The organism is Sphingomonas sp. (genome assembly GCF_036402235.1).
Taxonomy (GTDB): domain Bacteria; phylum Pseudomonadota; class Alphaproteobacteria; order Sphingomonadales; family Sphingomonadaceae; genus Sphingomonas.
This window is the reverse complement of the sequence record NZ_DASWTG010000008.1, coordinates 1-57,671: the sequence shown is the minus strand read 5'-3', so window position 1 is coordinate 57,671 and position 57,671 is coordinate 1. Positions and strand designations below refer to the sequence as shown.

At 67.9% G+C, this 57,671-nt stretch carries 44 protein-coding genes and 1 tRNA gene (1 of these 45 running past the window's edge); 26 read left to right on the top strand and 19 right to left on the bottom strand.

The genetic code is table 11. The annotated features are described in order from the left end of the window. Positions 1–1,301: the 3' portion of an RNA polymerase factor sigma-54 gene (gene rpoN / locus VGD28_RS00980; protein ID WP_331026460.1), read on the top strand. 205 nt of this gene lie to the left of the window's left edge; the window shows 1,301 of its 1,506 coding nt (coding positions 206–1,506); its start codon lies off the left edge, out of view; it ends in the stop codon at positions 1,299–1,301. Positions 1,302–1,304: 3 nt separating this feature from the next. Here rpoN and VGD28_RS00975 read toward each other — a convergent pair whose 3' ends face one another. Further along, positions 1,305–2,228 carry a M20/M25/M40 family metallo-hydrolase gene (locus VGD28_RS00975; protein ID WP_331026459.1) on the bottom strand — a complete coding sequence of 308 codons (924 nt, stop codon included), beginning with the start codon at positions 2,226–2,228 and terminating at the stop codon, positions 1,305–1,307. Positions 2,229–2,350: 122 nt separating this feature from the next. Between VGD28_RS00975 and dapB the strand changes: the two genes are divergently transcribed. From dapB to VGD28_RS00960, 3 genes are all read left to right on the top strand, one after another. Next, on the top strand, positions 2,351–3,079 hold the full coding sequence (gene dapB, locus VGD28_RS00970; protein WP_331026458.1) for a 4-hydroxy-tetrahydrodipicolinate reductase: 729 nt from the start codon (positions 2,351–2,353) through the stop codon (positions 3,077–3,079). Beyond that, positions 3,076–3,738, top strand: a complete 663-nt coding sequence (gene nth, locus VGD28_RS00965; protein WP_331026457.1) for an endonuclease III — start codon at positions 3,076–3,078, stop codon at positions 3,736–3,738. The genes dapB and nth overlap by 4 nt, the downstream gene beginning before the upstream one ends. Before the next feature lie 43 nt (positions 3,739–3,781). Beyond that, positions 3,782–3,858 (top strand) — tRNA-Arg (locus VGD28_RS00960). Between the two features lie 54 nt (positions 3,859–3,912). Here VGD28_RS00960 and VGD28_RS00955 read toward each other — a convergent pair. From VGD28_RS00955 to VGD28_RS00925, 7 genes are all read right to left on the bottom strand, one after another. Then, positions 3,913–7,125, bottom strand: a complete 3,213-nt coding sequence (locus VGD28_RS00955; RefSeq protein WP_331026456.1) for a CusA/CzcA family heavy metal efflux RND transporter — start codon at positions 7,123–7,125, stop codon at positions 3,913–3,915. A 3-nt stretch (positions 7,126–7,128) separates the two neighbouring features. Then, positions 7,129–8,304 carry an efflux RND transporter periplasmic adaptor subunit gene (locus VGD28_RS00950; protein ID WP_331026455.1) on the bottom strand — a complete coding sequence of 392 codons (1,176 nt, stop codon included), beginning with the start codon at positions 8,302–8,304 and terminating at the stop codon, positions 7,129–7,131. Positions 8,305–8,306: 2 nt separating this feature from the next. Then, complete coding sequence (locus VGD28_RS00945; RefSeq protein WP_331026454.1) at positions 8,307–9,578, bottom strand: TolC family protein; 1,272 nt, start codon at positions 9,576–9,578, stop codon at positions 8,307–8,309. A 60-nt stretch (positions 9,579–9,638) separates the two neighbouring features. After that, positions 9,639–9,923, bottom strand: a complete 285-nt coding sequence (locus VGD28_RS00940; protein WP_331026453.1) for a hypothetical protein — start codon at positions 9,921–9,923, stop codon at positions 9,639–9,641. Positions 9,924–10,074: 151 nt separating this feature from the next. Then, positions 10,075–10,260 (bottom strand): YbdD/YjiX family protein, encoded by a 186-nt coding sequence (locus VGD28_RS00935; protein WP_331026452.1) that lies wholly within the window; start codon positions 10,258–10,260, stop codon positions 10,075–10,077. Next, positions 10,257–12,302: a carbon starvation CstA family protein gene (locus VGD28_RS00930; RefSeq protein ID WP_331026451.1), complete on the bottom strand. Its 2,046-nt coding sequence runs from the start codon at positions 12,300–12,302 to the stop codon at positions 10,257–10,259. The genes VGD28_RS00935 and VGD28_RS00930 overlap by 4 nt, the downstream gene beginning before the upstream one ends. 27 nt (positions 12,303–12,329) lie before the next feature. Beyond that, entirely contained in the window at positions 12,330–12,785 is a 456-nt protein-coding gene (locus VGD28_RS00925) for a DUF2721 domain-containing protein (RefSeq protein ID WP_331026450.1), read from the bottom strand. 136 nt (positions 12,786–12,921) lie between these two features. On the opposite strand from VGD28_RS00925, the gene VGD28_RS00920 reads away from it, so the two are divergent. Next, on the top strand, positions 12,922–13,965 hold the full coding sequence (locus VGD28_RS00920; RefSeq protein ID WP_331026449.1) for a GNAT family N-acetyltransferase: 1,044 nt from the start codon (positions 12,922–12,924) through the stop codon (positions 13,963–13,965). Between the two features lie 201 nt (positions 13,966–14,166). Here the strand turns inward: VGD28_RS00920 and VGD28_RS00915 are convergent, their stop codons facing one another. The 6 genes from VGD28_RS00915 to VGD28_RS00890 form a co-directional block, all read right to left on the bottom strand. Continuing rightward, on the bottom strand, positions 14,167–15,741 hold the full coding sequence (locus VGD28_RS00915) for a DUF5060 domain-containing protein (RefSeq protein WP_331026448.1): 1,575 nt from the start codon (positions 15,739–15,741) through the stop codon (positions 14,167–14,169). Beyond that, entirely contained in the window at positions 15,738–16,988 is a 1,251-nt protein-coding gene (locus VGD28_RS00910) for an MFS transporter (protein WP_331026447.1), read from the bottom strand. The genes VGD28_RS00915 and VGD28_RS00910 overlap by 4 nt, the downstream gene beginning before the upstream one ends. A gap of 121 nt (positions 16,989–17,109) precedes the next feature. Further along, positions 17,110–20,148 (bottom strand): TonB-dependent receptor domain-containing protein, encoded by a 3,039-nt coding sequence (locus VGD28_RS00905; protein WP_331026446.1) that lies wholly within the window; start codon positions 20,146–20,148, stop codon positions 17,110–17,112. Between the two features lie 88 nt (positions 20,149–20,236). Further along, on the bottom strand, positions 20,237–21,727 hold the full coding sequence (locus tag VGD28_RS00900; protein WP_331026445.1) for an FGGY family carbohydrate kinase: 1,491 nt from the start codon (positions 21,725–21,727) through the stop codon (positions 20,237–20,239). Beyond that, entirely contained in the window at positions 21,727–22,686 is a 960-nt protein-coding gene (locus tag VGD28_RS00895; protein ID WP_331026444.1) for a transketolase family protein, read from the bottom strand. Before VGD28_RS00895 ends, VGD28_RS00900 begins: the two co-directional genes overlap by 1 nt. Beyond that, positions 22,686–23,471 (bottom strand): transketolase, encoded by a 786-nt coding sequence (locus VGD28_RS00890; RefSeq protein ID WP_331026443.1) that lies wholly within the window; start codon positions 23,469–23,471, stop codon positions 22,686–22,688. Before VGD28_RS00890 ends, VGD28_RS00895 begins: the two co-directional genes overlap by 1 nt. Before the next feature lie 357 nt (positions 23,472–23,828). Here VGD28_RS00890 and VGD28_RS00885 point away from each other — a divergent pair, with 357 nt between their 5' ends. The 20 genes from VGD28_RS00885 to VGD28_RS00790 all read left to right on the top strand — a co-directional run bounded on the left by VGD28_RS00885 (position 23,829) and on the right by VGD28_RS00790 (position 50,044). Continuing rightward, positions 23,829–24,614: a DeoR/GlpR family DNA-binding transcription regulator gene (locus VGD28_RS00885; protein ID WP_331026442.1), complete on the top strand. Its 786-nt coding sequence runs from the start codon at positions 23,829–23,831 to the stop codon at positions 24,612–24,614. Between the two features lie 44 nt (positions 24,615–24,658). After that, positions 24,659–25,639 (top strand): sugar phosphate isomerase/epimerase family protein, encoded by a 981-nt coding sequence (locus VGD28_RS00880; RefSeq protein WP_331026441.1) that lies wholly within the window; start codon positions 24,659–24,661, stop codon positions 25,637–25,639. A 10-nt stretch (positions 25,640–25,649) separates the two neighbouring features. Continuing rightward, positions 25,650–27,005, top strand: a complete 1,356-nt coding sequence (locus tag VGD28_RS00875) for a pectate lyase (protein ID WP_331026440.1) — start codon at positions 25,650–25,652, stop codon at positions 27,003–27,005. Next, the gene (gene lldD, locus VGD28_RS00870) at positions 27,002–28,141 is read left to right on the top strand and encodes an FMN-dependent L-lactate dehydrogenase LldD (RefSeq protein WP_331026439.1); all 1,140 of its coding nucleotides are present in this window, start codon (positions 27,002–27,004) and stop codon (positions 28,139–28,141) included. The genes VGD28_RS00875 and lldD overlap by 4 nt, the downstream gene beginning before the upstream one ends. Next, positions 28,138–28,902: an SDR family NAD(P)-dependent oxidoreductase gene (locus VGD28_RS00865; protein ID WP_331026438.1), complete on the top strand. Its 765-nt coding sequence runs from the start codon at positions 28,138–28,140 to the stop codon at positions 28,900–28,902. The genes lldD and VGD28_RS00865 overlap by 4 nt, the downstream gene beginning before the upstream one ends. Before the next feature lie 12 nt (positions 28,903–28,914). Further along, positions 28,915–30,408 carry an FAD-linked oxidase C-terminal domain-containing protein gene (locus VGD28_RS00860; RefSeq protein ID WP_331026437.1) on the top strand — a complete coding sequence of 498 codons (1,494 nt, stop codon included), beginning with the start codon at positions 28,915–28,917 and terminating at the stop codon, positions 30,406–30,408. Positions 30,409–30,518: 110 nt separating this feature from the next. Continuing rightward, positions 30,519–31,625 carry a glycolate oxidase subunit GlcE gene (glcE, locus tag VGD28_RS00855; RefSeq protein WP_331026436.1) on the top strand — a complete coding sequence of 369 codons (1,107 nt, stop codon included), beginning with the start codon at positions 30,519–30,521 and terminating at the stop codon, positions 31,623–31,625. Then, complete coding sequence (glcF, locus tag VGD28_RS00850) at positions 31,625–32,914, top strand: glycolate oxidase subunit GlcF (RefSeq protein WP_331026435.1); 1,290 nt, start codon at positions 31,625–31,627, stop codon at positions 32,912–32,914. Before glcE ends, glcF begins: the two co-directional genes overlap by 1 nt. Positions 32,915–33,033: 119 nt before the next feature. Beyond that, positions 33,034–34,398 (top strand): glycoside hydrolase family 140 protein, encoded by a 1,365-nt coding sequence (locus VGD28_RS00845; RefSeq protein WP_331026434.1) that lies wholly within the window; start codon positions 33,034–33,036, stop codon positions 34,396–34,398. 14 nt (positions 34,399–34,412) lie between these two features. Continuing rightward, positions 34,413–35,603 carry an L-rhamnonate dehydratase gene (rhmD, locus tag VGD28_RS00840; protein ID WP_331026433.1) on the top strand — a complete coding sequence of 397 codons (1,191 nt, stop codon included), beginning with the start codon at positions 34,413–34,415 and terminating at the stop codon, positions 35,601–35,603. A 23-nt stretch (positions 35,604–35,626) separates the two neighbouring features. Continuing rightward, entirely contained in the window at positions 35,627–36,481 is an 855-nt protein-coding gene (locus VGD28_RS00835) for a fumarylacetoacetate hydrolase family protein (protein WP_331026432.1), read from the top strand. An 8-nt stretch (positions 36,482–36,489) separates the two neighbouring features. Further along, positions 36,490–37,242 carry an SDR family NAD(P)-dependent oxidoreductase gene (locus VGD28_RS00830; protein WP_331026600.1) on the top strand — a complete coding sequence of 251 codons (753 nt, stop codon included), beginning with the start codon at positions 36,490–36,492 and terminating at the stop codon, positions 37,240–37,242. A gap of 1 nt (position 37,243) precedes the next feature. Further along, positions 37,244–38,170, top strand: coding sequence for an amidohydrolase family protein (locus tag VGD28_RS00825; RefSeq protein WP_331026431.1), 927 nt, complete (start codon positions 37,244–37,246; stop codon positions 38,168–38,170). A 2-nt stretch (positions 38,171–38,172) separates the two neighbouring features. Further along, a complete protein-coding gene (locus VGD28_RS00820) occupies positions 38,173–41,247 on the top strand; it encodes an alpha-L-rhamnosidase (RefSeq protein ID WP_331026430.1) in 3,075 nt (1,024 codons plus the stop codon). Between the two features lie 102 nt (positions 41,248–41,349). Further along, positions 41,350–42,018 (top strand): aspartate/glutamate racemase family protein, encoded by a 669-nt coding sequence (locus VGD28_RS00815; protein ID WP_331026429.1) that lies wholly within the window; start codon positions 41,350–41,352, stop codon positions 42,016–42,018. Further along, positions 42,015–43,268: an MFS transporter gene (locus VGD28_RS00810; protein ID WP_331026428.1), complete on the top strand. Its 1,254-nt coding sequence runs from the start codon at positions 42,015–42,017 to the stop codon at positions 43,266–43,268. Before VGD28_RS00815 ends, VGD28_RS00810 begins: the two co-directional genes overlap by 4 nt. Before the next feature lie 53 nt (positions 43,269–43,321). Further along, positions 43,322–44,719 carry a glycoside hydrolase family 140 protein gene (locus tag VGD28_RS00805; protein ID WP_331026427.1) on the top strand — a complete coding sequence of 466 codons (1,398 nt, stop codon included), beginning with the start codon at positions 43,322–43,324 and terminating at the stop codon, positions 44,717–44,719. Next, positions 44,716–46,782, top strand: coding sequence for a beta-galactosidase (locus VGD28_RS00800; RefSeq protein WP_331026426.1), 2,067 nt, complete (start codon positions 44,716–44,718; stop codon positions 46,780–46,782). Before VGD28_RS00805 ends, VGD28_RS00800 begins: the two co-directional genes overlap by 4 nt. Then, complete coding sequence (locus VGD28_RS00795) at positions 46,779–48,845, top strand: beta-galactosidase (RefSeq protein WP_331026425.1); 2,067 nt, start codon at positions 46,779–46,781, stop codon at positions 48,843–48,845. Before VGD28_RS00800 ends, VGD28_RS00795 begins: the two co-directional genes overlap by 4 nt. Continuing rightward, on the top strand, positions 48,842–50,044 hold the full coding sequence (locus VGD28_RS00790; protein WP_331026424.1) for an SGNH/GDSL hydrolase family protein: 1,203 nt from the start codon (positions 48,842–48,844) through the stop codon (positions 50,042–50,044). Before VGD28_RS00795 ends, VGD28_RS00790 begins: the two co-directional genes overlap by 4 nt. Positions 50,045–50,323: 279 nt before the next feature. Here the strand turns inward: VGD28_RS00790 and VGD28_RS00785 are convergent, their stop codons facing one another. The 4 genes from VGD28_RS00785 to VGD28_RS00770 all read right to left on the bottom strand — a co-directional run bounded on the left by VGD28_RS00785 (position 50,324) and on the right by VGD28_RS00770 (position 56,034). Continuing rightward, positions 50,324–51,367 (bottom strand): hypothetical protein, encoded by a 1,044-nt coding sequence (locus VGD28_RS00785; protein ID WP_331026423.1) that lies wholly within the window; start codon positions 51,365–51,367, stop codon positions 50,324–50,326. An 11-nt stretch (positions 51,368–51,378) separates the two neighbouring features. Then, positions 51,379–53,586: a hypothetical protein gene (locus tag VGD28_RS00780; protein WP_331026422.1), complete on the bottom strand. Its 2,208-nt coding sequence runs from the start codon at positions 53,584–53,586 to the stop codon at positions 51,379–51,381. After that, positions 53,586–55,139 carry an alpha-L-fucosidase gene (locus VGD28_RS00775; RefSeq protein WP_331026421.1) on the bottom strand — a complete coding sequence of 518 codons (1,554 nt, stop codon included), beginning with the start codon at positions 55,137–55,139 and terminating at the stop codon, positions 53,586–53,588. The genes VGD28_RS00780 and VGD28_RS00775 overlap by 1 nt, the downstream gene beginning before the upstream one ends. Positions 55,140–55,290: 151 nt before the next feature. Further along, complete coding sequence (locus VGD28_RS00770; protein WP_331026420.1) at positions 55,291–56,034, bottom strand: FadR/GntR family transcriptional regulator; 744 nt, start codon at positions 56,032–56,034, stop codon at positions 55,291–55,293. A gap of 125 nt (positions 56,035–56,159) precedes the next feature. Between VGD28_RS00770 and araD1 the strand changes: the two genes are divergently transcribed. Continuing rightward, positions 56,160–57,152 (top strand): AraD1 family protein, encoded by a 993-nt coding sequence (gene araD1, locus VGD28_RS00765; protein WP_331026419.1) that lies wholly within the window; start codon positions 56,160–56,162, stop codon positions 57,150–57,152. 191 nt (positions 57,153–57,343) lie between these two features. On the opposite strand, the gene VGD28_RS00760 is transcribed toward araD1, so the two are convergent. Continuing rightward, positions 57,344–57,671 (bottom strand): dihydroxy-acid dehydratase (locus VGD28_RS00760; RefSeq protein ID WP_331026418.1); only part of this gene is annotated, 328 nt, incomplete at its 5' end.

Genomic DNA, 57,671 nt, shown 5'->3' with positions numbered 1-57,671 from the left:
TCGAGCGGGACGGCCCCGCCGATTCGACCGAGCTGCTCGACGGTGGCGACGCGACGGGTGAAGCCGCGCTCGACGTCGATTTCACGGCCGAGACTTTCCATCACGACAGCGCCGCGGATTCGGTCGGCGGGTTCGATGGCGGCCTGGGTCTGAGCGGCGCGGGCGGCGGCGGGCTGGGCGAGGACGGCCCGGATTTCGACAGCTTCTCCGCGCCCGACCTCAGCCTCGCCGATCACCTGCTCGCCCAGGCCGGCGCGGTGGTCGACGGCGCGGACCTGTTCATCGCCCAGCATCTGATCGACCAGATCGACGAGGCGGGCTACCTCACCGCCTCGCTGCTCGATATCGCGACCCGGCTCGGCGTGCCGCTGGCACGGGTCGAGGCGGTGCTGGCGGTGATCCAGACGCTCGACCCGACCGGCGTCGGCGCGCGCGACCTGGCCGAATGCCTCGCGCTGCAGGCCAAGGAGGCCGATCGCTACGATCCGTGCATGGCCGCGCTGATCGCCAATCTGGACCTGCTCGCGCGCGGCGAGCTGGCGCGCCTCAAGCGCATCTGCAGCGTCGATGACGAGGATATGGCGGACATGATCCGCGAGCTGCGCGGCTATGACCCCAAGCCCGGCTGCCGCTTCGGTGGCGATCCGGTGGCGAGCGTGACGCCCGACATCTTCGTCGCGCCGCGCGGCATGGGCTGGGCGGTCGAGCTCAACAGCGCGACGCTGCCGCGCGTCCTCGTCAACCGCGCCTATTATGCCGAAGTGTCGGCGGGGCCGCAGGACAAGTCGAGCAAGGCCTGGCTCAGCGACATGCTCGCCAGCGCCAACTGGCTGGTGAAAGCGCTCGACCAGCGCCAGCGCACGATCATCAAGGTGGCGAGCGAGATCGTGAAGCAGCAGGAGGCGTTCTTCCGCCACGGCGTCAGCCACTTGAAGCCGCTCACGCTGCGCCAGATCGCCGATGCGATCGAGATGCACGAATCGACCGTCAGTCGCGTGACGTCGAACAAATATCTCTCCTGCGCGCGGGGTCTGTTCGAGCTCAAATATTTCTTCACCTCGGCGATCCAGTCGGCGGACGGCGGCGACGCGGTCTCCGCCGAAGCGGTCAAGAGCGCGATCCGCGCGTTGATCCAGGCCGAGGATCCCAGGAAGATCCTCTCGGACGACACGCTGGTCGAGATGCTCAATTCCAGAGGCTTCGACATCGCCCGGCGCACCGTCGCCAAATATCGCGAGGCGATGGGCATCGGCAGCTCGGTCCAGCGCCGCCGGCAAAAGGCGCTGGAGGGCGCGGGCTAGGGACTAGTCGGTCCGTCCAGCCTCCGCCGCGATGGCATCGAGCTCCCGGTCGAACAGCCGCGCCGCGAGCAGCGCGGTTGCCGCCGAGCGGGCGAAGAAGTCCCGGGGGATCGCTGCGAAATCGTCGGTCGGCTTGTGATAGTCGGGATAATCCTCCACCCCGAGATAGGCGAACGGGATGCCTTTCTCGTGGAACACGAAATGGTCCGATCCGCCGGTCCAGTCGTCATTCCCCTTCCACGGCGGGCCGTCATGCCCGAGCTTGAGTGAAACCGGCGCCTGTGCCGCGAGCTGCTCGAAGCGTGCGCGCAGGAAGGGCGAATGATGCGCGCCCGCCAGCCACAGCTCGTTGCGGTCGCTGCGGCTCATCATGTCGAGGTTGAGGTTCATCGCGATGCGCGACAACGGCATGGGCGGTTCCTTGGCGAACGCCTTCGCGCCGTAGAAGCCCTGCTCCTCGGCGTCCCACAGCGCGAAGACGACATCATGGTCGGGCCGCTCGCGCGCGAACTGCTCGGCGATCGACAGCAGCACCGCGACGCCCGAGGCATTGTCGTCCGCGCCGTTCAGGACCTTGCCGTCGCGCACCCCGAAATGATCGTAGTGCGCGCCGATCAGCAGCACCCGGTCGCTCTTGCCCGCGCCGCGGATCCGGCCGATCAGGTTGACGCCCTTCAGCACCGCGCCCTCATGCTGCGCCTCGAAAGGCTGCTCGAACGTCGCAAAGGCCGGTTCGAGGCCGATCGCCCGCAGCCGTTCGAGCAGATAGGTGCGTGCCCTGGCCGAGCCCGGCGTGCCGACCAGCCGTCCCTCCATGCGGTCCGCCGCGAGGATGCGGACATCCTCATAGAGCTGATGCGGCGGCGCCGGATCGGTGGCGGCGATGGTCAGGCAGGCCCCGGCCAGGGCAAGAAGTCGGGCGATCATCCCGCTGCTTTGCCGCGCGCGCGCTGGACGGCAAGCGAAAAGGGCTGCGGCCTGCATCCGCTATCGCGCGCCCCGTCAATTCCTCTGTTGCGCTTCCCCTGTTCCCCCGCCAAGCAACGCCAATGACCAGCATCGGTATCTATGGCAGCCTCGGCCGGATGGGCGTGGCGATCCGCGACATCCTTGCCGAGCAGGGCGTCAAGTTCGCCGGCGGCGCCGATGCGGGCGATGATCCTGCGACCGTCGCGGCCGCGGCGGATGCGCTGGTCGATTTCTCGACCCCGGCCGCGCTCGAGGCGCATCTCGCCGCCGCGCGCGCCGCGGGCACGCCGATCGTGATCGGCACCACCGGCCTTGCCGCCCAGCATCACGCGCTGATCGACGATGCCGCGCGCGAGATCGCGGTGCTTCAGACCGGCAACACCTCATTGGGCGTAGTGCTGCTCGCGCGGCTGGTGCGCGAGGCGGCGGCGCGGCTCGGCCCCGACTGGGATATCGAGATCGCCGAGATGCACCACCGGCAGAAGGTCGACGCGCCATCGGGCACCGCGCTGATGCTGGGCGAGGCCGCGGCGGCGGGGCGCGAGGTCGCGCTGGGCGAGGTCCGCGTCGCCGACCGCGCAGGCCTGATCGGCGCACGCGCGGAGGGAACGATCGGCTTCGCCTCGCTGCGCGGCGGCACGGTGATCGGCGATCACATGGTCGTGCTCGCCGGCACGGGCGAGCGGATCGAGCTGACCCACCGCGCCGAGGAGCGCGCCATCTTCGCGCGCGGCGCGGTCAGGGCGGCGCTGTGGCTCGCCGGCAAGCCTGCCGGGCGCTACGCGATGGATGCGGTGCTGGGCCTTTGAGGAAGGCGGACGTCTTCCATTTCTTCGAGCGGCTGGCCGAAGCCAATCCGCACCCGGAGACCGAGCTCGAATCGGTCAACGACTACACCCTGCTCGTCGCGGTGGTGCTCTCGGCGCAGGCGACCGACGCCGGGGTCAACAAGGCGACGCGGCGCCTGTTTGCGCAGGTCGATACGCCCGAGAAGATGGTCGCGCTGGGCGAGGAGGGCCTCAAGCAGCACATCAAGACGATCGGGCTGTTCAATAGCAAGGCGAAGAACGTCATCGCGCTGTCCCAGGCGCTGATCGCCGAGCATGGCAGCCGGGTCCCCGCCGATCGCGATGCGCTGGAGAAGCTCCCCGGCGTCGGCCGCAAGACCGCCAATGTGGTGATGAACGTCGCGTTCGGGGCCGAGACCTTCGCCGTCGACACGCACATCTTCCGCGTCGGCAACCGCACCGGCCTCGCGCCGGGCAAGACCCCGCTGGCGGTCGAGAAGCAGCTCGAGAAGAAGGTGCCGCAGCCTTTCCGCCTCCACGCGCATCACTGGCTGATCCTGCACGGCCGCTATGTCTGCAAGGCGCGCACCCCCGAATGCTGGCGCTGCATCGTCGCCGATCTGTGCGCCTACAAGCCCAAGACCCCGCCGCCAAAAGGCTGGAAAGCACCCGCCGTTTAGCGCTGGCGCGGGCGCGCACGCTTTGCTAGGCGCTTGTCCCCACGCACCCGTAGCTCAGCTGGATAGAGCGCTGCCCTCCGAAGGCAGAGGCCACAGGTTCGAATCCTGTCGGGTGCGCCACCTCTCAACAAGTTCGACGGTGCATCCGAATCGGTGGCCAGGCTCGCCTCCGCATCAGGCCGGCTGTTCCGCATCGCCGCGCGTGACACCGGCTTCCGCTCCCCGCCGTCCGTACCGCGCGTAGAGTGTCGGCAGGACGAACAGAGTGAGCAGCGTCGCCGAGATCAGGCCGCCGATCACGACCGTGGCGAGCGGTTTCTGCACCTCCGCACCCGGCCCGGTCGCGATCGCCATCGGCACGAAGCCGAGCGACGCGACCAGCGCGGTCATCACTACCGGGCGGAGCCGCGCTACGGCGCCCTGGTACGCCGCCTCGGCCCGACTTAGGCCGCGCGCCATCAGGTCCTGGATCGACGTGACCATGACCAGGCCGTTGAGGACGGCGATGCCGGACAGGGCGATCAAGCCGACCGCCGCCGAGATCGAGAAGGGCATGCCGCGCAGGAACAGCGCGAGCACGCCGCCGACCAGCGCCAGCGGCACGCCGGTGAACACGATTGCGGCGTCGCGCAGGCTTCCCAAAGCCCCGAAGAGCAGCAGGATGATGAGCGCGAAACAGGCGGGGACGACCAGCGCGAGACGGGCCGAGGCCGACTTGAGATTCTCGAACTGGCCGCCCCATTCGAGATACTCGCCCGCGGGCAGGCGCACCTGGCGCGCGATCGCCGCCTGGGCCTCCTCGACCACGCCCGCCACGTCGCGCCCGCGCACATTGGCCTGGACGACGACACGCCGCTTGCCGTTCTCGCGGCTGATCTGGTTGGGGCCTGAGGCGACCGCGATGTCGGCGACGCTCTCGAGCGGCACGAACGCGCCGCCCGGCGTCGGCACCGGCACCTGCCCCAGCGTCGCCGGATCGGCCCGCGCCGCGTCGGTGAGCCGGATGGTCACCGCGAAGCGCCGGTCGCCCTCGAAGATCATCCCCGCGTCGCGCCCGCCGACCGCGGCCGAGACCGTATCCTGCATGACCCGCGCGGTGATGCCGAGCCGCGCCATCGCGTCGCGATCGGGGCGGATGTCGAGCATCGGCAGCCCTTCGGTCTGCTCGACCCGCACGTCGGTTGCGCCGCGCACGGTGCGCAGCACGCCCGCGATCTTGCTCGCGGTGTCGTTCATCGTGTCGCTGTCGTCGCCGAACACCTTGACCGCGATGTCGCCGCGAACGCCGGCGATGAGCTCGTTGAAGCGCATCTGGATCGGCTGGCTAATCTCGAACGCATTGCCGGGGAGGGTTTCCAGCGCCTTCTCGATCCTGGCGACGACCTCGGCCTTGGCCAGCCCGGGATCGGGCCAGTCCTTGCGGTCCTTCAGGATGATGAAGGTGTCGGAGATGTTGGGCGGCATCGGGTCCGACGCGAGGTCGGCGGTGCCGGTCTTGGAGAAGACGAACTTGACCTCGGCAATGCCCGAGACCGCGCGTTCGACCTGCAACTGCATCGCCGTGCTCTGCGCGACCGACGTGCCCGGCACGCGCAGCACCTGCGCGGTCACGTCGCCCTCGTCGAGCTGCGGCAGGAACTCCCGGCCCAGCGTCGCATAGGCGCCGACCGCGAGCACGAACGCGCCGGCGGCCGCGGCGATCGTGACGGTCGGGCGCCGCATCGCCTTGCCCAGCCCCGGCTCGTATCGTCTCTTGAGCCAGGTCATGAAGCGCCCTTCCTTCTCCTCCACCGGCTTCGACAGCCAGATCGCGAGCATCGCCGGGACGAAGGTGAGCGAGAGCAGGAAGGCGAAGGCGAGCGCGAGGATGACGGTGAGCGCCATCGGCGTGAACGTCTTGCCCTCGACCCCGGAGAGGGTGAGGAGCGGGACGTAGACGAGGATGATGATCGCCTGCCCATAGACCGAGGGGCGGATCATCTCGCGCGCGGCCGCCGCCACCACCGACAGCCGCTCTTCGCTGGTGAGCGTCCGGCCATGATGGTGCTGCCGCTCGGCGATGCGCCGCAGCGCGTTCTCCACGATGATGACGGCGCCGTCGACGATCAGGCCGAAGTCGAGCGCGCCAAGGCTCATCAGGTTGGCCGAGACGCCGCCGCGCAGCATGCCGAAGCTGGTCAGCAGCATGGTGATCGGGATGACCAGCGCCGCGATCAGCGCCGCGCGGACATTGCCGAGCAGCAGGAACAGCACGACGATGACGAGCAGCGCGCCTTCCGACAGGTTCTTCGCCACCGTCCTGATCGTCGAATTGACCAGGCCCGTGCGGTCGAGCACCGGCTGGATGACGATGTCGGTCGGCAGCGAGGCGTTGATCTCGGCCAGCCGGTTGGCCACCGCGGAGGCGACGTTGCGACTGTTCTCGCCGATCCGCATGATCGCCGTGCCGACGACGACTTCCCTGCCGTTCTCCGACGCCGAGCCCATGCGGATCGCCTGACCCGTACGGACGGTGGCGACCTGATCGAGGAGGATCGGCACGCCCTCGCGCGTTGCGATGACGGTGCGGCCGAGTTGATCGGCATTGGCGATGCGCGCGTCCGAACGCACCGCGAGACCCTCGCCGTTGCGGTCGACCACGCCTGCGCCCACCGCGCGGTTGTTCTCCTCCAGTGCGGCCGCGAGATAGGTGAGGCTGAGCTTGAGCGCGCTCAGCCGCTGCATGTCGGGAACGACCTGGTACTGCTTCACATGGCCGCCGATCGCATCGACGCCGGCAAGGCCGTCGACCGACTTGAGCAGCGGACTGACGATCCAGTCCTGCGCGGTGCGCAGGTAGGTCGCCTTGTCCGCCTCGCTGACCAGCCGCTCGCCTTCGGGCGTGATGTAGCTGCCGTCGGGCTGGATGCCGGGCTCGCCCGGCTTGTGCCTGTCCTCCGGCCGGTGGGCCATGTGGACGGTCCACATATAGACTTCGCCCAGGCCCGTGGCGATCGGCCCCATTTCGGGCGCCGTCCCTTCGGGCAGGCTCTCCTCGGCAGTGCGCAGCCGCTCCGCCACCTGCTGGCGCGCGAAGTAGATGTCGGTCGCGTCGGTGAACACGGCGGTGACCTGCGCGAAGCCGTTGCGGCTCAGCGAGCGGGTATGTTCGAGACCGGGGATCCCCGCGAGCGCGGTCTCGATCGGGAAGGCGACCTGTTTCTCGACCAGCTCGGGCGAGAGCGCCGGGACACGGATGTTGATCTGGACCTGGTTGTTGGTGATGTCGGGGACGGCGTCGATCGGCAGCCGCGACAGCGAGACCGCGCCGACCGCCGCGGCGATGAGCGTCATGAGCAGCACGAACCAGCGCCGCTCGACGGCGAATGTGACGATTCTCTCGATCATGGCTTAATGCCCATGCTCCGCCTCGCCCTTTCCGAGCTCGGCCTTGAGGATGAAGCTGCCCTGACCCGCGATTTCCTCGCGGCCGGTCAGCCCGGATGTGACGGCGACGGTGCCGGCGCCGCGGGCGCCCAGCGTCACCGGCTGCGCGCGGAACCCGCCGGCAGTGCGCACGAACACCATCTGCCGGTTCTCGATCGTCTGGATGGCGCTCGCCGGCACGGTGACGGTGCCGTCGCCCTCGCCGGGTTGCGCGATCGCCGCGGTCACCGGCTCGCCGACGCGCCACTGCCCGGCGCGGTTGTCGATCAGGGCGATCGCGGTGACGAGGCGGGTGGCCTCGTCGAGCACCGGCGAGACGAAGCTGACGCGAGCGCTCGAGCGGCGGTCGCCCGCGCCGATCTCGATCGGGGTGCCGACGCGGATGCGTGCGGCATCGGCCGGAGACAGCGGGACGGTGACGGCGACCCGTGCGAGGTCGGAGACGCGGAACAGCTCGGCATCGGCCGCCACCGTCTGGCCCAGCACGACCGGCCGCGCGACGATCCGGCCCGCGATCGGCGCGGTGACGCCGATGCGGTTGAGCGAGCCCGCGCCGACCCCGGCCGCCGCCACCTGCTGGCGTGCGAGCTGCAGCGCGATGCTGGCCTCGGTCATCGCCGTGCGCGCGGCGATGAGGTCGCGTTCGGGCGAGACGCGCAGCCTGAACAGCCGTTCCTCGCGCTGGAGGTTGGATCGCGCCAGCATTGCGCGGGCCTGTGCGGCCTCGACCTCGGCGCGGATCGTCGCGGCCTCGCGGCTCTCGATTACCGCGACCACCTGGCCCCGCGCGACCGGCTCGCCGAGGTTGCGGTTGAGCGCGACCACGCGCCCGCCGATCGCGGCCGAGACGATCTGCGTGCCCTGCGGGTCGCCTTCGATGGTGGCGGGCAGGGTGAGCGCTCCGCCGCCGCCCGCCGTGACGCGGACCAGCTCGATCCCGGCAGCCCGGATCTGCTGCGGGGTCAGCGCGATTGCGCCTTCGTCCGCCTCGCTTCCCTTGGCCTGGTCTTCCGCGTGCCCAGCCTCGCCTTCGGCACGGGCGGCGCTGTCGTTGGCGCTTTCGTCCCCAGCTCTGCCGCAGCCTGGCAACAGCAAGGCGAGGGCGAGCGGGGCGGCTGCCCCGATGATGTGCTTGTTCATCGTCAATTTCCTGCCGGCGCCGGCAGCCGGGCCGGCGTGGTGAGCCGGGCAAGCCGTGCCGCGGCGTCGTGATATTGCGCGCGCGCGTCGATTGCGGCGGTGCGGGCGTCGAGCAACGCCTGCTCGGCCTCGAGCAGGACGAGCTGGTCGAACTTGCCCGCGCCGTAACCGATCCGCGCGATCCGCGCCGCTTCCTGCGCGGCGGCGATCGTCGGGGCGGAGGCGCGCACGCCTGCCGCCGCGCGGTCGCGGTCGGCGCGGGCCGCGGCGATCGCCTGCTCCGCCTCGAATCGCGCGAGGCGACGGCGCGCCTCCGACTGATCGCGTTGCGCCGCGGCCTGGCGCATCGCCGCGCGGCCATTGTCGAACGCCGGCAGCGGCACCGAGACGCCGAACACCATCGCCATGTCGCCGCTCGCCTGCAGCCGGCGGGTGCCCACGCTGACGGTCAGGTCGGGGATGCGCTGGCTGCGCGCAAGGCGAAGCTGCGCATCGGCGGTGGCGACATCGGCGGTGGCGGCGGCCAGCGCGAGCGTGCCCTCGGCATTGGCCGGGGCCGCGGGGCCATAGGGCGCGGCGTCGAGCCGGTCGAACCATTCCTGATCGAGCGAGGCGGGCGGGAGGCCGCCGATGAGCTGGCCAAGCGCGAGCCGGGTCGCCTCGACCGTGCTGTGAGAGCGCTCCAGCTCGGCCTGCGCGCCGGTAGCGAGCAGTGCCGCGCGCTGCTCGTCGATCGGTGAATTGGCACCCGCCATCACGCGATCGCGGGCAATGCGCAGATTCTCGCCGGTCACGCGAAGCTGATCCTGCGCAACGGCCAGCCGGCGCTGCGCGGACACCGCCCGGATATAGGCTTGGGTGACCTGCAGCCCGAGATCGGCCCCGGCGGCGATCGCGTCGATCCGCGCGCGGGCGATCCGCGTATCGGCCACCGCGATCCGCGCCGCACGCTTGCCGCCCAGTTCCAGCGGCAGCGCGAGCCCGATCGTCGTCTCCACCTCGCCGATGCCCTTGTACGGCCCCGTGCCGAAGGCGTTCTCGACATCGGCGTTGAGGGTCGGGTTGGGCCGCAATCCGGCGACGGTGCGCCCGGCTTGCGCGGCCTCCACCCCCAGCTCGGCGACTTGGCGAGCGGGGGAGATCGCCCCGGCGCGCTGCAACGCTTCCTCGAGCGTGAGCGTGGTTTCAGCCGCCGCCGGCGCGGCTGCTGTCTGCGCCTGCGCGATACCGGCGCAGGACGCCGCGGCGAGCAACGCCGCGATCCCTGATTTCATGTCGTGAAACTCCTGACGAACGAAGACACCGCCAGGCGGATGCCGGCGGCAGATCGATCGTCAGGCTTGCGGCGGTCTCAGCGCAGGATCGCCGGGCGCGGGAACGAGCGCGGCGATCCGGATCGCGGAACGCATGGCGCTCGCCGCCAGCAGCGACGGCACATCCGCTTCATCGGCCAACGCCGCGAAATGATGCGCGTGGCAGCCTGTATGCTGATGGGAGAAATTCTTGTCGGCCCCGTCCGATTCAGATGAGCCTTGATCGCGCTCGGCGCCATGGTCGAGGCTGCCGGCTTCGACGCACACCCTATCCTCCGCCGCGTGCGCAACCGGGCCGATGCCCAAGGAGAGCACCGCGAATGCGCAAAGCAGGATGGTGAGGAACCGTGGCATCTTCGCACGCCGGTTATCTCAATTCAGGCCGATTGTCATGCGCCTACTCGAGAATTCTCAAGTCCGATCAAATTGATACGAGGTAACGTATCGGCAGGCGCGTTCAGCAGCAGCGCCCGCCGCCCCCGCCATAGCGCGCACGCTGGCGGTCGCGGAAGAAGGCGGCGCGATCCATGGCCGGGCGATCGGGATGATGCGCGGCCATGTGGCGAAGATACGCCTCATAGTCGGGCAGGCCGACCATCAGCCGCGCGGTATCGCGCAGCGTGCGGAGCAGCGCGCGGATCATGCCGGCGCCAGCTCGGCCGGGGTCTCGCGCGCGCTCGGCTCGGCCTGGCGCCGCGCGGCGAGCGACGCGCGGATCGCGAAGATCAGGATCGACAGCACCACGCCCAGGAACAGCGCGCACAGGCCCGCGTCGATATAGTCGTTGCGGATGATCTGGCGCATCTCCGCCATCGACTTGGCCGGGGCGAGCAGCTCCCCGCGCGCGAGCGCGTCGGAGAAGCGCGCCGCGTGCGCGAGGAAGCCGACCTTGGGATCGGACGAGACGAGCTTGAGCATGCCCGCGCTGACGGTGCAGACCAGCAGCCAGGCGGTCGGCACCATCGTCACCCAGGCGAAGCGATCGCGCTTCATGCGGAACAGCACGACCGTCGCCAGCATCAGCGCGATCGCCGCCAGCATCTGGTTGGAGATGCCGAACACCGGCCACAGCGTGTTCACCCCGCCCAGCGGATCGGTCACGCCCTGATGCAGGAAGAAGCCCCAGGCGCCGACGCACAATGCCGTCGCGACCACGCCCGGCACCAGCGCATCGGTGCGCTTGAACGCGGGGACCGCGAGGCCGATCAGGTCCTGAAGCATGAAGCGTCCCGCGCGCGTGCCGGCATCGACCGCGGTGAGGATGAACAGCGCCTCGAACAGGATCGCGAAATGATACCAGAAGGCCTTCATCGCCGGTCCGCCCACGGCATGGCTGAAGATCTCGGCCATCGCCACCGCCAGCGTCGGGGCGCCGCCGGTGCGCGAGATGATCGTCGCCTCGCCCACGTCCTTCGCCGCCTGGGTGATGGCCGCGGCGTCGATCGGGAATCCCATCGCGGTCACCGCGGCGGCGGCGCTGGCCGCGTTCGGGCCGAGCACCGCGCCGGGGCTGTTCATCACGAAATAGATGCCGGGATCGAGGATCGCGGCGCCGAGCAGCGCCATGATCGCGACGAACGCTTCCATCAGCATCGCCCCATAGCCGATCAACGGCGCATGGGCTTCGCTGGCGATCAGCTTGGGCGTGGTGCCGCTCGCGATCAGCGCATGGAATCCCGATACCGCGCCGCAGGCGATGGTGATGAACAGGAACGGGAAGAGGTTGCCCGACCAGACCGGCCCGCCGCCGGCGACGAACTGGGTGATCGCCGGCATCCTGAGCGGCGGCGCCATGATGACGATGCCGAGCGCGAGCGCGACGATCGCGCCGATCTTGAGGAAGGTCGAGAGATAGTCGCGCGGCGCGAGCAGCAGCCAGACGGGCAGGACCGAGGCGACCGCGCCATAGCCGATCAGCAGCCAGCACAGCTGGATCGGCGTGAAGGTGAACATCGGCCCCAGCACCGGCGAGGCGGCGACCGACTGGCCGAGCACCAGCGCGGCGAGCAGCCCGGCGATGCCGAGCAGCGAGACCTCGCCGATCCTGCCCGGCCGGATCCACCGGGTATAGACGCCCATCAGGATCGCCAGCGGCACGGTGGCCGCGACCGTGAACATCCCCCACGGGCTTTCCGCGAGCGCCTTGACCACGATCAGCGCGAGCACGGCGAGGATGATCACCATGATCATGAAGGCGCCGAACAGCGCGATCGTGCCCGCGACCTGGCCCATTTCCATGCGGATGAGCTCGCCCAGCGACTTGCCGTCGCGGCGCATCGAGATGAACAGGATCATGAAATCCTGCACCGCGCCTGCCACGACCACGCCGGCCAGGATCCACAGCGTTCCGGGCAGATAGCCCATTTGCGCAGCGAGCACCGGGCCGACGAGCGGGCCAGCACCCGCGATCGCGGCGAAATGGTGGCCGAACAGCACGCTGCGGTCGGTCGCGACATAGTCCAGCCCGTCGGCCAGCCGGATCGCCGGCGTCGCCCGCCGCGGGTCGAGCCGCATCACATGGCGGGCGATGAACAGGGCATAATAGCGATAGGCGATCAGGAACACCGACACCGCCGCCGCGACGATCCACAGCGCGTTGACCGTCTCCCCGCGTGCGATGCCGATCACGGCCAGGGCCACGGCGCCGACCGCGGCCAGCGCGATCCAGGGAAGATGTCGGGTCATGGGTGTCGGCTCCGGTTCGTTCGACGGCTAGGCGCGGTCGCGCTCGAGCAGTTCCTCGCGGATATGCACCGCCTGCAGCGACAGCCGCACCTCGACCAGGAAGGCGACGAGGCCCGCGGTGAGCAGCAGCATCGAGGCGATGAAGGTCACCGCGACCACGCCGCCGATGTCGAGATGCGTCAGCGTCGCGCCGAACATCAGCGCGACGACGAGGCAGATCAGGATCGCGCTGGCGACGCACAGCCAGATCGAGGTGTTGATCACCGCCAGCCGCCGGTCGATCAGCCGCAGCTCCCAGACGTGCCGGTCATGCTCGGCGCCCTGCGAGACCGGGTGGAGCTGCTCGATCTTGCGCGAGCGATCGACCACGCGGGCCATGCGCCCGATTAGCACGTTGAGGATGCCGGCGATGCCCGCCAGCAGGAAGACGGGGGCGATCGAGACCTGGATCGTGGCGGCGACGGTCGAGAGCATCGGTGACATCGCACGCACCTTATGATCGTGCCGCGCATCCGCCAAGCGGGCTTGCACGGCTTGGTAACGCATTGCCGCTATCGCGCGTGCTATGACAAGGCCGATGCCGCTTGCAGAGTTCACCCGCCTGCCTCCGTTGCTCACCGTGAGCACCGGCGAAGGGTTGACGAGCGCGCTCGACGCCGTGGCGGATCATGCTGCCCCGACGCACCGTTTCCTGCGCTATGGCTGGTTCGCGGCGGCGCTTGCCGCCTATGGCGGTTCGGCGCGGACGCTGACCGTCGCGCGTGAAGGCGTGCCGGTGCTCGCGCTGCCGATCGTGCCCAAGGGGCCGGGGTTCCTCGGCATCAGGACCATACCCGGCTGCTACTGGCCGTTCCGCAGCTTCCCCGTCGCTGCCGATGCCGATGCCGCGGCGTTCGAGCTGCTGCTCGACAAGCTCGGCCATGAAGCCGCGGCGCTGCGTATCGGACCCGTCTATGACGGCGATCCGGCGCTCGAAGGGCTGCGCGCGGCGGCGGAGGCGAAGGGTTGGGTCGCGCTCGACCGGTTTGTCGCCGAAAGCTTCCTGCTCGACATGACGACGTTGCGCGCGGAGGGCACCTGGCCGCGCAATTCGACGCTGCGCAAGAACCGCTTCCACGAAAAGCACCTCGCCGAGCATGGCGAGCTCGACTGGAGCTTCGTGTCCGGTGACGACTGGAATGCGGACGCGTTCGACGCGCTCGCCGCGATCGAGCGCAAGAGCTGGATCGCGTCGCGCACCGACGGCAGCGACGCCAAGTTCACCGACGACGGCCATGGCGGCTTCTGGCGCGCCGCCGCCGCCGATCCGGTGATCGCGCGGATGATGTGGGCGGCGCTGCTGCGCATCGACGGCGAGCCGGCCGCCTTCTCGTTCGACATGAACGCGGGCACGCTCAAATATGCGATCGCCAACAGCTACGATCCGCGTGTCGCCAAGCATTCGCCGGGCAAGCTGCTCTATTATCGCAACCTTGCCCGCGCGCTCGACGACGGCATGGCGACGGTCGACTGGGGCGCGGGCGACAGCGGCTACAAGCGCACGATCGGCGCCGAGGCGGGGCCGATGATCCGCGACTGGCTGTTCGTGCGGCCGGGCGTGTCGGGGGTGATCGCGCGGCTGCTTCGCGGCTGGTGGCGCCGGAGCGGCAACAAGCCTGCCTGACCCATGGTTCCTTGCAATGTTGGAATCCGGCTGCCAGCCTCGACCGGCTCTTTCACATCGTCGAATGACCGGATCGCCTCGCGCACGCGTGGCAGTGTGACTTTTAGGACTTTCCGCATGCGGCGCGCATAAAAAAAGCGGCTGCGACGTGGAACGCCGCAGCCGCAGTTCTAGCCACCCCGAGAGGGGGTCTCGTGAACGTCAGACCTTCACCAGCCGGATCGCGATGTACGGCTTGCCCGGCAGCGCGATGCTTGGCCGGGCGGGGTCGTGGACGTCATACTGGTTCTTCTGCTGCATGCGGAACACGCCCTCGACGGGGGTGATCGTCATGTTCCAGGTATCGATGATGTCGATGCGGAAGCTGTTCTTGGGATCGCCGCTGCGGCCCGGCAGCACGACCTGCCATTCGGTCGGCGTCCCGGTGCCGAAATATTTGAGGTAATATTCGTGCGGCACGCCGCCGAGGTGATAGTTCCACCATGGCTGGATCGCGTCGATGCCGGGCGCGGGGCCTTCCTCCATGATCTTTTTGAGGAACGCGAGGCGGGGGGCGCTGGTGCCCTTGAGCACGCCGCCCTGACCCAGCCACGAGAAATCGGCATTCTGCCTGGGGTCGTAGGTCTCGCTATGGCCCACATAGGTGCCGCCGATCAGCCCCCACCAGAAACGCTCGACCATGCCCTGCCCGTCGAGATTGCCCCAGCGCAGGTTGGAATTGCCCTCATAGACGACCTCGTCGAAGATGACGGGCTTCAGCGTCATCGCGCGGTGCAGCTCGGCGCGCAGGTCGTCGAGCACCGCCGCGCCGTTCTGCACGCTGGCATGGGTGATCCACGGCTTGCGGTGATCGTAATAGGTGTTGATCTGGTGGATCGAGCGCAGCCGGTCGTGCGGATCGGCGGCGACGAGTACCTGGAACAGATGGTCCCAGTCGTCCATCGACTTGGTCTTCACCGCATCATATTCGTTGGCCATCGACCACCAGACATGGCGGTATGCGCTCCAGCGCGCGGCGCAGTAGCGGACGAAGCGTTCGTCGTCCGTCCGCTTCATGTCGTTATAGCCGCGCTTCTCGTCATAGGGGTGGAACAGGATGACGTCCGCCTCGATGCCGAGCGCGCCGAGCTTCGCGATGCGGTCCTCGTAGCGGCGGAAATAGTCCGGATCGAAGCGCGTTGCATCCCAGTCGCGCGGCCCCTTGCCGGTGCGGACATAGGGGTTGGTCGCGACCGATTCGACATTGGGCGTGACCAGCATCCGCATCTTGTTGAACGGCGCGGTCCTGAGCGTCTCCAGCGTCTGCGCGCACTTCGCGTCCGACTGGAGCGCCCAGCTGTAGCAGGTGGTGCCGATCTGGCGGAACGGCGTGCCGTCGGCATAGGCGAAGTGAAAACCGTCCTGAGTCACCCGCACCGGGCCGTGATTGCCCGCCGAGGGCGCGACGCAGTCGAAGCTGCCGCGCTTGTGCGCCATCTCGGTCGCGCTGCTCTCGGTCTCCCAGCTCCACTTGCCGAGCTCCGGCGGGCTGAAGCGGATGCGATAGACGCCCTTGCCGTCGTAGAAGCCGGGGACGCGGATGGCCTTTCCCGCGCCCTTGAACACCGCGACGAGCTGGACGTCGTCGAACGGGTTGCCGGTCTGCGGCCCTTCGAACACCAGCTCGTGCACGCCCCAGCGCTCGGTGCGGGCTGTACCCTGCCCGAAGGCCGGGGTGGCGGCGGCGCCGGCGGCGATCAGGCCGGACTTCAGCATATTGCGGCGGGTGATGCTCATGCCGCGCGCTCCGCGTCGAGCTGCTCGAGCGACTTGCCCTCGTTGCGCGGTGCCCAGACGAAGCCGATCACGCCGCTGATCGCGAGGAAGCCGACCAGGATCCAGGCGAGCGTGTGGAAGCCGGTCGCCACCAGCGCCGGCACGAAGAAGCTGAACACGCCCAGCACGATGCGCACGATCGCGAACATCACCCCCTGCGCGGTCGCGCGCAGCGCGGTCGGGAACATCTCCGAGCTCCACAGCTGGAAGAAGCTCTGCGCGCCGAAACCGCCGCCGACCGACATCAGGAAGACGTGGATGATCGCGATCGGCAAGGTGAGCGGGAAGATCGCGAGCAGCGCCATGCCGATCACCTGCGTGATCGCCGAGATGCCGAACAGCAGCCGCTGGTTCACCTTGTCGGCCAGCTTCATGAAGATGAAGAAGATCGACGCCATGCCGAGCATGAAGCTAAGCGTCTGGACCGCGACCGACATCGCCTGGCTCTGATCGCCGACGGTGCTGAGGATATAGGGGAAGAAGAAGCCGTTGGTGCCGGCCCACAGGTTCCAGAACAGATAGGTGCCCGTCAGGAACGCCATCGATCCGATATGCTGGGGGGTGAACAGATCCTGCCAGCGGCCGCGCTGCGCGGTCTCCCCGCTCTGCTGTGCCTCGACCCAGCGCTGCGATTCCTTCATCTTCGAGCGGAGGAAGGTGAGCGCGATGGCAAGGACGGCAAGGTGCGCGAAGATGATGCGCGCGCCCAGCAGCCCGAGGCTGTCGAGCGCCAGCGCGAGCAGCAGGACGACGACCGGGCCGAGATACCACAGCACCTGCGCCACCCCGCTATGCTTGCCGCGTTTGTCGTCGGGCGCCATTTCGGCGATCAGCGACCAGGAGGCGGGGATGTCGGCGCCCACGGCGAGGCCGACCAGGAAGAAGCCGATGATGACCATCCAGGCGTTCATCGAGAACACCAGCCACAGCATGCCGAACGCGTAGAACAGCATATCGTACTGGTAGATCTTCTTGCGGCCGAGCAGGTCGCACAACCGCCCGCCGATCAGCGCGCCGATGCCCGCTGCGATCGCATTCGGGCCGAAGGCGGCGATCAGCCCGAGCAGGCTGTCGTCGAGCCCATATTCCTTCTTCCACAGCGCCAGCGCGACGGCGCCCGCGACGATCGATCCGGCGTCGATATAATTGGCGAGTCCGGCAAGGATCGTGTTCTTCCAGTCCTCCCGATCGGCAGATGCGCTGCTCATTCCGTTTCTCTCCAGGGCTAGTGGCTTGCTGGCCGTTATGTCGCTGCTGCGGCCTCAGCGGAAATCCGAAGACAGAGCGACAGGGGAGGCGCATGGCCTCCCCTGTCTAAGGGGTGCTTCGTCAGAACTTGATGCGGGCACCGGTGTAGAAGCGGCGGCCGATCACGTCGTACACGCCGTTGACGTTGCCGGGCAGGCCGCCCCAGACGGGCGGACGTTCGACGTCGAACAGGTTCTTCACGCCCAGATAGAACTCGAAATGCTCGAGCCCGGTGTAACGGACCTGCAGGTCGGTGTAGATCTTCGAGCCGATGCGGAAATACTTCTCGTCGGGCACCGACCCGTCTGCGAGGCGATACAGCGTCTGGAAGTTCTCATAGTCCAGCACCTGCGGCGCGATGTATTCGGCGTTCACGTTGAAGCCGAAGTCATCATTTTCCCAGCCCGCGCCGACGCTGACCGCGTCGCGCGGCGTGCCGAGCTCGCCCATCGTATTGTCATAGGGATCGCCGGTCAGCGCGCGGAAACCGTTCTTGAGCAGATGTGTCCAGGCCGCCGAGAAGCTTGCCCTGCCGCCCGCAACGGCGTGGTTGTAGTTCAGCGTGAAGTCGAGTCCGCGGCTGAACGAGCCGCCGCTGTTGACCAGGCCGCGAATGACCTGCTCGACCGAACCGGTGCTGTACGCGCCCGAGGCCCCGGTGCGGCGGGTGACGAACTGGCAGAACTCGGCCAGTCCCTCGCGATAGCATTTATTGAGCACCGTCGCGGCCGGCACGCGGCTGATCGCATCCTCCAGCTTGATGTCGAAATAGTCGACGGTCAGCGTCAGGTTGCGCAGCGCGTGGATCGAACGCGGGTTGATCACCGCGCCGAGCGTCAGCGTCTTGCCGGTCTCTTCCTGGATGTTCGGGTTGTTGGCGGTCAGGCCGCCGACGCCCGCGAGATCCGCCTGGGTGAGCGTGAACGATCCGTTTGCGGCGATATTGGCCGCGATCCCCGGTACTGCCCGGCAATTATCGGCGAGCGTGCCAGGCGTGGTCGCGGTGATGCCCTGACACGGATCGGTGATCGAGATGATGCCCGCCGCCGGCGCCGCGAACAGCTCGCCGATGTTCGGCGCGCGGGTCGCATGGGCATAGACCGCGCGGAAGCGGATGTCCTCGATCGGCGCCCATTCGCCGCCGACATTCCACGCATAGAAGGTGCCGACGGTCGAATAATCGGACATGCGGCCTGCCGCGCGCAGCGTCAGGTTATGGAAGAATGGCGTGTCGGACAGGACTGGAACGACGATTTCGCCATAGGCTTCCTTGACGTCGAACTTGCCCGCGGTGTCGGTCAGCTGGACATAGCCGTTGCGCGCCTGATTGGTCAGCGGATCAAAGATGTCGCGGCTTTCCTCCTTGCGATACTCGGCGCCCACGGCGACCTGCACCGGGCCGGCGGGAAGCTGGAACAGCGTGCCGGTCAGGTTGGCGGCCGCGACGTGCATCTGCTGCTTGGAATAGCGGCTCATGCTCGTCTTGATGTACTTGATCGCGTCGGCCGAGATCTTCGACGTGCCGTCGGCATTGAGGCCATAGACGTCGATCGGAACGCAGCCCTGCGCACGTGCCGACGCATTGACGCACACCGCTTCGCTGCGGTTGCCGTCATTGTCATAGTCGTAGACGTCGGGGATCGCCTGCAACGCCTCGGCGAGGTTGTAGAGGTTGGCGAGGCCGCTCATCGACTGGTGCTGCTTGGTAAAGCCGTACTGATAGTAGGCGTCGAGCTTCCAGCTGCTGCCCAGATCCACCGTTCCGCCCAGCACGACGCGGAAATTGTCGCGCTCGGTCGGGATAGTGCGGGTGCCGCCGTCGAACATCGTCGTGCGCAGCAGGAAGCTCAGATCCTTCGAGCTGATCGCGTCGTTGGCGTTGCGGTTGGTCGCCGCGGCGAACACCGCGGCCGGAACCAGCGGGTTGGCGAGACGGCGCACATCGGCTGGGTTGGACGGGTTCGCGACCATGAACTCGATAGGGTAGAAGCCGCCATTGCCGGGGAAGGCGCCCAGCGCGCTGTCGGTGCGCATCGGCGATGCTTCCATGCGGCCCTTGCTGAGCACATTGGTATAGGTCGCCTCCGCGAAGACGTTGGCGTTGTCGGTCACGTCATAGTTGAGGCGTGCCGCAAAGGTGTAGCGCTCCGAAGGCGCGGCCAGCAGCTTGTACTGCTCGCGGTTATAGCCGTCGGTTGCGGCGTTATAGGCGCGGAACGTGCCGTCGGGATTGATGATGCGGTTGGTCTGGCTGCCGATCACGAACACGCCGCCCGGCCCGACGTTCGACGGGTTGTAGAAGGGCGTGAACAGGTTCTGCGCCGCGGTCAGGTTGCGCGCATCGTTGCCCGCGACGCGCTGCGTGGTGCCGAGGCTGGTATAGTCGTAGCGCGCGAAGTCGCGTCCGTCATTCTCGACCACGCCCTCGTTCACATAGCCGCCATAGACCATGATGTTGCCGCGGCCGTCGGCGAAGTTCGCGCCATAGGTGGCGTTGGCGACGAACTGGCGGTCGTCGCCGCGCTCGGAGATGCCGCCCTGGACGTTGAGCTGAAGCCCTTCGTACTTCTTCTTGTAGATGAAGTTGACCACGCCCGCGACCGCGTCCGATCCGTAGACGGCCGATGCGCCGCCGGTGAGCACGTCGACGCGCTCGATGAACGGGGTCGGGATCATCGACAGATCGACCTGCGCGGTGCCGGGCACGCCCGCGACCGAGCGGCGGCCGTCGATCAGCACCAGCGTGCGATCGGCGCCGAGATTGCGCAGGTTGACCGTGGCCAGGCCCGGGTTGGTGCTGGCGCCGTTGGTGGTGCGGCTCTGGCCGGGGATGCCGACGGCGGGGTTCTGCTGCAGCGCTTCCTGGACGTTGACCACGCCCTGGTTCTCGAGCGCCTGGGCGGTCACCACCTGAAGCGGGCTGGGCGAGGTCAGCGCGGGCGATGCGATGCGGCTGCCCGTGACCACGACTTCCTGCTCGGCCTCGGCGGCGGGCTGGCTTTCGGGCGCAACGTCCTGCGCCTGCGCGGCGGTGGCGGCGAGCAGCGTGAGTGCGCTCGCGCCGGTCATCAGCAGCGTGTGACGCGCGCCGCGTGACAGATTGGTTCCTGCAACTTTCATTTCCCCACTCCTTCCCTTGTTGCGCCGGGCCTTGTTCGGCCCTGTTCATCGGGCGGTGATCCGCCTCTCTGTCGTTGTTCCTGTGACCTCAGCCGGGCGGCGCGCGATTGGCGCGGGCGACGACATCGCCGACGCTCTCGCGCCAGTTGCGGCGGATCGTATCGCGCGCGGCTGGTGCGAGTTTCGGCTCGAACCGGTCGGCAGCGGCGGGTGCGCCGGAATCGGTGAGCCCAAGCACCTGCGCCGCCATGCGGGCAACGCCCAGCGCGCTCGCCTCGGCGATCTCGGGCCGGGCGATCGCGCGGCCGGTAAGGTCGGCGAGCAATTGCGCGAGCAGCGGGTTGCGGGCGGCGCCGCCGTCGATCGAGAGTTCGGGCAGTTCGATGTCGAGATCGGCGGCGATCGCGTCGAGCACATCGCCGATCTGAAGCGCGATCGCTTCCAGCGTCGCGCGCGCGACATGCGCCGGACGCGTTGCCAGGGTCATGCCGCTGATCGTGCCGCGCGCGCCCGTCTGCCAGTGCGGCGCGCCAAGACCCGCGAGCGCGGGGACGAAGACGACGCCTGCGCTGTCCTCGACGCTGCCCGCTAGATCGGTGAGCGCCTGTTCGTCGGCGAGGCCCAGCAATGCGGTCGCGAAGGCTGCGGCATGGCCGGAGACGGAGATATTGCCCTCGATCGCGTGCTGTGCGCCGCCGCTGGTACGGCTCCACGCGATCGTGCTCGACAGGCCATGCGACGAGCGCACACGGCCTGCGGTCGCGGCCATCAGCGAACTGCCGGTTCCGATCGTCGCCTTGACGCGGCCCGGCGCGTGGATTCCGTGCGCGAACAGCGCGGCATGGCTGTCGCCCAGCAACACCTGCACCGGCGTGCCCGCGGGCAGCGCGGTGAGGCCCGGCGCGACCGCGCCGAAGCCGCTGTCCGACGGCGCGATGCGCGGCAGGATGGCGAGCGGCACGTCGAAGATGCGCGCGAGCTCCGCATCCCAGTCGAGCGTGTCGAGGTTGAACAGCTGGGTGCGCGACGCGTTGCTGTGATCGGTCGCATGGACCTGACCGCCGGTGAGGTTCCACAGCAGCCAGCTGTCGATCGTCCCTGCCTTGATCGCGCCCGTTGCCGCACGGTCGCGTGCGCCGGGGATCGAGTCGATCAGCCAGGCGATCTTGGCGGCGGGGAAGAGCGGATCGATGCCGAGGCCGCTGCGCGAGACGATCGCGTCCTCATGTCCCCCGGCGCGCAGCGCGGCGCAGCGCTCGGCCGAGCGCGCGCATTGCCAGATCACCGCCGGTGCGATCGGGCGGCCGGTCGCGGCCTCCCACAGCACAACGGTCTCGCGCTGATTGGAGATGGCGAGCGCGGCGATCTCCGTCTCGGGCGCGGCGGCAACCAGCTCGGCGATCAGCGCGGCGACCGCCTCCCAGATGTCCGATGCCGATTGCTCGGCCCAGCCCGGCTGCGGATAGGTCACCTGCATCGCTCGCGAGCGCGAGGCCAACACCGTACCGTCGGGCGCGACGAGCAGCGCCTTGGTGTTGGTCGTGCCCTGGTCGATGGCAAGGATGACCGGGCCGGACATCAGGCGGCCCTTGCTTCCAACAGCGCGCGCGCGGCGGCGGCGATGCCGTCGGCGGTGAGGCCATAGCGCTCCATCAGCCACGACGCCGAACCGGTGGGCAGGAAGCCGGGGAAGCCCAGCATCCGCATCCGCACGGGCGAGTGCTGCGCGCAATATTCGGCGATCGCGCCGCCAAGGCCGCCTTGCGCAAGTCCTTCCTCGGCAGTGACGATCGCCCCGGTCTGTGCCGCGGCCGCGATCAGATCGGTGTCGAGCGGCGACACGGTCGCCATGTTGATCACGCGCGCGGCGATGCCTTCGGCGGCCAGCGCTTCGGCTGCGGCGATCGCGCGATGGACCAGCGTGCCGTTGGTGACGATGGCGATATCGCCGCCCTCGCGCAGCACTTCGCCCTTGCCGATCGCGAAGGCCGCGTCTTCCGGGCGCTCCAGTGCGGGCACGGGCATGCGACTGATCTTGATATAGACCGGGCCGTCATGCGCCGCGGCCGCCTTGATCGCCTCGGCGGTCTCCCACGGATCAGCGGGGACGATCACGGTGAGCTTGTCGATCGCGCGCAGCCAGGCGACGTCCTCGATGCTGTGGTGCGTCGCGCCGAGCTCGCCATAGGCGACGCCCGAGGAGATGCCGCACAGCTTCACATTCTGCTGGCTGTACGCGCAGTCGGCCTTGATCTGCTCCATCGCGCGGGCGGTGAGGAAGCAGCCGGCGCCGCTGACGAACGGGATCTTGCCGCCATTGGCGAGGCCCGCGCCGACGCCGACCATGTTCTGCTCGGCGATGCCGACATTGATCAGCCGGTCGGGAAAGCGCTCACGGAACTTGCCGAGCTTGGACGAGCCGACCGAGTCGTTGACCACCGCGACGATGCGGCTGTCGTTGCTGGCGAGCTCCTCGACCGTGCGGACATAGGCGTCGCGGCAGTCGAACATGCCGGCTGGGGCTGCTGCGGCCGCCATCACTTCATCTCCGCTTCGAGTTCGGCAATCGCCTGGGCGTATTGCTCCGGGTTGGGCACGCCGTGGTGCCAGCCGGCCTGGTCGCGCATGAAGCTGACCCCCTGGCCCTTGTGCGTGTCGGCGATGATGACGAGCGGCTTGCTTCGGGGGGCGCAGGCCGCATCGAGCGTTTCGAGCAGCGCTTCATGGTCGTGCCCGTCGACCCCGGCAACCTCCCAGCCGAAGGCGCGCCATTTGTCGGCGAGCGGCTCGAGGCTGTTGGTGTCCTCGGTCTTCGCGCCCTGCTGCAGCCGGTTGCGATCGACGATCACGGTGAGGTTGCCTAAGGCCCGGTGGCCGGCGAACATCGCCGATTCCCACATGCTGCCTTCCTGCAGCTCGCCGTCGCCGGTGAGCGCGAAGACGCGGTAGTCCGCCTTGTCGATCTGGCCTGCGACGGCGATCCCGACCGCGACGGGCAGCCCGTGGCCGAGTGGGCCGGTATTGGTCTCGACCCCCGGCAGATAGGTGCGGTTCGGGTGACCGTTCAGCCGCGACTCGGGCTTGAGGTACGTGTCGAGCTCCGCTTCGGGAAAGAAGCCCGCCCCGGCGAGCGCCGTGTAGAGAGCCCCGGTGCAATGACCCTTGCTCATCACGAAACGGTCGCGGCCCGGGGCGGCAGGGGAGGACTCGTCGATCCGAAGAATGTCGAAATACAAAGCCGCGATGATATCTGCGGACGAAAGGTCACCGCCGGGATGGCCCTGGCCAGCATCGACGATCATGCGGAGCAGGCGGCGGCGCATCCAGTTGGCGCGTTCGCGGACGTGAGCGGCGCGCGTTTCCAGCGTGCGCGCAACGGCGTCCCGACTCTCCAAACCGACTCTGTTCATCAACCTCTCCTGCCCGCCGCATAACGGATGTTGAAAGCAAACGCAATAATAGTCATATTATATGGGTATCAATCGAAGTTTCGGATTTTTTCGTTTGCTATCGATGAAGCCAAAAATTGACAAGAGCCGAAAGGCCGCGTTAGAAAGGCGGAGGGCTGAATGGTCCCGAATGGGTGCCAGATCAGGTAGATAGGCAGGAACGGGGATGTCGGAATCGTCCAGCTGGCGCGCGGCCATTCTCCGCGACCCGGCGCGCACCGCAGGCCGCGCATGAGCGGCGAGCGGCGAGCGCGGATGCTCGGCGAGGCGCGCCGGAGCAAGATCCTCGAATGGCTTCAGGAGGAAGGCAGCGCGCGCGTGCGCAGCCTGGCCGAAGCGTTCGGGGTCTCGGAAGTCACGGTGCGGCAGGATCTCGAGAAGCTCGAGTCGGACGGCCATATCGTTCGCGAGCATGGCGGCGCTTTCCTCAAGTCGGTGACGCAGCAGGTGCGCGCGATGGCGCTGCAGCATCACGAGAATATGGAAGCCAAGCAGCGCATCGGCCGGGCCGCCGCGGCGCTGGTGGGCGATGGCGAGACGATCATCCTCGATTCTGGATCGACCACGACCGAGGTCGCGGCGCAGCTGAGCGGCCGGCACGACATGACCGTCATCACCAACGCGCTCAACATTGCGTTGATGCTGGGCGCCGAGCCGGGCTTCGACGTCCATATGACCGGCGGGCACTTCAAGGCGCCGACACTGTCGCTGTCAGGGGACCGCTCCGCCGACTATTTCCGCGGGCTGTTCGTCCAGAAGCTGTTCCTGGCGACCGCGGCGATCGATCTGGAGGCGGGCCTCACCTATCCGGCGCTGTCCGACATCCCCGTCAAGCGCGCGATGATCGAGGCGGCGGAGAAGGTCATCCTCGTCGCCGATTCGAGCAAGATCGGGCTGCGCTCCTTCACTGCGCTGGGCGGGATCGAGCTGGTCCACCTGCTGGTGACCGATGCGGGGATCCGCGACGCGGATCGTGCCGCGATCGAGGCCGCAGGCGTCGAGGTGCTGACCGCCTGAAATTTCCGGCGTGCATGCGCCGCACATCCAGAAGGATCGAACACGTGAGCAATCAGAAGTACGGCGCCGGCATCTGGCATTTCGCGACCTTCGTCGATCGCTATGCGACCGACGGTTATGGACCGGCGCGCTCGCTGATCGAGATGATCGACCTTGCCGGGCAGGTCGACGACCTGTCGGTGGTCGACATCAACTATCCCTTCGTCGATCCCAGCCTGTCGCTCGACACGGTCGAGCAAGCGCTCAAGCGCAACAACCTCTCGGTCATCGGCATCACGCCGGAGATCTACACGCGCCAGTTCGCCAAGGGGGCCTTCACCAACCCCGATCCCGGGATTCGCCGCCTCGCCAATGAGATGTGCAACGACGCGGCGAACGTCGTCCGCCGCTTCGGCGCCGATTATGTGAAGCTCTGGCCGGGCCAGGACGGCTGGGACTATCCGTTCCAGGTCGATCACGGGAAGCTGTGGCAGATGAGCGTCGAGGGGATCGGCGAGCTCGCCAGCCAGAACCCCGACCTCAAATTCGTGATCGAGTACAAGCCGCGCGAGCCGCGCTGCCATATGAGCTATGACAGCGTGTCGCGCACGCTGCTCGGCATCGAGCGGATGGGGCTGCCCAATGTCGGCATCCTGCTCGACTTCGGCCATGCGCTGTACGGCGGCGAGAGCCCGGCGGATTCGGCGCAGCTCGCGATCGATCACGGCCGGCTGTTCGGCATGGACGTGAACGACAATTTCCGCGGGTGGGACGACGACCTGATGGCCGGGTCGGTCCACCCGATCGAGCTGTTCGAATTCTTCTACACGCTGCGCAAGAACAAGTGGGAGGGCGTGTGGCAGCTCGACCAGTTCCCGTTCCGCGAGGATTCGGTCGCGGTCGCCAACGGCGCGATCAGCTTCCTCAAGGGCATCGAGAGCGCGCTCGACAAGCTCGACTTCGCCGCGATGCAGGACGCGCAGGACCGGCAGGATGCGGTGACCGCGCTGCGCCTCGCGCGCGAAGCCTTGTTCACTTCCTTCTGACCGGACGACCGTGAGTATCCTTCCCCGTATCGCCGCAGTCGGCGCGCTGAGCCTGGCCTGCCCGGCGCTGGCGCAGAGCGAGATCCCAAAGGTCCCTGCGTTCCCTGGCGCGGAGGGCGCAGGTCGCTTTTCCGAAGGCGGGCGCGGCGGGCGGGTGATCGCGGTCACCAACCTCAACGATTCCGGGCCGGGCAGCCTGCGCGCGGCGCTGGAGGCCGAGCGGCCGCGAACGGTGGTGTTCCATGTTTCGGGCACGATCGCGCTCAAGTCCGACATCGTCGTCACCAACGGGCGGCTGACCATCGCCGGGCAGACCGCGCCGGGCGACGGCATCACGATCCGCGACCGCTCGCTCAACATCGCCGCGAACGACGTGGTGGTGCGCTACATCCGCGCGCGGCTGGGCGCGGCATCGGGGACGCAACAGGACGCGCTGACGATCACGAAAGGCCGGCGGATCATCCTCGATCATGTCTCGGCGAGCTGGTCGATCGACGAGACGCTCTCGGCCTCGACGCATTACGACAAGCCGGGCGACGGGGTGTGGGATCTGACCGTGCAATGGTCGATCATCGCCAATTCGCTGCGCAAGTCGAACCACGACAAGGGCGAGCACGGCTTCGGGAGCCTGATCCGCGCGGCGCGCGGGGCGAAGATCAGCTGGCATCACAATCTCTGGGCCAATCATCTCGACCGCATGCCGCGCCCGGGCAATTATTCGCTGCCGAGCGAGGACGACAAGGGCGGGCTGTTCGAGTTCTGCTCCAACGTCTTCTACAATTGGGGAAAGGATCGCTCGGGCTATAATTACGACGTGTCGACCCATGCCCAGTACAACTTCATCGACAATGCCTATGTCGCCGGACCCGACAGCAAGGGTAATTTCGCGTTCGAGGAGCAGAATCAGCTCGCGCGCGCCTACTGGTCGGGCAACAGCATGAACGGGACCATTCCGGCGGACCAGAAAGCGCTGGTCACGGGCAATATCCCGGCGGGCTATTGGCTCGACGCGCCGCTCGATGTGGGCGCGGTGGCCGCCGATCCGGCGCCGCGCGCGTTCGAGCGCGTGCTGGCGGGCGCAGGCGCCTCGCTGGTCCGCGACGCGATCGACCTCAAGGTGGTTGCGGGCGTGCGCAACCGTTCCGGGCGGATCATCGACAACGAGGCGCAGGATGGCGGCTGGCCGGCGCTGCGTTCGGGCACGGCGCCCGTCGACACCGACCAGGACGGCATGCCCGACGCGTGGGAGCGCGCACGCGGACTCGATCCGGCCCGTGCCGACGGGGCTGCGGACTGCGACCGCGACGGCTACAGCAATCTGGAGGAATATCTGAACGAGCTTGCCGCCGGAAAGGACCGCGCGTGATCATCTCCTCCGCCAACGATTTCCGCGAGGCGGCGCGGCGTCGGATCCCGCGCTTCCTGTTCGACTATGCCGATGGCGGTGCCAATGCCGAGGAAACGCTGCGCCGCAACGTGAGCGACCTTGCGGGCATCGCACTGCGCCAGCGCGTGCTCAAGGACGTCGCCAGCATCGATCTCAAGACGACGCTGTTCGGACGCGAGATCGCGCTGCCCGTCGCGTTGGGGCCGGTCGGCATCAGCGGGATGTACGCCCGCCGTGGCGAGCTGCAGGCGGCGCGCGCGGCGAAGACCGCCGGCATTCCCACCTGCCTCTCGACCGTGTCGATCTGTTCGATCGAGGAAGTGGCGCAGGCGGCCGACCCCTTCTGGTTCCAGCTTTACGTAATTCGCGACCGCGGCTTCATGCGCGACCTGATCGCGCGCGCCAGGGCGGCGGGCGCCGGCGCGCTGGTCTTCACGGTCGATATGCCGGTGCCGGGCGCGCGCTACCGCGATGCACATTCGGGCATGTCCGGACCCTATGGTCCGCTGCGCCGCGTGCTCCAGGCAATGGGCAAGCCGGGCTGGTCGTGGGACGTCGGCCTGCGGGGGCGGCCGCACATGCTGGGCAATCTGCTCCCGGTGCTCGGCAAGGATAGCGGACTCAACGACTATATGGGCTGGCTCGGCGCCAATTTCGATCCGTCCATCCAGTGGAAGGATCTCGACTGGATCCGCGCGGAATGGGGCGGGCCGCTGATCATCAAGGGCATTCTCGACCCTGAGGATGCGCGCGAGGCGGCGGCGATCGGCGCCGACGGCATCGTCGTCTCCAACCATGGCGGACGCCAGCTCGACGGCGTGCTCTCCAGCGCGCGGGCGCTGCCGGCGATCGCCGATGCCGTGGGCGACAAGCTGACCGTGCTCGCCGATGGCGGGGTGCGCAACGGGCTCGACCTGGTGCGGATGCTCGCGCTGGGCGCACAGGGCGTGCTGCTGGGCCGCGCCTGGGTCTATGCGCTCGCGGCGCAGGGCGAGGCGGGGGTGACCAAGCTGCTCGACCTGATCGCGAAGGAAATGAAGGTCGCGATGACGCTGACCGGGGTCAACCGGATCGAAGCGATCGATCGCTCGATCCTCGCTGAGGATGTGAAATGAAGCTTCTTGAAGGCAAGACCGTGCTGGTCACCGGCGGATCGACCGGCATTGGCCGCGCCGCGGCGATCGGCGCCGCGCAGCACGGCGCGAACGTCGCGATCAACTATGCGTCGAGCGACGACAAGGCCGCCTCCTGCGTCGCGGAGATCGAAGCGCTGGGGCGGAAGGGCCTGGCGGTGAAGGGCGACGTCGCCTTGCCCGAGACCGCGACCGATTTCGTCAGCAAGGCGGTCGAGGCATTCGGCCGCGTCGACGTGATGGTCTCCAACGCGGGCATCTGCCCGTTCCATGCGTTCCTCGACATGCCGGTCGAGACGGTCGATCGCACCTTCCGCGTCAACCTGCACGGCGCCTACTACATGGTGCAGGCCGCGGCCAACCAGATGGTCAAGCAGGGCGAGGGGGGCGCGATCGTCGCGGTCTCGTCGATCTCGGCCTTGGTCGGCGGCGAGTTCCAGACGCACTACACCCCGACCAAGGCGGGCGTGCATTCGCTGATGCAGTCGGCGGCGATCGCGCTCGGCAAGCACGGCATCCGCTGCAATTCGGTGCTGCCCGGCACGATCCTGACCGAGATCAACAAGGACGATCTCGCCGATCAGGAAAAACGCGACCGCATGACCGCGCGCATCCCGCTCGGACGGCTGGGCGAGTCCGGGGATCTCGCCGGGCCGATCGTCTTCCTCGCCTCCGACATGGCCGCCTATGTCACCGGGGCGGCGCTGCTGGTCGATGGCGGCGCGTTCGTGAACCTCCAATAGGATCGCGACGGCGTGTCGCTCGTCATGCCTCCGCCCGATGCCGTCACGCTGGCGCGGCGGGCGGAGATCGTGGCGGCGATGCGTAAGATCGTCCCCGGCGAGGGCGTGATCGACGAGCTCGAGGCGCTGCGCCCCTATGAGTCCGATGCGCTCACCGCCTATGCCCAGATCCCGCTGCTGGTCGTGCTGCCCGAGACCGTCGAGCAGGTCGCCGCCGTGCTGCGCTGGTGCCATCAAAACCGGGTGAAGGTCGTGCCGCGCGGCGCGGGAACCTCGCTGTCGGGGGGAGCGCTGCCGCTGGCGGATGGCGTCCTGCTCGGCATGGCCAAGTTCAACCGCGTGCTCGACATCGATTACGCCGACCGCGTCGCGGTGGTGCAGCCCGGCGTCACCAACCTCACCATTACGCGCGCGGTGGAGGAGGCGGGCTTCTACTACGCTCCCGACCCGTCGAGCCAGATCGCCTGCACGATCGGCGGCAATGTCGCCGAGAATTCGGGCGGGGTGCATTGCCTCAAATACGGGCTGACGACCCACAACGTGCTCGGCGTCGAGTTGGTGACGATCGAGGGCGAGGTGGTCCGCCTCGGCGGGCGCGGACTCGAGCCGGCGGGGCTCGACCTGCTCGGGCTGATCGTCGGGTCCGAGGGCCTGCTGGGCGTAGTCACCGAAGTCACCGTGCGCATCCTGCCGCGGCCGGAGACGGCCAAGGCGCTGCTGATCGGCTTCCCCGATGTCGAAAGGGCCGGGGTCTGCGTCGCGCAGGTCATCGCCGCGGGCATCATCCCGGCGGGGATGGAGATGATGGACAGACCAGCCATCCATGCGGCGGAGGCGTTTGTGCAGGTCGGCTATCCGCTCGATGTCGAGGCCTTGCTGATCGTCGAGCTCGACGGGCCGGGCGCGGAGTGCGGGCATTTGACCGGCGAGGTCGAGGCGATCGCGCGGGCGAATGGCGCGGTCTCGGTGCGCGCCTCGGCGGACGAGGCAGAGCGCGTAGCCTTCTGGGCCGGGCGCAAGGCGGCGTTTCCGGCCGCGGGGCGCATCTCGCCCGATTATTACTGCATGGACGGCACCATCCCGCGCCGCCGCCTGCCAGAGGTTCTGACCCGGATGAAGGCGCTGTCCGAGCAATACGGCCTCGGCGTGATCAACGTCTTCCATGCCGGCGACGGCAACCTCCACCCGCTGATCCTCTACGACGCCAACCAGCCGGGCCAGCTCGAACAGGCCGAGGCGTTCGGCGCGGATATCCTCAAACTGTGCGTCGAGGTCGGCGGCGTGCTGACTGGCGAGCATGGCGTGGGGGTGGAGAAGCGCGACCTCATGCACACGATGTTCTCGAAAGCCGATCTTGCTCAGCAGCAGCGAGTGAAATGCGCCTTCGATCCCGAACTGCTGCTCAACCCCGGCAAGATGTTCCCCGAACTCCACCGCTGCGCCGAGCTGGGCCGGATGCACGTCCATCGCGGGCAGGCGCCGTTTCCCGATCTGCCGCGGTTCTGACCGATGACGGATCACCTTCACCCGTTGGCCCTGAGCCTGTCGAAGGGCTGTGCAGTTCGGGCAGAAAGAGGAACGGTGCTTCGACAAGCTCAGCACGAACGGCGGGTGGGATGATTTTCCCCGATTCCGTCGACGCACTCTGCGCGACCGTGGCGGAGGCTCGCGACGCTGGCGGAAAGCTCCGCCTGCGCGGCGGCGGCACCAAGGACGGGATCGGGGCGCCCTGCGATGCGCGGGTGGTGGACATGCGCGGATTCTCCGGCGTGATCGACTACGACCCGCCCGAACTGGTGTTGACCGTGCGCGCCGGAACGCCCCTGGCGGAGATAGGGGCACTGGTCGCGGGCGAGGGACAGATGCTGGCCTTCGACCCGTTCGACCATGGCGCGATGCTCGGCAACGGCGATGGCGCGACGATCGGCGGCGTCATCGCGGCTGGCGTCGCCGGCCCGGCGCGTCTGTCGTGCGGCGGCGCGCGCGATCACTTGCTCGGCTTCACTGCGGTGTCGGGTAGGGGCGAGCGCTTCGTCGCGGGGGCGAAGGTGGTCAAGAACGTCACCGGCTACGACCTGCCCAAGCTGATGGCGGGAAGCTGGGGGCGGCTCGCGGCACTGACCGAGCTGACGCTCAAGGTGCTGCCCGCCCCGCGTACCCGCCTGACGCTGGCGATGCGCGGGCTGGACGCGACGGGTGCGGTCGCGGCGATGGCGCGCGCGATGGGGGCTGCGGCGGAGGTCACCGCTGCGGCGCATCTGCCCGATTGGCGGGGCGAGGCAGTGACCGCGCTGCGGCTCGACGGGTTCGCGGAATCGGTCGCCGCGCGCGCGGCGATGCTGCCCGAATTCGAGCCGATCGAGGAGGGCGATGCGCTCTGGCTCGCGGTGCGCGATGCCACGCCGCTGCCTCGCGAATGGCCGTTGTGGCGGCTGATCGTGGCGCCCGGAAAGGCGCCGGATGTGATCGGCGCACTGCCCGATGCCGAGTGGCTGTTCGACTGGGCGGGCGGCCTGATCTGGCTGGCGAGCACCGCCGATCCCGCCGCGATCCGCGCCGCGGCGGGATCGGCGGGCGGGCATGCCATGCTGGTCCGGGCGAGTGAGGCCATGCGCGGCGCGGTTCCGGCGCTCCACCCGCAACCCTCCGCGCTCGCCGGGATCGAGGCGCGCGTGCGCCGCGCCTTCGACCCCGATGGCGTGTTCGAGACGGGGCGCTTCTGATGCAAACGCGCTTTACTCCCGAACAGCTCGCCGATCCGGCGACGGCATCGTCCGAGGGCGTGATCCGCAAATGCGTGCATTGCGGCTTCTGCACCGCGACCTGCCCGACCTATGCGCTGCTCGGCGACGAGCTCGATAGCCCGCGCGGCCGCATCTACCTGATCAAGGACATGCTGGAGAACCAGCGCAAGCCGGGGCCGGAGACGGTCAAGCATGTCGACCGCTGCCTCTCCTGCCTGTCGTGCATGACGACCTGCCCCTCGGGGGTGAACTACATGCACCTGGTCGATCACGCGCGGGCCTATATCCACGAGAATTACCGGCGCCCCTGGCACGAGCGCGCGGTGCGGCAGGTGCTGGCCTGGGTGCTGCCCTATCCCGCGCGGTTCCGCGCCGCACTGACGCTGGCGAAGCTCGGGCGCCCGTTCGCGCCGCTGATCGCCGGGGTGAAGCCGCTTGCGGCGATGCTGGCGATGGCGCCTGCGCGCGTGCCCGCGCCGGTCCCGGCGGCCAACGCGACCGTCCCAGGCGCTAAGGGCCGCGTCGCGCTGCTTCGGGGCTGCGCCGAACCGGTGCTCAAGCCAGAGTATCGTGCGGCGGCGATCCGCCTGCTCAATCGCGCCGGGTTCGACGTGGTGTTCGCGGCGGGCGAGGGTTGCTGCGGTGCGCTGGTCCATCACCTGGGACGCGAAGCCGATAGCCTCGATGCGGCGCGTCGCAACGTCGACGCATGGATGCGCGAGATCGAGGGCGATGGGCTGGCGGCGATCGTGGTGACCGCGTCCGGCTGCGGCACGACGATCAAGGACTATGGCTTCATGCTGCGGGGTGACCCCGCCTATGCGGAGAGGGCGGCGCGGGTCTCGGCGCTGGCGAAGGATATCTCGGAGCTGCTGGCCGAGTCGGAGCTGCCGCGCGGCAACGGGCGTGGGCTGACCGTTGCCTATCACGCCGCCTGCTCGCTCCAGCACGGGCAGAAGGTGACCGATGCGCCCAAAAAGCTGCTCGCCGCGGCAGGCTATGTGGTGCGCACGCCGGTCGAAGCGCATCTGTGCTGCGGATCGGCGGGCACCTACAACATCCTCCAGCCCGAGATCGCCGGCCAGCTCGGCGCGCGAAAAGCGTCCAATCTGGAACGGCTTCAGGCGGACGTGATCGCGACCGGCAATGTCGGCTGCGTCATGCAGATCGCACGGTTCGGCGAGACGCCGATCGCCCACACGATCGAGCTGCTCGACTGGGCGACCGGCGGCCCCGCACCCGCCGCTTTCGCGCATCGAAACGCTTGACCAAATAATACTATTATATTTAAAATGTACCGATCGAGGCGGCGAGTCCTCGTGTAGACGAAGTTCGCCATTTCGCGGCGGAGCGGGAGAGTGCGGGGATGCCGGCAATGACGAGTGGAATGCGATATCTGCTGGCAGCGCTCGCCGCTTCGGCTGCGATCCCCGCTGCGGCGCAGACGCCGCCGCTCACCGTCTCGGCCAACCACCGCTATCTCGAGGCTGGCGGCAAGCCGTTCTTCTGGCTCGGCGATACCGCCTGGCTGCTGCTCAGCCGCCTCACCCGCGAAGAGACCGAGCATTATCTCGCCACCCGCCAGCGGCAGGGCTTCAACGTCGTCCAGGTGATGGTCCTCCACACCAACAAGATGACCAATCGCTACGACGCGCCCGCGCTGGTCGACGGCGATCCGGGGCGGCCGCGCACCACGCCGGGCAAGGATCCGGCAAAGGCCGGCGAATACGACTATTGGGATCATCTAGACTGGGTGGTCGAGCGCGCCGCTGCGCACGGCATCTATGTCGCGTTGGTGCCCGCCTGGGGCGATCTCGCGATGGAGCGCCAGCTCAACGAGAAGAATGTCGAGAGCTATGGCCGCTTCATGGCCGAGCGCTACGGCAAGGCGCCCAATGTGATCTGGCTCAATGGCGGCGATACGCGGTCGGAGATGCGCACCGCGGTGTGGGACGCGCTCGGCACCACGATCAAGAAGATCGCGCCGCAGCAGCTGATGACCTTCCACCCGATCGGTCGCACGGCGTCGTCGTGGCAATGGCATCAGGCGCTGTGGCTCGACTTCAACATGTTCCAGTCCGGCCACCGCAGCTACGCGCAGGAAGGGCCGAATGCGATCGGCGAGGACAATTGGCGCTATGTCGAGCAGGACCTCGCGCGCACCCCGCCCAAGCCGACGATCGACGGCGAGCCGAGCTACGAGAATATCCCGCACGGCCTGCACGAGCCGAACCAGCCGCGCTGGCAGGCGGCGGACGTGCGCCGCTATGCCTGGTGGGGCGTGATGGCCGGCGCGTTCGGCCACACCTATGGCGAGAACCACGTCATGCAGATGTTCGTGGCCGGCTCGAAGGACGCCAATTTCGAGCCCAATCAGCGCTGGGATGCGTCGCTGGAGGCTCCCGGCGCAAACCAGATGCGCCACCTGCGCACGCTGATCGAATCGCGGCCGATGCTGGAGCGCGTGCCAGATCAGGCGATGATCGCCGACAATAGCGTACGCTACGATCGCGTGCTGGCGAGCCGGGGCAAGGCCTATGCCTTCGCCTACACCTATACCGGCCGCTCCTTCACGATGAAGCTGGGCGCGATCGCCGGCGCCCGGGTCAAGGCGCAATGGTATTCGCCGCGCGACGGCAAGTTCACACCCGCGGGCAGTTTCGCCAACCGCGGCGCGCAAATTTTCGATCCGCCGGGAGAGACCGCGGCGGGCAATGACTGGGTGCTGGTGCTGGACGGTGCCGCACGATGAGCGAAGGGGAATCCGTGGGTCTTCCGAAGATCAAATATGTCCGCGCCTATACGGTGCGCGGCGGTGGCGCCGATTATCACGACCAGGGCGCGGGGCACTGGATCGACGATCACATCGCGACGCCGATGTCGAAATATCCGGAGTATCGCCAGAGCCGCCAGAGCTTCGGCATCAACGTGCTCGGCACGCTGGTCGTCGAGCTGGAGGCCGAGGACGGCACGATCGGCTTTGCGGTGACGACGGGCGGCGAGCCTGCCTGCTTCATCGTCGAGAAGCATCTGTCGCGCTTCCTGATCGGGCGTGACCCGTCGGACTATGAGACGATCTGGGACCAGATGTACTTCGCCAGCCAATATTACGGGCGCAAGGGGCTGGTCGTGAACGCCATTTCGGGCGTCGATCTCGCGGTCTGGGATCTGCTCGGCAAGCTGCGCCAGGAACCGGTCTATCACCTGCTCGGCGGCGCGGTGCGCGACGAGATGCAATTCTACGCCACCGGCGCGCGGCCTGACCTCGCCAAGGAAATGGGCTTCATCGGCGGCAAGCTCCCGCTTCACCACGGCCCGGCCGAGGGTGAGGAGGGGATGGAAAAGAACATCGCGTTGCTCGCCGACATGCGCGCGAAGTGCGGCGACGATTTCTGGCTGATGTACGATTGCTGGATGGCGCTCGACATCGATTACGCCACCCGCCTTGCGCACCGCGCATGGAACGAATGTGGCCTCAAATGGATCGAGGAAGCGCTCTCGCCCGACGATTACTGGGGCTATGCGCAGCTCAAGAAGAACGCGCCCGAGGGCCTGCTCGTCACCACCGGCGAGCATGAATCGACCCGCTGGGGCTTCAGGATGCTGCTCGAGATGGATTGCTGCGACATCATCCAGCCCGATGTCGGCTGGTGCGGCGGCGTGACCGAGCTGATCAAGATCGCCGACGACGCCGACAAGAAGGGCGTGCTGATGGTTCCGCACGGATCGTCGGTCTACAGCTATCACTTCGTGGTGACGCGCCATAACTCGCCCTTCGCCGAGTTCCTGATGATGCATCCGGGGCCGACCGAGGTGGTGCCGATGTTCGCGCCGCAATTGCTGGGCGAGCCGGTGCCGGTCAACGGCCGCATCCGAGCGAGCGAGCTCGACAAGCCCGGCTTCGGCGTCGAGCTCAACCGCGACATTGCGCTGCACCGCCCCTATCCGAACGACTGACATTCAAGACTGAAGGAAGACCCATGAAGCTCTGCCGTTATGGCGCCCCGGGCGCCGAGAAGCCCGGCCTGATCGATGCCGATGGCCGCATCCGCGACCTCTCCGCCCATGTCGCCGACATCGGCCCGGACGCGATCGGCAAGGACGGGCTGGCGAAGCTCGCCGGACTTGATCCCGCCAGCCTGCCGCTGGTCGAGGACGGCGTGCGCTACGGCCCCTGCGTCACCGGCACGCGCCAGTTCGTCGCGATCGGCCTCAACTATGTCGATCATGCGCATGAATCGAACCTGCCGATCCCCGAGGAGCCGGTGGTGTTCAACAAATGGGTGAGCTGTATCCAGGGGCCGAACGACCCGGTGACGATCCCGAAGGATTCCAAGAAGACCGACTGGGAAGTCGAGCTGGGCATCGTGATCGGTACTGCCGCCAATTACGTTTCGGAGGCCGACGCGCTGAACCATGTCGCGGGCTATTGCGTGGTCAACGACGTGTCCGAGCGCCACTGGCAGACCGAGCGGGGCATGACTTGGGACAAGGGCAAGGGCTTCCCGACCTTTGGCCCGATCGGCCCGTGGCTGGTCACCGCCGACGAGGTGGGCGATCCGCAGAACCTATCGATGTGGCTGTCGGTAAACGGCAAGAAGGTGCAGGACGGCAACACGAAGACGATGATCTTCACCGTTGCGCAGATCGTCTCCTACCTCTCGCAGATCATGACACTGCTGCCGGGCGATGTCATCACCACCGGCACCCCGCCGGGCGTGGGCCTCGGCCAGAAGCCCGAGCCCTGGTATCTCAAGGCCGGCGACGTGGTCGAGCTGGGCATCGAGAAGCTGGGCGAGCAGCGCCAGGACTTCGTCGCATGGGAAGCGAAATGAGCGGCGCCTTGGCTGCTTGGGCGGGCCGTTTCGCCGGGCGGACGGCGGTCATCACCGGCGGCGCGTCGGGGCTGGGCAAGGCGGTCGCTAAGCGTATCGTCGCCGAGGGTGGCACGGTCGCGCTGTGGGACCTGAGCGCGGACAATCTCACCGCCGCGAAGAACGAGACCGGCGCGACGCATGTCGAAGCGCTCGACGTGTCGGATGCGGCGGCAGTCGAGGCCGCGGCCAAGGCAAGCGCCGCGGCGCTGGGCGGCAAGGTCGACATCCTCGTCTGCTCGGCAGGCATCACCGGGGCGACCGCGCCGGTGCATGAATATCCGGTCGACAGCTGGCTCAAGGTGTTCGACATCAACGTCAACGGGCTGTTCTACTGCAATCGCGCGATCGCGCCGCTGATGCTCGAAAACGGCTATGGCCGGATCGTCAACATCGCGTCGGTCGCGGGCAAGGAAGGCAACCCCAACGCCAGCGCCTATTCGGCGTCGAAGGCGGCGGTGATCGGCCTCACCAAGTCGCTGGGCAAGGAGCTGGCGGGCAAGGGCGTGATCGCGAACGCACTGACCCCAGCGACCTTCGAGAGCCCGATCCTGGCGCAGCTGCCGCAGAGCCAGGTCGATTACATGCGCTCGAAGATCCCGATGGGGCGCCTGGGCGAAGTGGACGAGAGCGCCGCGATGGTCTGCTTCATGGCGAGCGAGGAGTGCAGCTTCACCACCGCCGCGACCTTCGACACCTCGGGCGGGCGGACGACCTTCTGAGATGAGCCAGCGCCCGCCTCTCGTCGATCCGCACGTCCACCTATGGGACCTGCAGCACATCCGCTACCCGTGGCTGACGGGGCCGTTCAGCGACGACGGCCCCAATGGCAGCGTCGAGCCGATCGCGACGGACTATCCGCTCGATGCCTATCTCGCCGATGCGGCGAAGTGGGACGTGCGCGGTATCGTGCATATCGACGCGGGAGCGGACCCGGCGGATGCGCTCAAGGAGACGCAGTGGTTGCAGGCGATGGCCGACGCCCCCGGGCCATATGGGCTCGGCCTGCCTAGCGGAATCGTCGCCTTCGCCGCACTCGACGATCCGCGGGTCGAGGACCTCCTCGCCGCGCATGTCGAGTATGCCAATGTTCGCGGCATCCGCCACATCATCAACTGGCATCCCGATCCGGCGCGCAGCTACTCGCCGGCGGACGTCACTACGAGCGATGCCTGGGCACGCGGGTTCGGGCTGCTCGGGAAGTTCGATCTGAGCTTCGACCTCCAGGCCTATCCGGGCCAGTTCGCGCATTTAGCTGAGTTGATCGCGAAGCATCCGGACACGCAGATCATCATCAATCATACGGGCATGGCGATCCCGGGCGACGTGAACGGCTGGGGCGAGTGGCGGCGCGGCATGGCGGCGTTTGCGGCGCTGCCCAATGTCGCGGTGAAGATCTCGGGCATGGGTTTCACCTGGCGGCCCTGGGATGCCGAGCAGGCGCGGCCCTATGTGCTCGAGACGATCGAGATGTTCGGGACCGAGCGCGCGATGTTCGCGAGCAATTTCCCGACCGACAAGCTCTTCGGCAGCTTCGACAAGCATTTCGATGCCTATGATGCGATCACCGCGGACTTTTCCGCGGACGAGCGCGCGGCTTTGTTCGGCGGCAACGCCAATCGCATCTACCGGCTGGGGATCGAGCTCTAGGCATGCGCGTCACCGACCTTCGCGCCGAATATACCGTCGACCTGCTGGGGACTCAGGTGCGGCATCCGCGCCTGTCGTGGCGGATCGAGGACGCCGCGGTGCAGACCGGCTACCGCATCCGCGCCGCAGCGAGCGAGGCGGCATTAGGCGCGGGCGAGCTGCTGTGGGACAGCGGCGAGGTCGCGAGCGATGCGACGCTCGATGTCGTCTATGGCGGCCCGGCGCTGGCATCGATGCAGCGCGTGTGGTGGACGGTCGAGGTCAATGGCGCCATCACCTCTGATCCTGCCTGGTTCGAAGCGGGGCTGCTGGCGGCCGAGGACTGGCGCGGCGACTGGATCGAGGCCGAGGACGACAATGCCGCTGCGGATCGCGCCGCCGGGGTAAGCTGGGTGTGGGGCGAGGTTGCGCTCGACGCGCGCCCGCACGCCTTCCGGATCGATTTCGACGCGCCGGAAGACCTCGTCTCGGCGGACGTGCTGATCGCGGGCAAGGATCATCTGCGCGGCGTGTGGGTCAATGGCGTCAAGTCGCCGCTCGACCGGCATTTCGACTGGGACACCTATCTCCCCTTCTGGGGCACGCTGGCGCCGTACGAAGGCGAGGTGAAGCCCGGCCGCAACAGCGTCTGCGCGCTGGTCGAGGCGGACACGCAGGGCTTCTTCCCGGTCGACGGCGGCGCGTTCGCGGCGCTGATCCGCCTCTACCGCGCGGATGGTAGCGTTGAGCGGATCGTAGGAAGCGCGTTCCGGGTGATGCCCGTCGCGCCCGAAGGCTGGACTGACACCGGTTACGACGCGAGCGGCTGGGCGGCGGTGGTGCCGAGCACGAGCTGGGCGCAGGGCGATCCGTGGCCAAGCGAGCCGGCGATGTTGCTGCGCACCGCATTCGAGGTTTCTAAGCCGGTGGTTGCGGCGCGGCTCTACGCGACCGCGCTCGGCGCCTATGATGCGCGCATCAACGGGCAGAAGGTAAGCGAGGCGATCCTCGCGCCCGAGATCACCGTCGCCAAGAGCCACATCCTCTACCAGACCTACGATGTCACCGGCCTGATCGCACAGGGCGGAAATGCGCTTGGTGCGGTGGTCGGGGACGGCTTCTATGCCTCGCCGTTCGGCTGGCGGATCGAGCGTTACGGCTTCGGCCCCGCGCCGCGCCGGTTCCGCGCTATGCTGCGGATCGACTATGCCGACGGGTCGCACGACTGGGTGACGACCGGGCCGGGCTGGAAGATCGCGACATCGCCGATCCTAAAGTCGGAGATCTATGACGGCGAGACGTTCGATGCGCGGCGGATGGTGCCGGGCTGGGCGCTGCCGGGGTTCGATGCGTCGGGCTGGGCGGATGTGAAGGTGGGCGCTGCGCCGAACGCGGCGATCGTCGCCCAGACCTCGCCGCTGCTCGAACGCACCGGCACGCGACGCGCGGTGTCGGTGAGTGAGCCGGTGCCGGGCCGGTTCGTATTCGACTTCGGCCAGAATTTTCCCGGATGGGTGCGCATTCGGGCGGCCGGGCCGGCTGGCAGGACGATCACCGCCAAGTTCGCCGAGCTGCTCAACCCCGACGGCACTGCGGACCTCTCCAATCTGCGCCTTGCCAAGGCGACCGACAGCTTCATCCTCGCCGGGACCGGTGCGACCGAAGCCTTCGAGCCCCACTTCACCTATCACGGCTTCCGCTATGTCGAGGTCGAAGGTTATCCCGGCACGCCGACCGCGGATGATGTCGAGGGTGTGGTCGTCCACAGCGCCTGCCGGGAGGTGGGGCAGATGACCTTCCACGACGCGCCGCTGCTCCAGCAGATCTGGAACAACGCGCTGTGGAGCCAGCGGTCGAACTTCTTCGCCGTGCCGACCGATTGCCCGCAGCGCGACGAGCGGATGGGGTGGATGGGCGACATCCAGGTGTTCCTCGACGCCGCGGCGTTCAACATGGAGGTCGATCCCTTCATCCGCCGCTTCCTGCTCGAGGCGCGCGCGGCGCAGCGGCCCGACGGGGCGTACCCGATCGTGGTGCCGCAGCCCTTGTCCTTCCCCGATGTCGTGACGGCCGGGTGGAGCGAGGCGGGGATCATCCTGCCGTGGCAGCTGTGGCAGCGTTACGGCGACACCGCGGTGATCGACGAGAATTGGGAGGCGATGGAGGCCTGGATGGCGTATGTCGCGCGCACCAACCCCGATCATGTGTGGCGCAACGACCGCGGCCTAGACCTTGGCGACTGGCTGTCGGTGGATGCGATTCTGCCCGACGACGAGACCACGCCGCGCATCCTGTGTGCCACCGCCTATTGGGCCTGGTCGGCCGAGCTGATGGCCGAGATGGCGGCGGCGACCGGACGTGATGCCGACGCGATGCGGTACCGCGCGCTGCACGCGGCGATCGGCGAGGCCTATGCCGCCGAGTTCGTGGGCGCGGACGGGGTGTGCGGCAACGGCAGCCAGACCAGTCAGGTGCTCTCGCTTGCCTTCGGGCTGGTGCCGCAGGACCGGCGCGCGGCGGCGGCGCGGGTGCTGGCGGAGGAGATTCGCGGGCGCGGCATGAAGCTGTCGACCGGCTTCCTCGGCACGCCCTATCTGCTCGACGTGCTCGCCGATGCGGGCCTGTGGGAGGAAGTCAGCGGCCTGCTGCTCCAGACCGGCTATCCGAGCTGGGGCTATATGCCGCAGCAGGGCGGGACGACGGTGTGGGAGCGCTGGAACGGCGACACCGGCGACCTCAGCATGAACAGCTACAACCATTATGCCTTCGGCGCGGTGGTCGGCTTCTTCTACCGGCGGCTGGGGGGAATCGCGCCTGCGGCACCGGGCTTCCGCCGGATCGCGGTGCGGCCGGTGTGGCTGCCCGAGGTGGGTCGGGTTTCGGCTCGGTTCGACTCGCCGGTGGGGCTGATCGCGACCGAGACGGGGGGCGATTCCGAAGGTTTGAAGCGGTTTGCGCTGACCGTGCCGGCGAATGCCGTTGCCGAGGTTGAATTGCCTGGCAACGGCTGGCGCGGGGTGCCGGGCGCGGCAAGCGAAGCCGAGGGACTGACTCGCTTCGAGATCGGTGCGGGCAGCTACGAATTCGTGCGTGGATAGTGAGCTGCCCTCACCCTTCCGGCGCTGCGCGCCTCCCTCCCTCTCCCAATGGGAGAGGGAGGGGTGAGGGCGATCAGGACAAGAGACTGGAGAGGAACATCGATGCCGACGCTGGGACTGGTCCACAACTCGCCGATGCTCGCGGCGGTGTTCAACGAGATCGCGGCGCGGGTGATGCCCGATGTGCGCATCCTGCACTTCGTCGACGAGAGCACGATCAAGAACACGATCGCCGCCGGGCATCTGCAGAAATCGACCATGCGGCAGGTGATCCGGCTGGTCGGATCGACCTTCGACGCCGGGTGCGACGTGGCGATGGTGACCTGCTCGTCGATCGGCCGCGCCGTGGAGATGGCGGCGGAACTCTATGAGCAGCCCGTGCTGCGCGTCGATCGCGCCATGGCGGAGCAGGCGGTGGCGAGCGCCAGGCGGATCGGCGTCGTCGCGACGCTGTCCACCACGCTCGACCCGACCGCCGACCTCGTCCGCCGCGTGGCCGCCGAGCAGGGTAAGGACATCGAGCTGGTCGCGCATCTGTGCGAAGGCGCGTTCGAGGCGGTGATGAAGGGCGACGGCGCGACGCATGACCGCATCGTCGGCGAGGCGCTGACCAACGCGCTGGCCGAGGTCGACGCGATCGTGCTGGCGCAGGCGTCGATGGCGCGCGTCGTCGCGAGCCTGCCCGAAGGCGCGGTCAAGGCGCCGGTGCTGTCGAGCCCCGAGCTCGGCATGCTGCGCGCGGCCGAAGTGCTCAAGGGCCTCGGCCAATGAAGAAGCGGCATGTCGTTCTCGGCCTGCTCGCCGCGCTCTCGGTCATCACCTTCATCGACCGCATGGCGATCGCGGTCACCGGGACTGCGATCCAGAAGGACCTTGGCCTCACGCCGTCGCAATGGGGCTGGGTGCTCGGCGCCTACACCTTCGCCTATGCCGTGTTCGAGGTGCCGTCGGGCGCGATCGGCGACCGCTTCGGCTATCGCAAGGAGCTGACGCGGATCACCGTGTGGTGGTCGTTCTTCACCGCGATCACCGCGGCCTGCATCAATTTCTGGCAGATCACCGCGGCGCGCTTCCTGTTCGGCCTCGGCGCCGCGGGCGCCTATCCCAACATGTCGGGCGTGCTCTACCGCTGGTTCCCCAAGCGCGAGCGCGCGCGCGGGCAGGGCGTGATCTGGGCGGCGAGCCGCCTCGGCGGAGCCCTCGCGCCATTGCTGCTGGTGCCGATGAACGCGCATCTCGGCTGGCAGATGGTATTCGTCATCCTGGGCCTGGTCGGCTTCGTCTGGGCGATCCTGTGGTGGCGCTGGTATCATGACCGCCCGGCCGACCAGCCCGGCATCACGGCGGAGGAAGTGGCCGAGATCGGCGACGACGCGGGCGCCGGCCATTCGGGCACGCCCTGGGGCAAGCTGCTCGGCCTGCCGCAGCTCTGGCTGATCGGCATCGCCTATTTCTTCTACGCGTTCGGCAGCTGGTTCTTCTTCGGCTGGTTCGCGCAGTGGATGACGAACGGCCGCGGGTTCACCCCGGCCGAGATGGCCCTTTATGCGGCGATCCCGTTCCTGCTCGGCATCGTCAGCAACCTGATCGGCGGGGTGCTGAGCGACCGGCTGGGCGCGCGGATCGGGTTCAAGCTCGCCTATCGCCTGATCACCAGCATCTGCCTCGCCGTCACCGCGGCGCTGTTGCTGGCGATGAGCCTGACCCCCGACAAGACCATGGTCGTGGCGCTGGCCGCTGCGAGCTTCGCCGTGATGGACCTGATGCTGCCGTCCGCCTGGGCGATGTGCATGTCGATCGGCGGGCGGTACGGCGGCACCGCGACGGGCTTCATGAACATGCTCGGCAATCTCGGCGGGTTCATCTGCACCGTGGCCACCGGCTACATCATCGCGGGCACCGGCAGCTACGACCTGCCCGTGCAGGGCATCGCCCTGATGGTGCTGATCGCGGCCGGCCTGTTCGCGGCGATCGATAGCTCGAAGGGGTTCGACCAGAAGGCGGCGCCCGCCGCCGCCTGATGCGAGCCCGCGCGAACAAGCGGGCCGTGTCGCAACCGGAAAGGGAGAGCAACATGCGCTGGAAAATCGTGTCCGCGGCCGGTCTCGCGCTGGCGATGACCGCGGCACCCGCGAACGCGCAGGACAAGACGCCCCCGCTCAAGGTCTCGGCCAATGGCCGCTATCTCGAAGCGGGCGGCAAGCCGTTCTTCTGGCTGGGTGATACCGGCTGGCTGATGCTCGGCAAATTGAACCGCGAGGAGACCGAGCGCTATCTCGCGAAGCGTGCGGCGCAGGGCTACAACGTCATCCAGGTGATGATGCTGCACCGGCCGGACATGGCCAATCCGGTCGCTGGCGCGGCACTCGTCGATGGCGATCTGAAGCGCCCGCGCGTCACCCCGGGCAGCGACCTCTCCAGGCCCGGCGAGTACGATTATTGGGATCATCTCGATTGGGTGTTCGATCGTGCGGCGGCGCATGGCCTGTACATCGCGCTGGTGCCGGTATGGGGCGATTTCGCCGACTTCCGCCTGCTCGATGTCGCCAGCGCGCAGGTGATCGGTCGCTTCGTCGCCGAGCGCTACAAGGCCAAGCCCAATCTGATCTGGATGAATGGCGGCGACCGCTATCCCGAGCTGTCGCCGGCGGCATGGGATATGCTGGGCAAGACGATCCGCGCGATCGATCCCCACCACCTGATGACCTATCACCCCGCCGGGCGCGCCAGCTCCTCCTGGATGTTCCACAAGGCCGAGTGGCTCGACTTCAACATGTATCAGTCGGGCCACCAGAGCTACGCGCAGGACCAGCAGTTGTACGCACGCGGCGAGGACAACTGGGTCTATACGGCCGACGATCTGTCACGCTCGCCGCAGAAGCCGACGATCGACGGCGAGCCGAGCTACGAGAATATCCCCCACGGCCTCGACCGCGCGCCCGAACCGCGCTGGCAGGCGGCGGACGTGCGCCGCTATGCCTGGTGGTCTGTGCTCGCGGGTGCATTCGGGCACACCTATGGCGAGAACAGCGTGATGCAGTTCTTCGTGCGCGGCGGAAAGGCCAATGCCTATTGGCCCAAGCTGTCATGGGATGAGGCGCTCGACGCGCCGGGCGGGCAGCAGATGCGGCACCTCAAGGAGCTGATCCTGTCGCGGCCGTTCCTCGAGCGCGTGCCGGACCAGTCGCTGATTATCGGCAACGGCAAGCGCTATGAGCGCGTCGCGGCGACGCGCGGGGCGAGCTACGCGATCGCCTACAGCTACACCGGCAAGCCCTTCACCGTTCAGATGGGCAAGATCAGCGGCAAGCGCGTGCGCGCGGCCTGGTTCGATCCGCGCACGGGCAAATCGCAGGCGATCGGTGTCTTCGCCAACCGCGGCAAGCGCTTGTTCACCCCGCCCGGCACGCCTGCGCCAGGCAATGACTGGGCCCTGGTGCTCGACGACGAAACAGCCGGGAGGCCCTTGTGAAGCGTATATTGACGACCCTTGCCGCTGCATTGCTCGCAGGAACGGCGGCATCCCCCGCGCTGGCGCAGACCGATGCGCCGGCGGGCCAGCAGCAGTTCGAGAAGCTGTGGCTCGGCTCCGCCTGGTATCCCGAGCAATGGCCCGAGGAACGCTGGGCCGAGGACCTCAGGCTGATGAAGGCGCATGGCGCAAACGTCGTGCGCATCGGCGAATATGCCTGGAGCCGGATGGAGCCGGAGGAAGGCAAATACGACATGGACTGGCTGGTCCGCGCGGTGCGGCTGGCGGCGAAATACGACATCAAGGTGGTGATCGGCACGCCGAGCGATACGCCGCCCGCCTGGATGACGCAGAAATATCCCGACGTCTCGCAGATCCAGAGCAACGGCCAGAAGGTCGGCCATGGCGGACGGCGGCAATTCTCGATCTCGTCGAAGCGCTATCGCGACTTTTGCCGCGAGATCGTGACGCGTATGGCGCAGGCGCTGGGCAAGGAGCCCAATGTGATGGGCTGGCAGATCGGCAACGAGCCGACTGACGAGAGCTACGACCCCGAGGCGCGCGCGGCGTGGATCGCCTGGCTCAAGCAGCGCTACGGTACGCTCGACAAGCTCAACGACGCGTGGACCACGCAATATTGGTCGCAGAGCTATACCGCCTGGGAGCAGGTTCCCTTCAGCAACGACAAGGCCAATCCCGGCTGGATGCTGGAGATGAAGCGCTTCATCACCTCGCAATGGGTGGCGTTCCACCGCAACCAGCTCGACGCGATCCGCGCGCATGCCGCGCCGTCGCAGTTCATCACGGTGAATTTCGGCGGGCTCGGCTGGGCCAACCGCTTCGACCGCTACGCCGCCAATCGCAATCTCGATTTCACCTCTTGGGACAATTACGTCGGCAGCGGGCACCTCAAGCCCTATCGCAATGGCGCGACCCATGACCTGGTGCGCGGGTGGAAGCGCAAGAATTTCTGGGTGATGGAGATCCAGCCCGGCTATGTGAACTGGGCGGGGGTGAGCAACATGCTCTACCCCGGCGAGACGCGGCGCATGGCGTGGCAGGCGATCGGCCACGGCTCGGACGGCGTCCTCTACTGGCAGTGGCGCAACGCGCTCAACGGGCAGGAGACGATGCACGGGTCGCTGATCGGCGCCGACGGCAAGCCGGTCCCGGTGTACACCGAAGTGCAGCAGATCGGCCGCGAGATGGCCAAGGCGACGCCGGCGATCGCGGGGACGCATCCGGTGTCGCCGGTCGCGGTGCTGCAGGATTATGCGAGCCGCTGGGCGATCGACTTCCAGCTGCACCACAAGGATTACGACCAGATCGAGGTGCTGCTCGATTACTACCAGCCGCTCAAGGATGCGCTGGGGGCGGTGGACATCGTCGAGGCTGAGGTGGCGCCGCTCGCCGGGTACAAGCTGGTGGTCGCGCCGAGCCTGAACGTGATCAGCGAGACGACGGCGAAGCGGCTGACGGACTATGTGCGCGGCGGCGGGCATCTGATCCTGGGGCCGCGCTCGGGGATGAAGGATTCGTTCAACGCGCTCGAGCCGCAGCGTCAGCCGGGGCCGCTGGCGGAGCTGCTCGGCGGGCGGGTCGAGCAATATTATGCGCTCGACGAGGCGGTCGAGGTGGGCGGCGGAAAGGCGACGATCTGGGCCGAGCAGCTCTCGACCAGCGCGCCGGATACCGAGACGCTGCTGCGCTACGGCAAGGCCAATGGCTGGCTCGATGGCAAGCCCGCGGCGATCAGCCGCAAGGTCGGCAAGGGACGCATCACCTATGTCGGCGCGCTGGTCGACGATGCGGTGATGAAGACGCTGATCGACGGGGCGCTGGCGGGGGCGGGGGTGGCGCGCGACTTCGCGGTGCCGGCGGATGTCGAGCTGATGACGCGCGAGGGGCAGGGGCGGCGGATCGTCATCCTGATCAACCATGGGCGTGCCGCGCAGACCGTGACGCTGCCCGAAGCGATGACCGACATTCTGGCGGGCGGGACCAAGTCGAGCGTGACGCTGCCGGTCGAGGGCGTGGCGGTGCTGCAACGCGGGGGGAAATGATGCGCAACATCCTGCTTGCCGCCGCCGCGGCGCTGGCGTTGGTTCCGGCGGCCTCGGCGCAGACCGTGTTCCCGAACCGCGCGACCGCCTTTGTCGACAAGCCGGCGATCGCGGTCGGCGTCGCCTGGTATCCCGAGCAATGGCCCGAGGAGCGCTGGGAGGTCGATCTCGACCTGATGAAGGCGTCGGGCTTCAACACCGTGCGTATCGGCGAGTTCGCCTGGGCGCGGATGGAGCCCGAGGAAGGCAAGTTCGACTTCGCCTGGATGGACCGCGCGATCGACGCGGCGGTCAAGCGCGGCTTCATGGTGGTGATCGGCACGCCGAGCGCGGCGCCGCCGGCCTGGCTCACGCAGAAATACCCGGACACGCTGCGGGTGGACGAGAACGGCCAGCGCGCCAGCCACGGCGGGCGGCGGCATTTCTCCTTCGCCAGCCAGCGCTATCGCGACCTCTCGCGCCGCATCGCGGTGGAGATGGCGAAGCGCTACGGCAAGCATCCGTCGGTGGTCGGCTGGCAGATCGACAACGAGGTCGGGCCGCCGTCGTGGGACAAGGAATCGGTCACGGCGTGGCATGCGTTCTTGAAGCAGCGCTACGGCACGATCGATGAGCTCAACCGGCGCTGGGCGACGCAATATTGGTCGCAATTCTACAATGATTTCGACCAGGTCCCGCTGCGCCAGACCGGGCAGCAGAACCCCGGCCTGCTGCTCGACTTCCGCCATTTCACCACCGCGGTGTGGACCGATTACGTCCAGAACCAGGCGCGCGCGATCCGGCCGCTGATCAATCCGCGCGCGTGGATCACCACCAACACGATGTTCTGGAATGCGGGCTTCGACCATTTCGTCATGCACCGCGATCTCGATATCGCGAGCTGGGACAATTACATTCCCGACGGGCGGCCCGACTGGGTAGCGAACGGCGCCAATCACGATCTCGTCCGCGGCTACAAGCAGCGCAATTTCTGGCTGATGGAGACTCAGCCTGGCCGGGTCGATTGGGTGCCGGTCAACCGCGCGCTCGATCCCGGGCAGGTGCGCGAGCTGGCGTGGCAGTCTGTGAGTCACGGCTCGGACGGCGTGCTCTACTGGCAGTGGCGCCCGGCGCGGAACGGGCAGGAGACCTATCACGGCGCGGTGCTGGGACAGGACGGCACGCCCAATCCGATCCATGCCGAGATCGTTCAGATCGCGAAGGAACTGACCGCCGCAGCGCCTTTGCTCGCGGATACGGGGCCGGCGGCGAAGGTCGCGATGCTGTGGTCCTATGACAGCCGCTGGGCGATCGACTTGCAGCCGCATCATCGCGAGTTCAACCCGGTCAAGGCGTTCACCGACGTCTATCGCCCGCTGCGCGTGCAGAGCCAGGGCGTGCATGTCGTCTCGCCCGATGCCGAGCTGAAGGCCTATCCCTTGGTGGTCGCGCCTAACCTCAACGTGGTGACTGAGGCGCAGGCCGACCGGCTCGCGGCCTATGTTCGGGGTGGCGGGCATCTCGTACTCGGGCCGCGCTCGGGGATGAAGGACGACGCCAACGCGCTATGGCCGCAGCGCCAGCCGGGGCCGCTCGCGGAGCTGCTCGGCGCGACGGTCGAGCAATATTATGCGCTCGACGAGGCCGTAGGGATCAAGGGCGATCTGGGCGAAGGCAAGGTCGCGATCTGGGCCGAGGAGATCCGGCCCGACGCGGCGGATGTGCGGGTGCTGGCGACCTATACCGATCTCGGCGGCTGGCTGGACGGCAAGCCTGCGGTGGTGACGCGCAAGGCCGGGCGCGGGAGCATCACCTATTTCGGCGCGTGGCTCGATCCGGCGACGATGCAAACGCTGGCGGCGCGGCTGCTGGGCGAGGCGAAGATCGCGCCGCTCGTGCCTGATGCGCATGCCGATCTGGAGATTAGCGAGCGAGCGGGAGGAGGGAAGCGCGTGATGATCGTGATCAACCATGGCAGCGGTGCGCGGCTGCTGATGCCGCCGAAGGGCGCGCGTTTCGTCAGTGGCGATTGGGCGAATGGCCAGATGGAGGCGCACGGCGTGGCGCTGTTCCAGCTCAAATGAGGGTGCTGCTCGCCTCCGCCGCGGCGCTGCTGCTTACCGGCGCGGCCGCGCCCGAGCGCTGGATCGCGGCATGGACTTCGCCGCCGATCGGCTACGAACCCAAGATCCGCGACGGGCTCGGCCGGCCGTATCGCGACGAGACGGTGCGGCAGGTGGTGCGCGCGGGGATCGCCGGGCGCACGCTGCGCATTCGCCTGTCGAACGAGCTGAGCGATGCGCCGCTGAAGCTGGGCGGCGCGTCGATCGTGCGGCTCGATGCCCAGGGAGCACCGGTGCAGGGGAGCCTGCGGGCGCTGAGCTTCGCGGGCGCTGCCGACGTGATCATTCCGGGCCGGGCGCCGTATCTGAGCGATCCGGTCGACTTCCCGGTGGTGGCGGGCGAGCGCTTTGCCGTCTCGGTCCATTATGACGGCGAGAGCGAGGCCGCGGCGCATGCACAGATGGTCGATGTCGCGCCGGGCAACCAGACCGGATCGGTGGTGCTGGCGGACGCCAAGCGGGCGCGCGCGTCGGGCATCGTCTCGGGGATCGAGGTGACCGGCAGCCGCGAGAGCCGCGTGCTCGTCGCGTTCGGCGATTCGATCACCGAGGGCGCGGGGGCGACGCAGAGCAAGGCGATGAGCTGGCCCGATCAGCTCCAGCGGCTGCTCGCGGCCAATTCGCGCGGGCGCTGCTGGGCGGTCGCCAATGCCGGGATCAGCGGCAACCGGCTGCTGAGCAATGGCCGCGGCCCGAATGCGCTGTCGCGCTTCGAGCGCGACGTGCTGAGCGTGCCTGGCGTGACGCATGTCGTGCTGCTCGAGGGGATCAACGACATCGGCAAGATCGCCGATCCGGCGCGCGCGCATGAGCAGGCGACCGCGGCGCAGATCATCGCCGCGCATCGCCAATTGCTGGCGCGGGCCAGGGCGGCGGGGCTCAAGGTGATCGTCGGGACGCTGCTGCCCTATGAGGGCGCGGCCTATGCCGATGCGGCGGGCGAGCAGCGGCGCCAGGCGGTCAATCGCTGGATCCGCGACAATGCGCGCCAGTACGATGCGGTGATCGACTTCGACGCGGCGATGCAGGAGCCGGGCAAGCCCAATGTGATGCGGCTGGCGTGGCAGATCGGGGATCACCTGCACCCCAACGATGCGGGCTATACGACGATGGCGCAGACCGCGCTGCCGATGGTGCTGCGGCAGGGGTGCGGGCGGTAGAAGGGGCTGCTCAATCCTTCGGTACGGGCCGGGCAATTTTGGACCCGATGATGGGACCAGGGGAAGCGATCGAGGCGAAAGTCGACACTAGCTTTACACTATCGCGTGGACGCGCGGCGTTGACGAAGTTGACGGGTTCACGCGGCGGGTGACCCCCGTTCAAAGAGCGGCCGGGACATGCTCCAGCAGCGGGCTCCGGCAGCGGAAGTGGAGCAGGCGAATTCCAACATTGCAAGAGGAGGATTGAGGCGTGGCAGAGTCGCTCACCTCACCCTCACCTCACCACGGCCTCGACCGCGCCACCGCCAGCCCGCGCACGTCGTTCGGCCACTTCCCGCTCACCGCGCAGTAGAAGTGATAGAGCGCCCCGTCGTGCCAGATCACCGCTGGTTTGTGCGCGTATTTCTCGTCGATCGACCCCGACGGACCGACGTCGATCAGCACTTCGTTCGACTTGGCGAAGCTGGTCGGGCCGTCGCCGAGCGCGATCAGGTCGCGCGCGAAGCCGTCGGTCGAGAGGCCGAAATAGAACATCGCCCATTTGCCCTGATGCGTCACCACGACCGGATCGCTGGCGAAGCGGTCGTCGGGCGAGCCCTTGGGGCCGTTGACCAGCAGCGGGCTCGCCGGGTGGCGCGTCCAGGTCTTGAGGTCCTTGGAGATGGCGAGGCCGGTCTGCTCCTTCCACGGGCTCCCGGTGGTCTTGGCGTTGTAATAGAGGTGGAAGGTGTCGCCGACCTTGATGAGGTAGGGCTTGTAGAGCCCGCCGCGCTCCCATTCGGCGCCGTCCTCGGCGCGCAGGATCACGGGCCCGCGCTCCCACTTCATGAAGTCCTTGCTGAAGGCGAGGCCGATCACCGCCGGCCCCTCTTCATAGCCCGGGCTGGGATAGGCGTGCCACGCCGCGACGTACTGTCCGTCGACCTTCACCAGCCGCGCGGGGCTGCGCAACTCGTTCTCGCGCAGGATCGAGGCGCAGGCGATGTTGTGGCGCGTGACCGGATCATTGGGATCGCGCGACATGATCATGCCGAGCCGCTTCCAGTTTACCAGGTCGCGCGATTCGCAGATGCCGGTCTGGTAGCCGGTCCCGTCGAAGCCGACATAGGTGAGGTAGAACTTGCCGTTGGCCGAGAAGACGAAGGGGCAATCGACCGCCTTCTCGTCGAAGCTGCCCTTCACGCCCGATCCGCCGAGGATCAGCCTGGGGTGCTTGTAAGGCGTGCGGTAGGGCGCGAGCGGATCGCCCGCGGCCTGGGCCGGGAGTGCGGCGAGGCCGGCGCCTGCGATGGCACCGCCGATCAGGTTGCGCCGGTCGATCATCGAACTTCTCCCTAGCGGATCACGCGCACGAGATAGGAGGCCGCGGCGGGCGTGCCGACCTCGATCTCCCAGCCCGGCTCGATCATCTTGCCCTTGATCTCGGGCCCGATCGGGCGCGCCGATCCGTCGAGCGGCTGCGCGAACACGCCGACCGCGCCCTCGAGGTCCTTGAGCTGGATCCAGCCGGTGATCGGCTCGATCAGCGTCGGCGCGGTGCCCCAGTCGGTGAGCATCGCGCGGCGCGCGTCCCACTTGGCGCCGCTGTTCTCGACGCGGCCGGTGGCGGTGAGCAGCATCCGGTCCGAGACGTTGATCGGCTTGCCGTCGAGCGAGGACAAGGTGATCGCGGCGAAGTGGTTCCTGATCTCGGCGCCGAGATGCCGGGTCTGCGCGTCGCGATTGGCGGCGACGAAGCCGACCAGCCCCTGGCTCAGCGGGCTGTCGATCCGCACCAGTCCATCCTTGCCGCCCCTGGTCTGCCAGATGAGCTCGCCGGTGTCGGAGACGATCGAGTCGGCGGCGGGCAAGGGCGCGGGGAGCGACGGCTTGCAGTCGACACAGGCGATGCGCGAGCCGTGACGCAGCGGGATCGTCATGTCGAAGCCGGGCGAATAATAGGGCATCGCCGCGCGCGGCATGCGCGCCGCATCGCTGATCTGCCCGGCCGAATAGGAACGGGTGAGTGTCTGCTTCGCCGCCGACACGTCGCCGCGCAGGAAGATCATCGCGCCCGCGGGCATCTGCGCCATCTTCACTGGATCGAGCGTGATGTCGAAATGGTCGCCGATCATCGGCTTCCACTCGCCCGCGATCTTGGTCTCGAACGTGTAGAAGAAGATGCCGTCCCAATCCTGCAGCGCCGCGTAGGACGCGAGGATCGGGATCATCTCTGCGCCATAGTCGCTGGGGAAGGGGTGGTTGACCTCGCTCACCGTGAATGGCTTGCCGACCGCGGCGCTGCGCGCGAGCTTCTGGATGATCGAGAGCTGAGGCGCGTTGACCATCGGCTCGTTGCGGCGGCCATAGATCGCCGGGTGCTGCCAATAGACATGCGCGTCGAGCAGGTCGGCGGCGAGCGCGGTGCGCATCAGCGGCTGGTTGGCGATGAAATAGGTGTGATCGGCGGTCGGGACGATCGGCACCTTCACGCCGATCTCGTCGCGCAGGAAGCGGCGCATGTCGGCGTGGAAGTCCAGTTCGACCTGGGTCACGAACTCGAACTCGGAATCGAAGCGCAGGCGCGGGGCGGCGGGATGGTCGCCGCGGCGCATCAGCGGGATCGGCTGGCCTTCGGCGACGCCCGCCATCGCGCGGATGCTGGCGACTTCCTTGGGCGTGCGGTGCTTACCCAACCAGTCATTGTACATGCCGACCAGCAGCTTCTGGTAGTGCGGGGTCATGTCGAGCTGGGCGTTCTCGCCGCCCGGCACGCGCCCGCCGCGCAGCCAGTTGCGCATCCAGAATTCAAGCAGCGAATTCTCGTTGACCACCTCGACCGTCATCACCGCCGGGTCGTCGGCATAGCGCAGCCCGGTATAGGGATTGGTGTGGCCGAGCAGCTTGCGTGCATAGTCCTTCTGCAGTGCGATCAGCTCGGGGCCGAAATAGGTGAAGCCCTTGAACGGGGCGATCAGATCGGCGTCGGGAACGCCGTCGCCCTTCTTGAAGCGGCGGCCGACATTGAGGTTGAAGTTGACGTAGATGCCGTTCTTCTTGAGCTCGGCGATCCAGAAATCGAGCCGGTCGAGCCGCTCGAGGTTGAAATGCTGGCTGTCGGGCAGGTCGTCGCGGATCAGCCCGCGCGGGCGGTGAGTGAAGGGGCCGGCGGCGGGGCCTCGCGCGGCGCCCTCGTTGCGCACCGGCGCGATGGAATCGGGCATGTCGAGGAAGTGCAAACGGACGCAATTGACGCCGAGCCGCGCCAGCGCCTTGGCATAGGCGGTCGCCGCGCCGTGGGCGGGAATCTCGTCCGATCCCACCGCCCAGCCGGTCATGTTGACGCCCCAGCAGCGAAAGCGCTTGCCGTCGCCGCGCCAGAGCTTGCCGTCGCGCGCCTGGATGAAGCCGTGCCTGCCGGCTGGTCCGTCGAGCAGGAAGCGCGCATCGGCGGGCGAATCGACACGCAGCTCATGGTCCACCGGATAAGGGACGAGCGCGATCTCCTCGGCGGTGGCGGGGACGGCGGCGATTGCTGTGGCCAGCAGCAGCGCCCGCCGCATCACTTCACCCTAACCTTGAGCGCATAGGGCATGCCGCCGCTGGCATCGGCGGGCAGCTTGAGCTCGAGTCCGCGCGGTGTCTGTTTCCAGTCGAGCTTGCCGCCGCCGAGCAGCTCGACGCTCTTGATCGGTGCGGCGAGGTATGGCGTTCCGGCGTAGAGCGTCTTGACCAGCACCGTGCCGTCAGCCGGGCGCTCGAGCCCCATGACGTAGAGCGTGTCGCCCTTGGTGGTGAAGCGGATGTCGGCCGGGGTGAATCCCTTTTGCGCCGACTCCTCGACCTGGCCGCCCACGCGGACCTGGCCCGAGGCCGTCGGCCCCTCGCCGAAATAATGGAAGGGGCGCGTGCCGTAGATCGCCTCGCCATTGACCTTGAGCCAAGCGCCCATGCCCTTGAGCACCGCGGCGATCTCTTCGGGGATGGTGCCGTCGGCCTTCGGCCCGACATTGAGCAGCAGATTTCCGTTCTTGCTGACGATGTCGATCAGGTCGGCGATCAGCGACTTGGGCGTGCGGTAGCTGTCGTTCTGCGCATAGCCCCAGCTATGGATGCTGACCGAGGTGTCGGACTGCCACGGGGTGAGCTTGAGCGCGTCGCTCTTGCCGCGCTCCATGTCGAACATCGCCGAGCCCTCGGCGAATTGCGAGCCCTTGTAGGCGATGATCCCGGGCGCCTTCCAAGCGGCGGAGCGGTTGTAATAATAGGCCGCGGTGTCGCGCATCAGCGGCTCGTAGAGCGGCGCCGAGGTCCACCAGTCGAAATAGATCAGCTCGGGCCGGTATTTGTCGATCAGCTCCGACGTGCGCGCCATCCAGTCGTCGAGGAACTCGCGGCTGGGCGGCATCCAGTTCTGCAGCTGGCTGCTGTCGGGCCAGGCGTCGGGATTGTCGGCAGGGAGGCCGGTCGGGGCGGCGGGGCCGTAGAGGCCGCGATTCTTCGGGTCGGCGACGTCCGACGGAAAGCTGCGGCCCTTGTGATACCACCACCAATGCTCGGCACGGTGCGAGGACAGGCCGAAATGCATGCCCTGCGCGCGCGCCGCCTTGGCGATCTCGCCGGTGACGTCCCGCTTTGGCCCCATGTCGGAGGCGTCCCAGCGGGTGAAGTCCGAGGCGTACATCGCGAAGCCGTCGCAATGCTCCGCGACGGGCACGACATAGCGCGCGCCGGCATCGGCGAAGAGCTGGATCCAGGCGGCGGGGTCGAACTTCTCCGCCTTGAACAGCGGGATGAAATCCTTGTAGCCGAACTTGTCCTGCGGCCCCCAGGTTTTGCGGTGGTGCTCATAGGCCTTGTTGCCCGGCACATACATGTTGCGCGAGTACCATTCGTTGGCAAAGCCCGGCACCGAATAGACGCCCCAATGGATGAAGATGCCGAACTTGGCGTCGCGGAACCATTCGGGGGTGCGATAGCCGCGCAGCGAATCCCAGTCGGGCTCGAACGGGCCGGCGGCGACGCCCTGCTTCACCTTGGCGAGCTGCGCAGCGACCGCTTCGCGCGGCGTTTCCATGGGCCAGGATTGTGCAGTCTGCGCCGATGCCGCGGACATGCTCGCGACGAGCGCGAGCGCAGAAAGCGTGCCAAGCCGTTTCACGCATCCACCTCCCGTTTCTACATATAATAGGATTATTGGATATCAGCGAGACATGCTCGTGGCAACGGCGGGCATCAATAATTTGTCTGAGATATTGGTCCGGCGCTCAGTCCATCGCGGAGCGCGTATCCTGCAGCGCGAGCTCGACCAGCGCGCGCATCGCGGCTTCCGCTGCGTCGGCATCGCCCGCGACGATCGCGTCGCCCACGCGTGCGTGATCGGGCACGGGATCGCGTGGCAGCGCGCGGGTGCGCTGCTTGAACTGGGTGGTCCAGTTGACCGCGGCGCCGATGCTGGCGCTGAGGGTGGTCAGCACGGCATTGCGCGAGGCGCGCAGGATCGTGTCGTGGAAATCGCGATCGGCGGCGCGGCCCGGCTCGGTGGCCAGGGTGTGGCGGCGCATCCGGCTGAGCGCATCGCGCAGCGCGCGGATATCGTCCTTGTCGCGCCGTTCCGCCGCCAGCCGCGCGGCCGCCGGCTCGACGATCGCGCGCAGCTCGAACAGGTCGCGGACATAGCCGATATCGGGCTCGCCGGAGAAGGCCCAGGCGAGCACATCGGGATCGAGCAGGTTCCAGCGGCTGCGCGGCAGCACACGCGTGCCCGCCTTGGTCCGGCTTTCCACGAGTCCCTTGGCAGTGAGCACCTGCACCGCCTCCCGATAGGCGCTGCGCGATACGTTGAGCGCCGCCGCATTGTCGACCTCCCCGGTCAGCCGCTCACCCGGCTGAATCGCCCCGCTGACGATCGCGGTGCCCAGATAGTGCGCGACCGCGCCACGCAGGCGGCGGCCTGTCCCCCGTTCGGTGCGGCGCGGTTGGCCGTCATCCTGATCCTCGATGTCCAACAACAGCTTTCCCGCGGCGTTCGTCCCTGTTCGCCATGGGCATAGCATAATCTTCGGGCAACGCATCAGCCTTGGCATTGCTCCGGATTAAATGTCAGACTAAATCGCCCGTGAATCTGGGAGATACGATGATGCTGAAGCTGCTGCGCTACCGTTCGGAGGATGGCGGCACGCGCCTTGTCGCCGCGACCGACGACGGGGCCGGGTTCGTCCGGGACGTCACCAGTCTCGCAGCACTTGCGGGCGAAGCGATCGCGCAGGGAATCGGCCTTGCGGCGATGGTCGATCGTGTCGGGGTCGAGGGGTCGATCGATCTCGCCGCGGCGCTGGCCGAGGGACGGCTGCTGTCGCCGCTCGATCATGCGGATAGCGCGCATATCGTGCTGAGCGGCACCGGCCTTACCCATCTCGGCTCCGCCGAGGGGCGCGACAAGATGCACCGCGCCGCTGCGGCGGGAGACAAGCTCACCGATTCGATGCGGATGTTCCTGGAGGGAGTCGAGGGCGGCAAGCCTGCGCCGGGCACGGTCGGGCAGCAGCCCGAATGGTTCTACAAGGGCGACGGGTCGCAGCTCGTCGCGCCGGGGGGCGACCTCGTCATGCCGGCCTTCGCGAAGGATGGCGGCGAGGAGCCGGAGCTGGCCGGCATCTACCTGATCGGGCCGGATGGCGCGCCGTGGCGGCTGGGCTTCTGTCTTGCCAACGAGTTCAGCGACCATGTGACCGAGCGGCATAATTATCTGTGGCTCGCGCACTCGAAGCTGCGCCAGGCTGCGCTTGGGCCGGAGCTGCTGCTCGGCGATCTGCCCGCGGACGTGCGCGGCACCAGCCGGATCGTGCGCCACGGCGCGGTGCTATGGGAGAAGCCGTTCCTGTCGGGCGAGGCGAACATGTCGCACAGCATCGCCAACCTCGAGCATCACCATTTCAAATATGCGCTGTTCCGGCGTCCCGGCGACATCCATGTCCATTTCTTCGGCACCGCGACGCTTTCGTTCAGCGAGGGGATCGCGACGCAGCCGGGCGACGTGTTCGAGATCGAGGCGGCGCCGTTCGGCTTGCCCCTGCGCAATCGGCTGGTGAAGGCCGAAGCGGACACGGTGGAGGTACGGACGCTTTAGGCGCTGCCGAGTATCCGGACGAAGCCAATCAAGTTTTGTTCACGCGAAGGCGCGAAGGCGCGAAGATGGCTCTGCCGCGCCAGCGGCCATATCTTGGTGCAAGCACCGGAGATGAAGGAGGCACTTTGTGCCGCAACAACATCTTCGCGCCTTCGCGCCTTAGCGTGAACAAGTCTAATGCCGGCCCGCCCTCAATGGTTGTCGCGTGGCAGGCCGTGTGTTTGTGCGATGCGCTGGAACTTGTCGGAGCCTTCGAGGATGGCGCCGGTGTCCATCTGTCCGACGAGGTTGCGCTGGATCTGTTGCCAAGGGGTCTGGGAGGGCGGATAGCGGTAGCCGCCGGCCGCTTCGAGCGCGGCGCGGCGCTGGGCGAGCTCAGCCTCGGGGATCAGCACATCGGCGGTGCCGCGGCCAAGGTCGATGCGCACGCGGTCGCCGGTGCGGATCAGCGCGAGCCCGCCCATCGCCGCCGCCTCGGGACTGGCGTTGAGGATCGAGGGGGATCCGCTGGTGCCCGAC

Bases quoted from the DNA above. Each gene is read 5' to 3' on its own strand.
- VGD28_RS00975 (WP_331026459.1), bottom strand. From the start codon at position 2,228: ATGATCGCCCGACTTCTTGCCCTGGCCGGGGCCTGCCTGACCATCGCC.
- dapB (WP_331026458.1), top strand. From the start codon at position 2,351: ATGACCAGCATCGGTATCTATGGCAGCCTCGGCCGGATGGGCGTGGCG.
- VGD28_RS00955 (WP_331026456.1), bottom strand. From the start codon at position 7,125: ATGATCGAGAGAATCGTCACATTCGCCGTCGAGCGGCGCTGGTTCGTG.
- VGD28_RS00950 (WP_331026455.1), bottom strand. From the start codon at position 8,304: ATGAACAAGCACATCATCGGGGCAGCCGCCCCGCTCGCCCTCGCCTTG.
- VGD28_RS00945 (WP_331026454.1), bottom strand. From the start codon at position 9,578: ATGAAATCAGGGATCGCGGCGTTGCTCGCCGCGGCGTCCTGCGCCGGT.
- VGD28_RS00935 (WP_331026452.1), bottom strand. From the start codon at position 10,260: ATGATCCGCGCGCTGCTCCGCACGCTGCGCGATACCGCGCGGCTGATG.
- VGD28_RS00930 (WP_331026451.1), bottom strand. From the start codon at position 12,302: ATGACCCGACATCTTCCCTGGATCGCGCTGGCCGCGGTCGGCGCCGTG.
- VGD28_RS00925 (WP_331026450.1), bottom strand. From the start codon at position 12,785: ATGTCACCGATGCTCTCGACCGTCGCCGCCACGATCCAGGTCTCGATC.
- VGD28_RS00915 (WP_331026448.1), bottom strand. From the start codon at position 15,741: ATGAGCATCACCCGCCGCAATATGCTGAAGTCCGGCCTGATCGCCGCC.
- VGD28_RS00910 (WP_331026447.1), bottom strand. From the start codon at position 16,988: ATGAGCAGCGCATCTGCCGATCGGGAGGACTGGAAGAACACGATCCTT.
- VGD28_RS00905 (WP_331026446.1), bottom strand. From the start codon at position 20,148: ATGAAAGTTGCAGGAACCAATCTGTCACGCGGCGCGCGTCACACGCTG.
- VGD28_RS00900 (WP_331026445.1), bottom strand. From the start codon at position 21,727: ATGTCCGGCCCGGTCATCCTTGCCATCGACCAGGGCACGACCAACACC.
- VGD28_RS00895 (WP_331026444.1), bottom strand. From the start codon at position 22,686: ATGGCGGCCGCAGCAGCCCCAGCCGGCATGTTCGACTGCCGCGACGCC.
- VGD28_RS00890 (WP_331026443.1), bottom strand. From the start codon at position 23,471: ATGCGCCGCCGCCTGCTCCGCATGATCGTCGATGCTGGCCAGGGCCAT.
- VGD28_RS00885 (WP_331026442.1), top strand. From the start codon at position 23,829: ATGAGCGGCGAGCGGCGAGCGCGGATGCTCGGCGAGGCGCGCCGGAGC.
- VGD28_RS00865 (WP_331026438.1), top strand. From the start codon at position 28,138: ATGAAGCTTCTTGAAGGCAAGACCGTGCTGGTCACCGGCGGATCGACC.
- glcE (WP_331026436.1), top strand. From the start codon at position 30,519: ATGATTTTCCCCGATTCCGTCGACGCACTCTGCGCGACCGTGGCGGAG.
- glcF (WP_331026435.1), top strand. From the start codon at position 31,625: ATGCAAACGCGCTTTACTCCCGAACAGCTCGCCGATCCGGCGACGGCA.
- VGD28_RS00845 (WP_331026434.1), top strand. From the start codon at position 33,034: ATGCGATATCTGCTGGCAGCGCTCGCCGCTTCGGCTGCGATCCCCGCT.
- VGD28_RS00835 (WP_331026432.1), top strand. From the start codon at position 35,627: ATGAAGCTCTGCCGTTATGGCGCCCCGGGCGCCGAGAAGCCCGGCCTG.
- VGD28_RS00825 (WP_331026431.1), top strand. From the start codon at position 37,244: ATGAGCCAGCGCCCGCCTCTCGTCGATCCGCACGTCCACCTATGGGAC.
- VGD28_RS00820 (WP_331026430.1), top strand. From the start codon at position 38,173: ATGCGCGTCACCGACCTTCGCGCCGAATATACCGTCGACCTGCTGGGG.
- VGD28_RS00815 (WP_331026429.1), top strand. From the start codon at position 41,350: ATGCCGACGCTGGGACTGGTCCACAACTCGCCGATGCTCGCGGCGGTG.
- VGD28_RS00810 (WP_331026428.1), top strand. From the start codon at position 42,015: ATGAAGAAGCGGCATGTCGTTCTCGGCCTGCTCGCCGCGCTCTCGGTC.
- VGD28_RS00805 (WP_331026427.1), top strand. From the start codon at position 43,322: ATGCGCTGGAAAATCGTGTCCGCGGCCGGTCTCGCGCTGGCGATGACC.
- VGD28_RS00795 (WP_331026425.1), top strand. From the start codon at position 46,779: ATGATGCGCAACATCCTGCTTGCCGCCGCCGCGGCGCTGGCGTTGGTT.
- VGD28_RS00790 (WP_331026424.1), top strand. From the start codon at position 48,842: ATGAGGGTGCTGCTCGCCTCCGCCGCGGCGCTGCTGCTTACCGGCGCG.
- VGD28_RS00785 (WP_331026423.1), bottom strand. From the start codon at position 51,367: ATGATCGACCGGCGCAACCTGATCGGCGGTGCCATCGCAGGCGCCGGC.
- VGD28_RS00780 (WP_331026422.1), bottom strand. From the start codon at position 53,586: ATGCGGCGGGCGCTGCTGCTGGCCACAGCAATCGCCGCCGTCCCCGCC.
- VGD28_RS00775 (WP_331026421.1), bottom strand. From the start codon at position 55,139: ATGTCCGCGGCATCGGCGCAGACTGCACAATCCTGGCCCATGGAAACG.
- araD1 (WP_331026419.1), top strand. From the start codon at position 56,160: ATGATGCTGAAGCTGCTGCGCTACCGTTCGGAGGATGGCGGCACGCGC.